The sequence below is a fragment of the Pseudoalteromonas sp. OFAV1 genome (genome assembly GCF_021532595.1).
Lineage (GTDB): Bacteria > Pseudomonadota > Gammaproteobacteria > Enterobacterales > Alteromonadaceae > Pseudoalteromonas > Pseudoalteromonas lipolytica_C.
The window spans coordinates 1-53,874 of sequence record NZ_JAKGBG010000034.1; the positions used below are offsets into that span (position 1 = coordinate 1).

Sequence of the window (53,874 nt, forward strand, 5' to 3'; positions counted from 1 at the left end):
CCAGCAGATGAGTTAAACCCCATAATTAACTTTGATGAGGCGATGAAACAACTTGTAGATGATACTCGACCGGCACAACCAATGAAGCAGGGGCAGACTAAGCGGTTAGATTATGAATATAAACGTGTAGGTGTGGCCAACTTATTTGTATTCTTCGATCGCCATCGAGGATGGCGGCATGTTAAAGCAACAGAAAGAAAGACGAAAATTGACTTTGCTAATTGTATGAGGGATTTAGTTGATCTTCATTATCCACATGCGAACAAAATAAAAGTTGTGTTAGATAACTTATCAACTCATACAGAAGGAGCGTTATATAAAGCATTTTCTCCACAGGAAGCACGCCGGATTTTAAATAAACTAGAATTACATTACACACCAAAACACGCGAGTTGGTTGAACATGGTCGAGATAGAAATTGGTAATATGAATAAGCAATGTTTAGATAGACGTATAGCAAGTATGGAAGAACTAAAGACAGAACTCGCGGCCTGGGAATGGAGCAGGAATAAAGAAAGAACAAGTATAAACTGGCTATTTAATGTTGAATCAGCTCGTGAAAAACTTGAGAGGGCTTATGGTGCCCTCAACTAGTCAGAACTTGTGTGATGAAGTACTAGAACCTAGAACCTAGAACCTAGGCTCTTAAAACTATTTCACAAACACTCTAAATCCCCACGCTGGAATTGTGAGTTCTGTTGTTTCATTAAATTCTATTAGCTGTTTTGAAAAAGCATCAGTGTACTTACCTAAATATAATGGCTCTTCAAAACTGACTGTTTTTGGTTCTTTCGAGAAATTAAATACGGCAAATACTTTATCGTTGCCTTTTGCGCGAACAAAGCTAAGTACTGCTTTTGGTGCAGTGTTTGGTACATGTACCATGCGTCCACCAAATTGGCCATTCCATAGTGCTTCATTATTATGTTTGAGTTCAAACAGTGACTGATACAAGTCACCAATAGGGTGCTTTTGCCATTTTATAGAGTCACGTTCGAAAAATTCGAGTCGTTTATCGTTGCCTGCTTCTTGGCCGTTGTAAATCATCGGGAAGCCTTCGCCAACTACAGACAGCGCAATGACAGATTCAAGCGCCTCCCCGTAATGTTCAAACATGGTACCTTCCCAAGCATTGGTGTCATGGTTGGCAACACCTACAAGGCGGTAAGCTTCAGCTGGGAATGCGCTTTCATTCCATGAATAATAAATAAATAGGGCGCTGACATCTGCATGACCATTTACAATTTTGCGCATGTGTTCAGACCATGACCAAGCGTATGTCATGTCAAAGGCTTCGGCATGTAAATCGCGCGATTCCCATTCAGCAAGCATTAAAACAGGCTTTATGTCATCAAGCTCACGGCGTACATTGTTCCAAAAGTCTACGGGTACAAAGCCTGCTACATCACAACGATAGCCATCAATACCGACTTCTTTTACCCAGTATTTCATCGACTCTGTCATGTACTCACGAAGCGCTGGTTTTGAATAATCAAAGTCGATAATGTCAGACCAATCCCACCAAGGCGTCGGTCTAAATTGGCCTTGATAGTCTCTATCGTACCAATCGGGGTGTTCATATCTAAGCCAGTTATCCCATGCGCTGTGGTTTGCTACCCAATCTAAAATAACGTACATGCCCATGTCATGTGCTTTATTCACAAAGGCTTTAAGATCATCTAGTGTGCCAAATTCAGGGTTTACTTTTCGGTAGTCTTTTACTGAGTAGGGGCTGCCTAAACTGCCTTTGCGATTTTCTTCACCAATAGGGTGAATTGGCATTAACCAAATAACATCGACACCTAATTTCTTTAAGCGCGGCAGTTGTTGCTGTGCGGCATTAAAAGTGCCTTCTTTAGTAAACTGGCGAGTATTTAGCTGATACATCACTGCATTTTTTGACCATGCCGGATGCGTTATCTTTACATAGAGTTTTGGTTGGTAGGCACTATTTGTTGTTTGAGTACACGCCGAAGCGAGTAAACAAAGTATGAATATAAGTAAGCACTTTTTTGTAATATGAGTCATTTTAAGGCCTTGTTGTCTTGTTTTATATGCTGATTGAAAAATCAGCAGGTGTCCTTACTATAGCCTTCGCGTTTAGCTGCAACAATAAAGTGCATACGTATTCACTTTGTGTTTACATAATCGATTAAGTTGATTCTCGCTGTTCGCTGAGAATAAGCAACTAATAAAGTACTTAAATGATTAAATAAATGTGTTGAACAAAAGCCACTGCTTACAACCAAATAGTCAGTGGCTTGGTCCGCTTTTAAGCGGATAGTTGAAAAGTTGATTTGCTGGGATCCCAGCTAATGAGCCGGTTGATTTCAAGCTCTTTTAAAACGGTTAGCAATTCGGACTCACTTAAACAACAGCCTTGTTTTAGCTTATCAAGTGAAATCGCTTTGTCACGGCTATGAAACTTAGAGGCCAACATAATACGGTATATTAGTTTAGACTTACGGTTCATAACGCACCCCTCCACATTTTAATTTTGATAGCAGCGGTTGCTACTAATTGGTTTTATAATTAGGTTCAATGTGTACCGATGATTAATGACTATGGGCGATCTTTTTTTGTAAGTCAATCGTTATGTAAAGGTTAAATAAGTGTTTTGGAGTGGGCAGTTCATTTGCCATTTTTTGAAAATCTATAGCTTATTGAAATAGCAAAATAAGCTGTGAATTTTGATGAAAACTTTAATCTAAGCCTTCATTTTGGTTAATTTCGAGTACATCATTAATCGTGTTAAACAGCAGGTGTTTTTCAATAGGCTTACCAACGTGACCGTTAAAGCCGCAGTTCATATACTCGATAATATTTTCTTTCATTACATTGGCAGTAAGAGCGATAATAGGAACTGCTTCGTTAACTCTTCGTATATGAGCACACGCTTCAATACCCCCCATATTTGGCATTTGTATGTCCATAAGTACTAGCCTAGGATTGAGCTTATTAAATAACTCTATAGCTTGTTTACCATCTTGTGCAAAGTGTAGTTCAGCATTGGTTTCTCCTAGCATTGATTTAATAATCATGGTGTTTAAAGGGTTATCCTCTGCTATTAATACCGTCTGATTTGTTAAGTCAGGTACTTTAATGTGGGTAATTGTTTCATCAATATGAGCTTTTTGAGATAGCTTAAGTGGTAAATACACTGTAAAACGGGTGCCCTTACCAAGTTCACTTTTTACATCAATACTACCACCCATGCGGTTTATTAAATTAACTGTAATCGACATGCCAAGGCCTGTACCTCCAAAACGCCTAGTAATGCTGTTATCGGCTTGCTGAAATCGATTGAAAAGATGAGACAGTCCTTCTTTGCTCATGCCAATACCCGTGTCGATAACATCTAATTCTATTCCCTCGCGCTGAGCAGCTTTTTTGACAATAACTTTTACACCTCCTTGTTCAGTGAATTTAACTGCATTAGATACTAGGTTTAACAGTATTTGTCTTATGCGTACCGGATCGCCACCCATAAATCCTCTATATCATCACTAACTTCAATTTTTAAATAGATAGATTTTTCATTACAGACAGGCAAAAAATCAGAATTAATTGACTCAACGACCCGCGAGAGAGAGAAGTCTATTCGTTCAACTGATAGCTCGTTCGCCTCCATTTTAGAAAAGTCTAAAATATCGTTGATGATGGTAAGTAGTGATCGACAAGAAAACAGCGCCTTAGCAACAACTTCTATATTGTTCGGTTTTTGAATGTTTGGCTGTAAAATTTGTAATAGCCCCATAATACCGTTTAAAGGGGTGCGGATTTCATGACTCATGTTAGCTAAAAACTCTGATTTTATTCGTGTGCCTTCTAAAGCACGCTCGGTGAGTTCAATCTGTTGTTTATAAGAGTTTGAAAGCTTTCTAAAGTAAACAAGCAATATGCTGGCAAGTAAGATGATGGTTAAAATATGTACGATGTAAGCGAGTTGAAAGTTGTTATTGATAGCAAGGCCTTTGTCCTTCAGTATCGTACTTATATGTGTTTCGAATTCTGAAAGAGCCTTTAATGCCGCAGCATCATCCACTTTAGCCACTAAATCGATTTGCTCACTTGTAGCGCCTTCAGCAATCATATTTATTGCAATGTCGAGTTTAGCTTCATACTCACTAACCGTTTTTGTAACGTCAGTAAGCGCTGTTTGATCGTATTCTTCTATTGCGCTGAGTTTGGATAGTAAGTCTTTTATTGTGGCAAGTTCATTTTTAATTTTGGGAAGGTAAAGCTCAGTGTTTTTTCTTAGCACCAAGTTTTTAAAATGATGAATAAAACCACCATAACCTAGTTTTTGAATAAGCTTGTCGTGAAGGACATAAACATTTGCTGCTGTTTCAGAATAATCATGCCATTGCGAGTCGACATTTTTATAAGAGAATAAAGAGGTAAAAGTGAGCAATATGACTAATGCAATCACGATAGATGCATTCATTTTTAACTTTTTTTTAGTTTGCAGCAGCGCTTTTGTCATTAGATTAAGGCATCTATCCCATTATTATTTTAAGCATAGCAGCATTTTTTTATGTTCACATAAGAATGGACTAAAGTCAGAATGGCTTTTTATGTGAATAATAAAAAGCCTTAACCAATAACATGAAAATAATCTAAAGCGATTAATAAGCTATTCATAAAAAATATTTTAAATCAATAGCGCTGTACTTTTTTTGTACTTATTGTATCTTAAGTTGGTACATAATTTTAAGGTTTAATTGAGTGTAAGCTAACACTCATTTGTTAAGTGGAGTAAAGGATATGCAAGCGCAAACAGTCAAAGAATCAATGGCAACTATTCAATCAGGTGTTGCAAAAGCAGATGGGAAGCTTTTAGTTACAGAGCAAGACATTGTTTTTGAGCCATTTAACAAAGAGTTAGGCCTAGGTCCATACACATTTTCACGATCGCAAATCAATAACGTTGATAAGTGTTCAGGTAAAGGCGCGGGTATTTTACCAATTACAGCTGATGGAATTCGTATTACGTTAAATAACCATGATGTATTTGAGTTTATTTTAGCAAACCCTGATGAGTGGCTAAGCGTACTTTCTCACTAAGTAAATAGCCAATAGGCGGCATATTAATTGACGTATTACTATGCCATTTTTTTTACGCAATGAATACTCTTTCTGCGCAACTAGTTGATCTCAAACAATACTAAGGCAAACCTCTTAGGCTACTTTACACATCTAAACCATTAAATTGCTCGTTGCTTATTAAAGGAGGCTCTTGGGCAAATGATCAACTTAGATGAACAACGCCTAGTTTCGCTTGAACGCGGTTTTCATATTCCACCTAAACCTGAATTATTGAGCCAAATTGCTGATGAAATGCAAAAGTCGGATGCAAGTTTAGATAAAATAGCCCTACTAATTTCAAAAGACATTAGCCTTTCGGCCTTATTGTTAAAAACTATAAACAGCCCGGTGTTTGGCTTGCAACGCACTATAAGTGATATACGCCAAGCCGCGATGTTTTTAGGCTTAGAGCAGCTTAATCGGTTGGTAACGATGGCCTTACTTAAGCAAAATTTTAATGGCAATGCCTGCATAAGCCTAGAGCGCTTCTGGGATGAGTCGCTTGAGGTTGCTAATGCTTGTGTGCTGCTCGGTAATAGTTATAAGTCTTTAATGCCAGTAGATGAGCTTTATTCTTTAGGGCTTTTTCATAATGTGGGTATTGCCGCAATGGCATTAAAATTTACAGATTATGTCGAGGTACTTAAACAAGCAAATCTAGCTAAAGAGCATGCGATTACAGACCTTGAACAAGCACGTTACCAGTGCGACCACGCGGTGATTGGTTACTTTATCTCTGTTTCTTGGCATTTACCTAAGCCACTTTGTCACGTTATTTTAAACCATCATAACACGCACTTTTTAGCGCAAAATAATGATGAACAACAACGTATGGCCTATGCCATTTTAAAATGTGCAGAAAGTGCTGTGGATTATGCCCGTCACCAACAGTATTCAAGCGAATGGTTTAAAATCAAAGAGGCGTGTTTTACTGAGCTTGGTATTGTTGAGCAAGATTTTGCTGATATGGTCGAAGATTACGTCGACAATGCGATGGCAAGTTAAGGCCATTTAGTTTTATTTCCTCTTTTCTTAACTTCGATGAGTTTGCGAGTGGTGAGTTTTCATCACTCTTTTTTAATTAGGCAGAAACTATTCAATATTAAATTTTCTGGTGTTAGCTGAGTTTTATTTTTCCAAAGAGTGCTTAACATTTCATGTGCTTGTAATAGGCACTAGCAGCGTTTGTTTTATAGGCGTTTTTTGCCCATTCCCATTGATTCTTAGTTTTGTTCTTGAATAAAACATTCCCCAAAACAAACACGCCAATGTGATTCTTCAATTCTTAAAAAACACCTATTTTATAAAGCATTAATATAAGTTGCTGATTTTAAGTGTTTTTTAATCTCAAGGTTGCTTGCTGGGTGTTTTCCTGTCTCTTTCTTGGAATTTAATATTGTTAATATAAAAAATTTAAAGAATAAAATATCTTGATTTTATAAAATATTACTACTATTGTAGCCGCAATGTAACAATAAAGTTGTTACCAATTGTTGTTCAAAAGAGCATTTATGTAGTTTGTAGTCACAAAATCTCTCACTTTTTAAAAAACGATAGGGTTACATTTCCATGAATAAAAAATTCTCCACGCTAACTGTTTGCATCAAAAAAGCATTGCTCCCAACTCTTTTACTTGGAACATGTGCACCAGCCTTTGCAGCTGATCAACAAGATGAAAAAAAGAAAGTTACAAAAGAAGATATTGAGCTGATAGAAGTCCGCGGCTATGCGGCGTCAGTTGAGAAAAGTATTAATATGAAACGCTTTTCAAACAGCGTAGTTGATGCAGTTTCTGCTGAAGATATCGGTAAATTTCCTGATCAAACAGTTGCAGATGCATTGCAACGAATTCCTGGCGTGCAAGTAGAGAAAGACTTAGGCGGTGAAAGCGACCGAGTGAGTATTCGTGGTACAGCACCTCATTTAAATATAACGCTGTTAAATGGCCAAAATGTGGCTTCTGCAACGGCTTCGGCATCAATTACACGCCCGTCGCGTGGTTTTAATTACTCATTATTACCAGCAGAAATGGTCGATACTCTCGAGGTTTATAAGTCTGCTGAAGCTGACATTGATGAGGGGTCAATTGGTGGCACTGTTGTAGTAAAAACACGTAAACCGCTTGATAGTGAAGCTAACTATACAGCGCTTTCAGTAAAAGCATTCCACTTTGAAAACGCAGATGAAACTAAGCCATACGTGTCTGGTTTATATTCATGGAAAAATGAAGCCCAAGATTTTGGTTTTAATGTTGGCTTCGTGCACAAAGAAACAGCAACGCAGCGTGATAGTAAAGAAGTACGTTTTGGATATCGCAGCACAGATGCTAACCAAGATGGTAATGCAGAATTTTATCCAGGGGCAGTGGGTTACAACCGCTACGCAAGTGATAGCGATTTAGATACCGCAACAGCGACATTCCAATACGCTGCAAATGATAACCTTGATTTTGTTTTCAATAACTTATATTCAAAGTCAGAACATGAATCATATGGCACGTATTCAAGCGGTTTTATCCTGCAAAATATTGCTAACATTGAGAACCCCGTTATCGTTGACGGTACGGTTGTCGCCGGTGATTTACCAGCACACAATAACTTGGGTTATTATGGTAATGCGGGCTACCGTGGTGAATTTAAGACTCAAGCTCATGATTTAAAAGTGACTTACAAAGCAGATGATTACACTGTTACAGGTCAGCTAGGTTACAGTAAAGCTGACGGTGAGGTGAGTGATGTTTATTCAGAGTACTATGCCAATACAAATGCGTCATTTACGTTAGAAAATGGTACGCCAGATGTGACTTTATCGGCAGATTTAAGCCCACAAGATTACCGTTTAGATTACAACCATAAAAATGACATACTCAATGACTCTGATGAGCTTTATGCGCAGTTTGACGTTGAATATTTACTAGACACTGGCTTTTTCACTGCAATTAAAGCGGGTGTAAAGTACCGTGAGCATACAAAAGCTGCCAGTTTGATGAAAGCTAACTATCCAAAAGTGTCAGCAGCAGGTGAGAGCTTTAATTTGGGTATGTTTGCAAGCGATTCTACTAGCGACGGCATTTTATGGCAGTTTGATAATAACCAGTATGCAGATTGGATCTCGTCTACTAGCCCAACATCAGGTCCTTATGAGCACCTTGACTACACCTTCGACCTTGAAGAAACCGTTACAGCTGGCTACGTCAAAGCCGTGTTCGAGCACAATAAGTGGCGCGGGAATATGGGCGTACGCGCGGTTAAAACAGAGCTTGACTCTCGTTCAGTTGAGTACACTGGACGTAGTTTTGCGCCTGAAAATATTCAAGATGTATATAGCTCAAATAGCTACGATGACTTCTTACCAAGTGTAAACATTAATTATGACTTTACGGATGATGTTGTGCTTCGCTTTGCTGCGGCTAAAGTAATGTCTCGCCCTGACTACGATTTTTTATCAGCGCGTAAAAGTGGCTACTGTGCAGCGGCAACAGGCTGTAAAGGTTCACAAGGTAATCCAGACTTAAAACCTTATCGTTCGACTCAATATGATTTATCAGCTGAGTGGTACTTTAATGAGTCATCAATATTGTCATTAGCTTATTTCTACAAAGATATTGATTCGTATATCACCAATACAACGATTGAAAAGCAGTGGACATGGACAGACCCTGATACCGGCGTTGAAGAGGTTCGTGATTTCTTAGTGACTCAGCCTCAAAATGGCCTAGGTGGTGAGAATTCGGGCTTTGAAGTGAACTACACTCAAAAGCTTATGTATGGTTTTGGTATTCAAACCAACTATACATATTCAGATGCTGAACTAGAGCAAACACCAGAACAAAAAGCCGCAGGTGAAGAAGCTGTGTTGCCAAACAACTCAGAAGATACTTTTAATGCGACGGTTTATTATGAAAACACTGCTTTCAGTGCCCGTGTTTCTTATACATATCGTTCAGAATATTTTTATACTAATTACCTTGGCTTAAACCAGTATAAGGATGGTTTTGGTCAATATGATTTAAATGTTAGCTATAACATTTCTGAAGATTTTAATCTTATTTTCCAAGCTATTAACTTAACAAATGAAGAGCAAAAAGCGACTTCAGGTAATAGCACAGGTATGCCAGATGCTAATCGTCCATTAGCAATTCATGATTATGGTCGTCGCTTCTTGATTGGCGCACAAATGAAGTTCTAATACTCATTTGAGTTTAGTGAAATTGAAGGCACAGCAACATGATTGCTGTGCCTTTTTTATGAGGTTGATCATGTATTTAAAAATTTTATCGCTATTGAGCATGTGCTTGGTTTTAAGTGCGTGTAGTTTATTGTCAAAAAATGAAACAACGTATACTGAAAAACAACTGCTTGGTACGATTTACCAACCACAGGTCGCAAGGGAGTTTCGTGCTGCTTGGGTTGCCACAGTAGCAAACATTAACTGGCCAACTGAGCCTGGGTTAGCTGTTACAGAGCAAAAACGGCAAGCGATTCAAATACTCGATAAATTACAAAAGCATAACTTTAATACTGTGATTTTTCAGGTACGCCCGCAAGCAGATAGCTTCTTTCAGAGTAGTCGTGAGCCTTGGTCTTATTATTTAACTGGCGAGCAGGGCAGAGCTCCAGCACCATTTTATGACCCGCTACAGTTTTGGATTGAGCAAGCACATAAGCGTGGCTTAAAGATACATGCGTGGTTCAACCCTTATCGAGCCCACCATCCTGATGGTGGCCCTGTGTCTGAACACTCTGTGGTCACACGGATGCCAGACCAAGTGGTAAAACTAAAAAATAGTACTTATTGGTTTTTACCAACCGATCAAGATGTGGTTGCTCACACCTTAAATACATTAACGGAACTTGTTAAAAATTACGATTTAGATGGTATTCACTACGATGACTACTTTTATCCTTACCCTTCTTATAATGAAGGCGAAGATTTCCCTGACGCATTACAATATCAGGCTTATGTAAAAGCGGGCGGCAAGTTAACAGTTGCAGATTGGCGTAGAGAAGCGGTCAATCAATTTGTTAAACGCCTTTATGCTCGTGTTAAAGAAACTAAACCCCATGTGTTAGTTGGCATTAGCCCATTTGGTATCTACAGACCCAAGAATCCAGACTCAATTCGTGGCATGGATCAGTACGAGAAGCTCTATGCGGATGCTAAGTTATGGCTAAACGAGGGGTGGCTTGATTACTTAACTCCACAATTGTACTGGCCAATAAACCAGTACGCGCAAAGTTATCCACTGCTGGTAAATTGGTGGCAAACACAAAACACCAAACAACGTCATTTATGGCCGGGTATTAACGCACTTCGGTCGTTTGATACAGCGGGTGTCGATGAAGTGGTTAATCAGATCATGATTAACCGAGGATTTTTAGCATCGCCAGGGACTGTTTTTTGGAATGTTGCGGCGCTTGACGGTAGTCGATTAATGAGTGATGCATTAGCAAAAGGCGTGTTTCAGCACCAAGCATTAATACCGCAAACCCCTTGGATAGACATGCCAGCGGTTGAGCCATTTAAAGTTTCATATGAACGTTCAGCAAATTACATTGAGCTATCTTGGCAGCATGCAAATGAACCACAAGTAACGCAGAGCTTGGTGTATTTTAAATACGGTGACGATTGGCATTATCAGCTTTATGCAAACAATAAACATACGCTCAAAGTTGCTACAGAAAAAGAGCAACAAACATTAACAACAATTAAAGTAATAGCCGTTGACAGATTAGGTAATCAAAGTGATGCAGTTCAATTAGAATTTTAGTTGAGGCTGTACTGCGTGTCCCCTAATTTGTTACGCTTTAAAAAACTAAAAAATGGATACTAAAGTGAAAGCAGTTTTGTTAAGTGCAATCGTACTGATTGGTAGCTCTTATTCATCATGGGCTACTGCCGCAACAAAGCATATCAAAATAGTAAAACCTGTGGTTGCAGCGTTTAAAGCAGGGGATAAAGCGGCGATTGCAGAACGAGTCCACTATCCATTGCAGCGTAAAGCCCCTCTTAAAGACATTGAGAATAAGCAAATGCTTATCGATAAATTTGAGCAGGTATTTGATCAGCAATTTGTTGAATCGATAGCTAACTCAAATATTCGTCATGATTGGGAGATGATGGGTTGGCGCGGCATTATGTTTGATTCAGGCAAATTGTGGTTAGACTTTGATGGCTCTATTTGGGCTGTGCCCTATCAATCAGATGCAGAAAAAACATTACGCGAAGCGCTTATTGAAGAGCAAAAACAAGCTTTACACGAAACCCTTCGCGAATTTACTCAGCCGATACTAACTTGGAAGACAAAAAAGCATTTAATTCGTATTGATGAGTTGGCAGAAAATCAATACCGCTATGCGGCTTGGGATATTGAACAATCAATGCTGGATGAGCCAAGATTGGTGATAACAGGGGGCACGTTAAGCTTTGATGGTAGTGGCGGTAACCATTTTTATACATTTATGAATAACGGCTATCGCTATGTGTGTCATGTTATCGTGCTAGGTACTGAACAATCTCCGGCAGGGCAATTAGAAGTATTTAAAAATAATGTACAGATTTTGTCTGAGTCTGCTTTGGGTTTTTAGGTGTTTTTGCTTACTTTGAACTACACTTACTTTTTTAAAGGAGTAAGTTATGAGTACAAAATTTTGGATTTTAAGAGCCACTAGAGTTTTCACGCTGGTGGCTATTTTATTGTTTATGGTAGAAATCCTTAAAGGTCACGACACACAAAGTGCATTGAGTTTTGCGTTACTTTGGTCATTTATTGCAACGGCAATTTTTATCGCAACCCGTTTATATCACTCATCAAAAGGGCGACATTGTGCACTTTGTAATGACACCCCGGATGATAAAAAAGCCAGTTAACTTAGGTTGTAAACAAATACACCGCCCCATACTAGCGCACAAATTGTAAGAGCAATAAGTACGGCTGCTGACCCCAAGTCTTTAGCTAGGCCTGATAACGGATGAATTTCAAGGCCTATGCGGTCTATTGCTGCTTCAATTGCCGTATTGACCACTTCAGCAAACATCACAAATAGCACAGATACAAGCAGCATGATTTTCTCATACAGGGTAATTTGCCAGATAAAAACCACGGCTATGGCAAGGACCAATAGTATCAGCTCTTGTTTAAAAGCAGATTCATGTTTTGCTAACCACGTGAATGCACGTTGGGAATTTTTAAATGCAAGGCGAATACGTTTAATGCCTATGGGTTTGTTAGTGCTATCAAATTGCATAGTATGAAATCTCTATTTCGTTAGCTTTGTTTTGAGCAAGCATAAAAAATGTCTTGCTCAGGATTATATTTAGTACTTCCGACATGGGTTAAGCCAAGTAGGGTGTCAAAAATGTTATCGTGTGAAAAAGCATGGTTACGCTGTTGTTCAATACATTGGTTAAAGCGGCTATCGGCTAGCTTATTACTCCAAAACAGCATAGGCACTTGAGTTTGCTCTTTTGGCGCTAATGCATATGGAAAACCGTGTAAATACAAACCTTTTTCACCTAACGACTCACCATGATCAGAGACATATAGCAGTGATTTATCATCCGCTTTACTGTCTTTAAGCAAGTTGATTAGTTTACTCAGCACTAAGTCGGTATAAGCAATGGTATTGTCATAGGTGTTTGTGAGTTGCTCGCTGCTACAATTTTGGATATCGCTACGTGGGCAGTCAGGCAAAAATTTAGTGTCTTTTTTTGGGTAGCGGCGATAGTAGGTTGGCCCATGTGAACCAATCATATGTAACACCACTAGTTGGTGCTTTGCATTACTCTTGGCAAGTGTTGCTGCTAACTCATCAACGAGTACCTCATCAAAACAGTAATGGCCATCACAAAGTGGATTGCTCTTTGTCGGTTCTATCGTTTGTGATTTAACACGCACGCAAACCCCTTTGCAGCTGCTGTTATTATCAATCCATGTTACTTCAACTCCACTTCGTTGAATGATATCAAGCGCATTCTCTTGGCTTTGTGCTATACGTGAATCATAGCTGTTGCGGTCTAATCGAGAGAACATGCAAGGTACAGAAATTGCGGTTGCTGTACCGCATGAACTAACATTACTGAAATATTTTACCCCAAGCTTAGGTGTATTTTGATTGGTTGGTTTTTCATAACCCTGCAGTGAAAAATTGGCAGCTCGTGCTGTTTCGCCTACTACCATAATGGTGAGTGAGCTTTGCTGCTTAGCCAATAAATGCGGTGTTTTATCTAATACTTTGAATGGTAAAGGAGGATAAAAATAATTATCGCGCAAGTACTTATAACCTGCAGTGTAAAATGCAAAAGGAGTTATGTAGCTCGTTAATTGGCGGTTATTACGCCCTACAGAGGCATAATCTTTATAAAATGGTACCGCAATAATGGCTACAACGATAACAGCTGCAAGGTTTAATAGCGCAAAGCTTTTTAGGCGTTCGCGAAAGTGGCCAACAATCTTAAAGCGAGAAAATAAATAGGCTGGCAGCACTCCAAGCACACCAATAAAAGCGATAACTTGTACATTCAGGTATGAAAATGCCTCACCTGAATTTGTTTCTAAGACATTTTGCAACATGCTTTTATCGAAGATCACGCCATAGTTTAAAGTGGCATAAAACAGCAGTGACGAGAGCACCACGCTTGTCAAAAGTATGGGCTTTACAAAGGTGATTAACGACAGCCAACTTAGCACCATTGCCGTCAATGCCAATAAGAAAAACGGCACGGTTATTATGAATAACCAGTCGACATGCCCAGGCTTGGCTGCCGCCTCAAACACGTTATATAAAAATAAGCCGTTAAAAGCGATAACTAAATATAAAGACACTAGCCAGACAAATTGGCTGTAGCTAACGGGCCATTTTTTAGTAAACAGTTGTTTGATTTGTATACTCATAGTCATTCCTCATCGCTATGATTTATTCGGTAAGCGATACAGCTTTTCGGTATAAGCAAGATTGCTAAATAAGACATGAGCCAGCGCTTTTTTGGCAAGATTTAAGTCAGTGGTGGGTTTATCAATGGCAACTTGGCTTTTATTGGTTGTGTCATAACGCCAATAACTCACTTTTTGGTTTGGCATTAGTATTACCGCCTCACCATTTTCTACATAAGCAAAGTTGTCGTAGTACTGCATCATGGCGCGCTCAACAGGGTATTGTTTAGTTAAGTCATAGCCAAGCATGGGAGTTGCTTGCCCTACACCTAATAAAGACAACAAAGTAGCAGGTAAGTCTATTTGGCTGACTAAGCGAGTATCGCGCTTTGCTTTTACATCACTGTTTAGGATCACAGCAGGAATATGGAAAGATTTAAGCGGTACAGGCTCTGAGCCAAACACCCGTACATCATGATCAGCAACCACTAAAAATACCGTGTCTTGCCAGTAATTTTGCGTTTTTGCCTTTGCGATGAATTTACCTAGTGCATAATCAGCGTATTTAATTGCTAGGTCGCGTTTGTAGTTTTCTGGGTCGTGGCCATCAGGTAGCGTTACTTTACCTTCTGGTATATCGAATGGGTCGTGGTTACTTGACGTAAACACAAGGCTGAAAAAAGGCTTGCCCGTTTTATTTAACTCGTTTAGCTCTTTATCAGCTTGATTAAACAAGTCTTCGTCGCTTACTCCCCAAGATGAGATAAACTCTGGGCTTTGTATGTCATTAATATCGACAATATCGCTAAAGCCATTCCCTAAGAAAAAGCTTTTCATGTTATCAAAATGGCTTTCACCGCCGTAGATAAATTGGGTGGTATAACCGGTGCGGGTTAATACATCGGCAAGAGAAAAAAAGTTGCGCTGTGATTTAGAAAGTTTTACCACAGAGCGTGAAGGGGAAGGAGTAAACCCAGTTGTAACTGCTTCGATACCACGAACAGAGCGTGTGCCAGTAGCGTATAAATTATCAAACCCCCAGCCTTGTTGATAAAGCTTATCTAGTTCAGGAGTCACGCCAATACCACCTAATTCACCAACAAAGCGTGCGCCTAAGCTTTCTTCTAAAATGATAACTAAATTCTTTTGTTTACCGGTGTTAAAAGGCAGGTTGTTAGCAAGAGTAGGAATACTCTCAGTGATAAATTGCTGTTTATAGGCGGCTTGCTTGACTGTTTGTAAAATTTCATTACGTGGCATGGTGCCATACAAACTACTGGCATTTTTTTCATTGCCCATATTTTTAATAGCAAATGCGACACTGTAAGTTGAATTAAGGGCCAAGGAGTTAACCAGCGAGTCACTTGAAAAGTACACTAACGCAGGATTTAACGGGCGATGACTTACAGTACCTCTTGCGCTAATTAAACAAACTAATAAGGTGGTAACGAGTATTACAACTTGGCTAACTTTTTTAGTGTTCTGTTGTTTACTAAATGCTGCGCTTATAAAGCGATACGTAAACACACAACTTAATGTTGCAATAATTAAGCTGCTTATCATAGCCAGCAGATGGCCATTTAACAGCATAGAGAATACTTCTTGAGGATAATCTAGGTATTCGACAAATAAGCGATTTGGTCGCACATCGTATTGGTTAATAAACGCGGGTGTCGAAGCCTCAACAACCACGATTAAAGTCACAACTAGGCTGCTATAAAGAGTAAAAGCATGTTGAAATAAAGCGGTCTTACTGCGCAAAAACACGTTAGCAAGTAACATCAAAACAGCTAAGGCTGATAAGTAACCAAGGCTACTCAAGTCGATTCTCAGGCCACCCATTAGCACCGCTAAGCTATCGCCATCAACGAGCCGTTGCTGTTGCCATATCAGCAAGCCAATTCTCGACAGCATAAAAACTGCCATTAATAATAAGGTAAAACGAAACAAAGGTTTTAAAACGGAGAGTTTTGCTGTCATAGTCGTACTTACTTAATCGAAACTACGGCAATAGTAGGAAGCAAAACTTAAGAAATCCTTATGGTAATCTTAATATTTTCTAAACCAGAAAAACTTCAGTAAATCTTAAGTGAATCTTAAGTTTGTTGGCGTAACCTGATGACGTAAAAGTGTTTTTACCTATTTGAGTAACATATGAAATTGTTAATTATTGAAGATTCAGTGTCATTAAGACGTAGTCTACGAATTGGCCTTGAAAACCTAGGTTTTACCATTGATGAAACTGGCGATGGTGCTGAAGGTTTGAGTATGGCAATGACAGGAGATTACGAATTAATCATACTCGACATTATGTTACCCAGCATTGATGGTATTACCCTATTACAAACAATTAGAGCAAAGCAGCTCGATGTGCGTGTGCTGATTTTATCTGCCAAGCAAGAGCCTGAAGACAAAGTGAAAGGGCTGCTGACAGGGGCCGATGACTACCTAACAAAACCATTTTCGTTTGATGAGCTTCATGCAAGGTTATTAAACTTGATGCGTCGCGGTGGCTTGAAAACAATCAGTGACGTGATCCGCATCGATAACCTGTCTTTGAACTTACAATTAAAACTGTTGCAAGTCGGTGACACTGTCATCGACCTTACACCCAACGAATACAAAATTGTTGAGTGCTTATTTAGTAATCAAAATAAAGTTATTACATCAGAAAAGTTAAGTACTTATATTGCTGGACAATATGACTTGGTTTCGAAAAACTCTATTGAGGCGCATTTATCATCGGCACGTAAAAAGGTTAGAGCGGCAGGTGGTGAGTTACCTATTCAAACCAAGCGCGGCTTTGGTTACATAATTCAAGGAAGGTGATGAAATCAATTCGCAGTAAATTAGTTTTTACTCTATCTATAGCTATAACAGGGCTTGTTTTAGGTATTTTATTAGCTACAGATATTGCCGTCGACAGCTGGATAGATAATGAGTTTAACCGTGGCTTACACTCAAAAGCTGGTATGCTAATGACACTGGTGCATGAGGACGACCAAGGGATAGGTTTTAACCACCCAGGTGAGTTTATGCCAGAGTTTGATGGCCGAGTTGAACCTGAGTATTTTCAAATGTGGACTGATGAGGGCGTACTTATTCGCTCACCAAGTCTTGATTTATTTCCAGTAAAGAGCCTTAAGTTTCAAGAACTAAAACTCGGTGAAGCGAAAATAATGACCACCCAGTTACCAGATGGTCGAGATGGACGGATCATTTATACTCGCTTTCAACCGCAGTTTGATCCACATTCGCACCACAGCTCTTATGATGGGGTGAGTAAGCCGAACTTTAAAACACTCACGTTGGCTTATGCCGCATCTTCCGAAGAAGTTGATTTTATATTATGGCTTATCGACATTATTTTTGTGGTAACCACAGTAACAGTCATTGTCTTTATTCGTTTATTTGTGCGTAAATCGGTCGACAGCTCGCTAGCACCACTCAATAAATTAAATCGTGATATAAGTAAGCTCAGTATCGCTGATAAAAACGCAATAATTGTCGTTGAAGAACCAGTTAAAGAGCTGCAGCCGATTGTAAATAGCTTAAATGCCTTTATTCAAGAAAATAGGCAGCTTTACTTTCGCGAAAAACGTTTAACCTCAGACATCGCTCACGAACTAAAAACCCCTATTGCTGAGCTAATCAACATGACCGAAGTGGCAATTCGTTTTCCTGATGAAAAAGAATTTGAAGCCGATTTTAAACCCGAGGTACTAAAAATTAGCCAACGGTTAAAAAGCATTGTGTCGAACTTATTGCTACTGCATAAATACAGTAATGAAGCCTTACCAAAACAAGACGCTTGTGATTTAAATCAGGTCATAATGCGCATTTTAGAAAAGTGCGATTTAGAGCGAGTTGAATTTGCACTTCAAGAAGATATACCGGCGATTGTTAGTAATCTATTTGCACTTGAATCAATCATCACCAACCTTGTCAATAACGCCAAACAATATAGCCCAGAAAAGAGCGTAGTGATTGTAAGTACGCAGTTGAATGACGAGGGTAAGTTGCAATTCTCTGTTACTAATGAATTAAAAGTATCCTTAACAGATGAAGATATTAGCCAGTTATTTGATCCACTATGGCAAAAAGACAGTGCCAGAACGTCTAATGATAACTTCGGTTTAGGTTTATCCATTGCCAAGGCGTTAAGTCGAGCAATTGGTGCAGAGCTTCATGTTTCGTTAAGTGGGCAAAACATAATCTTTAGTTTGATTATTGCTTAAGGTTTTGCAGCTAATTATTTTATGTGCAAAACTGTTCGTACTAACATGTAATAAAAAACAACAATAAGGAACAACACAATGGGAAAAATTATAGGGATTGCTTTAATTGTTATTGGTGTAGCACTCGCGGTTTGGGGTTACAACGTGTATGACTCGGCGAGTGCGCAAATTAGCCGAACTTTTAGCGGCGATACGCCGATTGAAGCTTGGTTAGGTATGGTGGGTGGCGCAATTTGCGCGGTTGTGGGTATTTTAAAAGTTAAATAGCCTCAAATATTGAAATCGCTTAGCTAATACCCGATACTGTAATTATATACAGTGTCGGGTTTGGCTATGAAAACACAATTACCAGCAAAATATTATTTAAGTCACTTCTTTGAGCTTGCTGAGTTTATTCAATCTCAGTGCAGGCATCTGCTTTTAGCAGAGCAGCAGCAATTTCTTAAAAAACTCCTTCAACTTGATGAGCAAAGCTTGTGTACTTTGCTGCGTATTTATTCTCGTAAGCCAAAAATTGTCGCATTGTCATCATTAAATTATGAAGAGATCCCTAATCTTCACGGTGCTATTTTTAAGTTAAAACAACAAGGACTGGTAGCGCATCCTAACAACGACGAATTAGATCTATTGCTTGAACATTTAACAAAGCCAACCCTGTTAACCTTATTAGCAAACGATGCGTTAATGGCAACTCAAGCTGATTACAAAAAGTCAGCCAGTAAACAGAGCTTAACCCAACTGTGTAAACAACATATCGATCGTAGCCACGCTGATTTAGAGGCATTGTTTAGTCAGTTTGTAGTTAATAGCCGAGACCAATATTATGAATATTTTGAGTTTTTATACAGTGGCCGACTGAGTGGCGGCGATATAAATCATCAAAACCGATTTGTGATGCGTGACTTAGGAATTGCAAAAGTGCGTAGCGATGTCAGCGAGAGCTTATCGCGTTTTCAAACGCTAGCCGAGGCACAAACACATTATCAATTAAACCAATTACGCATGCAGTTTAAGCAAAGCGAGTCACAAACACAGTATCAAAACTTAGCCCATGCGCTTTTAGCTATCAGCTGTGAAGATGAACTAGCCCAGAGTATTAAAAATAAGTTACTTATTCGCCTATACAAACAACTCAAAGAGCATAACTTAGCATTTGCATTTGAGTTACTTGAGCACTGTGAAGGCAGCAGTGAAGCGCAAGAGCTAGCTATTCGCCAGCGTTATAAGCAAGGAGATAAAGACTGGGTTGAGCAAAAGCTTGAAAGTATTATTCAAGACCCACTTGATGATGGCATTTTGTATTTTGCTGAAGATTTTTTACAGCGTAAATATAACAAGCAACAACGTTCACGCTTAACACAAATGCTCATGGATACAGAGCATCAATTAGAGGTTGATGATATTTACCGTGGCGATGTAGAGCAAGGAGTGTGCGAGCACTATCAACAGCTTGGTAACACGGTATTTTTTACTGAGAATAACCTTTGGTTGAGCTTCTTTACCTTAACGTTTTGGCAAGAGCTTTTTATAGAGACTCCGCACCCGCCGTGTAATGAATTTGATATTTACCCAAAGGTGTTGCAGGCTGATTGCTTTTACACTTTGCAACAAACACAAATTGAGCAAAAGCTTGCAAATTTCACTAGCAATGAAGCCTTGTATAAACATGTCTGCAAAAATGCAGGGCAGTTTTACGAAACACCTAATGGTGTTTTTATGTGGCATAGCGATATTTTAGAGCCGCTAGAGGTATTAATAAAACACAGCCCGCTTGCAAATTTAAAAGCGCATTTATTACAAATGTCAAAAACCTTTAAGCAGCTAAAAGACGGTTACCCAGACTTGATGGTGCTAAAAGGGGATAAGCTCACCTTTGAAGAAGTAAAAGCCCCTGGCGACAAACTAAGACGTAACCAACTTGTCAGTATTGAGGTGTTAAAACAGCAGGGCTTTGCAGTAAAGATCGTCGCAGTAAATTGGTTTAATGATCCGAACCGTATTTATAGTGTCGTTGATATAGAAACCACGGGTGGCGTACAAGGTAATAATAAAATCACCGAAATTGCAGTTGTGCAGTTACAAGCGGGCGAAGTGATAAAGCAATGGGCAAGTTTAATCAATCCTGAGCGAAGTATTCCTGCCTTTATCACTAAGCTAACAGGAATTAATGCTGCGATGGTGCGTGATGCTCCTCGCTTTGAAGAGGTTGCCGATACACTGCGTTCACTTTTAAAAGGCAGTGTTTTTGTTGCCCATAATGTGAATTTTGATTACGGTTTTATTCGCAAAGAATACAGTGCAATCGGGCAGGGCTTTAAAATGCCAAAGCTATGTACAGTGGTTGAGTCGCGCAAAGCATTTCCAAAGCTTAAGTCTTATTCACTCGGTAATTTAGCGGCACATTTTGAATTGAATTTAACTAATCATCACCGAGCATTAGCCGATGCGACTGCCACTGCAGAGCTGCTAAAACTTATCCAACAAACACAATCAAAAAAGGCGAGTTAATCTCGCCTTTTAAACTTAAACGTTATGGTTATTCGTACTCGATAGGGTCGGTAACGTTATTTAATGCGAAAGCTTCTAAGCGTTCTTGGCAGGCACCACATTTGCCACAGGCTTTGTCGCGGCCGTTGTAACAGGTCCATGTTTGGCTGTAATCAAGACCCATTTTTAAACCGTCTGTTAAAATGTCGATTTTGGTATTGTTTAAGTACGGGCTGAAAATCTCAACAGCGTCGTAATTAGCAATACGGCAAACATCATCCATTTTTTGCACAAACTCAGGGCGACAATCAGGATAAATAGCATGATCGCCTGAGTGCGCACCGTAATAAACTTTGCTGGCTTTTAAAGACACCGCATAACCCACAGCAAGTGAAAGTAAGATCATGTTGCGGTTAGGCACAATTGTGCTCTTCATGCTTTCTTCTTCGTAGTGACCTTCTGGCACGTCAATATCGTCGGTCAGTGATGAACCACCAATCAATTGGTTGATCGCTGAAATATCAACAATTTTATGTGGAACACCTAATTTTTCACATACTTGAGCGGCAACTTTAAGCTCTTTAACATGACGCTGGCCGTAGTCGAACGACAGGGCATACACTTCGTGGCCTTGTTGCAGGGCTTTATTTAATACGGTAAACGAGTCCATACCGCCGGAATAAATAACAACTACTTTTTGCGTCATAACTGTTTTGCTCTTACTTTTGATAGAGGTTTACTTCAGGGCGCGATATACTACACGGCTCGGGCCTAAATAACAATTTTTGCCAGTGTTTTTGGTTTATCTGATGGTATGTATTTTATACCGTCGTGTCGTAAGTGAGATGTCTTTTGTACAAAATTAACGAAGTGTTTGAAACAATTCAAGGTGAAGCGAGTTTTACGGGTACACCTTCAATCTTTTTACGTTTACAAGGCTGCCCTGTAGGCTGTGCTTGGTGTGATACGAAGCAAACATGGGATGTTGATAATGTATATAAAGTGTCTCTTGATGACACGGTCGAGAAAAAAGCGGATTCTGATCATTGGGCAGAAGCATCAGCAGAGCAAGTATTAGCATTATTTAAAGAACGTGGCTATAACGCTAAACATGTGGTGATCACCGGTGGTGAGCCTTGCATGTACGACCTAAATCCAGTGTGTGAATTATTACATGCAAACGGCTACTCAACTCAAATTGAAACCAGCGGCACATTTGAGATTTTAGCGCCTGAGCAAACATGGGTGACCGTATCACCAAAGATTAATATGCGTGGTGGCTATAAAGTACTGCGCAGTGCGATGCAGCGTGCTGATGAAATTAAGCATCCTGTTGCAATGCAAAAGCATGTTGAAGAGCTTGAAGACTTATTCTTAAAAACGGGTGTGAATCCACGTTTAGTGTACCTTCAACCAATTAGTCAAAAGCAGTCAGCGACCAAACTTGCTATTGAAACATGTATTGAGAAAAATTGGCGTTTATCAGTTCAGGTGCATAAGTACTTAGGGATTAGTTAGCTTCCGATGTACTGATTAAAGATGCGTGTTGTGCTCTGTAGAATATATCTTTGAGAGGGCACGCTCTACTCTTTAGTCAGTTGTACATTCATTAATATTCAATGGATAATGAGTAACTTAGCTAAATCAATTTTTCCGATTGGTGATATCGATATTTCCGATTGTTCATTTCTCTGTAACCTCTTTAAACTATCTTACAAAATATCAGTGCTTACTCTTGGTTTTTAGTTTTTTGGAACCATATAAAGGTAAGTATTGCTTATGCAATTGGAAATAAACTCAAATATTTGGAGATAAAAATGGGTGTATTAGTTGGCCGTCAGGCACCAGACTTTACTGCAGCAGCTGTTCTAGGTAACGGTGAAATCGTTGAAAACTTCAACCTAAAAGAAACTATCAAAGGTAAAAAAGCAGTTATCTTCTTTTACCCGTTAGACTTCACTTTCGTTTGTCCTTCAGAGTTAATCGCTTTCGACAAGCGTTTTGAAGAGTTCCAAAAGCGTGGCGTTGAAGTAATCGGTGTTTCTATCGATTCACAATTCTCACACAATGCATGGCGTAACACTGCCGTTGCTGACGGTGGTATTGGTCAAGTTAAATATGCACTAGTTGCAGACGTTAAACACGAAATCTGTAAAGCATACGACGTTGAGCACCCAGAAGCTGGTGTTGCTTTCCGTGGTTCTTTCCTAATCGACGAAGAAGGTAACGTACGTCACCAAGTAGTTAACGACCTTCCACTAGGCCGTAACATCGACGAAATGATCCGCATGGTTGACGCGCTAGCGTTCCACAGCGAGCACGGTGAAGTATGTCCGGCAGGTTGGACTGAAGGTAAAAAAGGTATGGATGCAAGCCCTGAAGGTGTTGCTAAATTCCTTTCTGAAAACGAAGGCGACCTATAATTTAGGCCTTTGTTAGCGAATTAAAAAACCCGCCAATTGGCGGGTTTTTGTTTTTAAGCTCAACGAGATTAATTAAAGCGCATTGTTAGCTTAGTATAGAAATAACGACCACGTGGGTTATGTACGCTCGATACATAGCCATATAAGTCGCCATCACCATCGCCGATCGCGAACGGAGGATCTTCATCAAATACGTTATTCACACCCACAGATAGTTTGATTTTATCTGAGAAGTTATACGCAGCTTGTAAATCAACCAGTGTTTGCGAATCAACCATACGTGATGTGTTGCTATCAAAGTCTAAGTTTCCATCAAAGTCGATGTCTGGTGTATCTTCAAACTCGCCTGTGTAGCTAACGTTCACATTGGTATTGAAGTCACCCATTTCCCAATTTGTTGAGAAAATCCAACGGTTTTCAGGGTAACGGTACTCGCCTGTGTAATCGCGACCATCTTTTTTAAATTCGTTTTGGTATGCCCATTCTAAATTGAATTTTAAGAAGCCGTAATCGTTCATAGCATGAGTGTAGTTTGCCGACACATCAACACCCGATACTTCTTGCGATGAAACGTTTTCAAAGGTGCTGTAAACTTTTTGGATTACACCTAAACTTTGACCATTTTGTGGTGCTAAACGCACACACACAGTGCTGTTTTGATCGTTACAGTTGTTATCATAGATAGGGCCGAACTCTTGTTCGTCTATCTTATTATCTTGTGTAATGCTCCATACATCGATTCCAAAGCCAAACTCAGCGGTTGGTGCCCAAATGAAGCCCACGTTCCATGACTCTGATTCTTCAGCTTCAAGGTTCGGGTTACCCGCAAATTGGATATTGTAATCTAGAGCATTACAATCCTGTCCCGTTGCCTGACAACGATAAGTATCTACAAAGAACTGACTTTCTTCAGATGGACCTAAACCAATTTGTGCCAGTGAAGGAGCACGGAAACCTTGAGCCCAAGAACCACGCACAGTAATTGAATCTGTTGGTGCCCAGCGCACAGCTACTTTAGGGTTTGTTGTTGAACCAAAGTCACTGTAATCATCGTAACGACCTGCTAATTGCAGCTCTAAGTTTTCTGCTAACGGAATTGAAAACTCAATATAAGCAGCATACTGATCGCGCTCTGCTGCAGCCGATACAGACTCAGTACCAAAGATTAACCCGCGTTGGAATTGGTCATCTGGAATATCGCTCACATCTTCTTCACGGTATTCAATACCTGCAGCCATCATCACTACATCATCGCCAAAGCTAAATGCTTCACCACTGATATTTGCATCAAATGATGTCATGTGAGATTCGCCGCGGCGAACTAAGCTTGTGGTAATACGATCAATAACTGCTTGGTCATTATAGGTGCCACCGAATGGGTTATAGTTACCTGCGTCAATTTCTTGTTGTAAGAAATCAGTGCGCACCCAACCTTGGCTTCTATCACCTGTTTGCATTGATTTACTACGGCCTTTTTGAACTGCCGCTTCCCAGCTCCAGTCACTGATCTCACCTCTTAAACCAGCAACAAAACGTAATGTATCTGACTCAATGTCCCATTGACGAGGGCCTGCATCTACCGTTCTGTAGCGACCAATCTCGATATCTTGGCCAAATGGGTTATTTGGATGACTTGCTGGCACTGTTAAGCCTGCATCTTCATCAAGAGGGGTAGGGGCACCAGCTGCTTGCGATGTATTATGTTGTACAGCCACTTCTAAGAAAGCTGAAATACCGTTATCAAAGTTGTATTCAAACTGTGATATAGCACCAACACGCTCTGACGCCGGAGTTACATAACCAAATGGACCGTAGTCAAATAAACAGCTCCCACTTGCTGTGGCATTTTCTGCCGGGCATGCAGGGTCAATTGTTTTTTCTCCATCTACGTAAAAGTAGCCAGGGAAGCCACGCGATGAACGAAAATCCATGCCGCCATAAGGTTCTTGATTTGCAGTACCTAAGCGACCCATTTCATCAGAAGACAGCGCTGTGTTGTTAAAGTAGTCAATAATGATTGATGCACTGCTTTTTTCAGTACTCGTACCCCAAACTAGGCTTGCCGTTTTTTCTTCGTAGTTAGGACCATCAGTACCGCCGTAACCTAGGTTTACTTCCAGGCCATTGATATCTTTCTTTAAGATGATATTAACTACACCTGCAACTGCATCAGAACCATAAATTGCTGATGCGCCATCCTTTAAAATATCGATACGCTCAATAGCAGAGACTGGGATTGAGTTGATATCAACAAATGAATTGGTAATGCTTTCTGCAAAGGCACTAATAGATACACGGCGGCCATTAATTAGTACCAGTGTTGCATCTGAACCTAAGCCACGAAGACTCACTGCAGCGGCACCATTTGCTGTTGAGTCTTGGTTATTACCGCGCGTAGAGAAAGTTCCATTACCTGCAACTGGCATACGCTCCAATAGTTGCTGTAGATTGTCGTAACCCATATTGTCGATATCAGCACGACTAATAGATTGTACCGGTGAAGGGCCTTCAATATCAGAGCGCTTAATGCGAGAACCTGTAACTTCAATACGCTCGACCTTTTCAGCTCCATCTGATTGTGCGGCAACAGACATAAAACTTGTGCCACTTAACGCTGCAATTGTAAATGCATAGAGAGGTCGCTGTATAAAGCGGTGGGTGTTCTTCATAAATTTCAATCCTTGTTTAATTGTGAAAGTATTGTGAAAATATCACAGTAAAGATTGATATCATGTAAATGATATTGTTTGAAATAGCAAAAAAGTATGGGTTTTTAGAAAGGGTATTGATTTATTTGTAAAAAGCGAGAGTTTATAAGGGATAAGAGCCTAACCTTAAGTTAGGCTCAAAGAGCAGAATTATGCTTTATGTTTCATTAGGCGTTCTTTTTCACGCGCCCAATCTTTGTTTTTTCCGTCTTCGCGTTTGTCGTGCATCTTTTTACCTTTAGCAAGGTGGAACTCCAACTTCACCCAGCATTTTTTCCAGTACATTGCAGTTGCGATTAAAGAAAACCCATCGCGTTCTGTGGCACCGATAAGACGATCGATTTCACGCTTATTTAAAAGTAACTTACGATAACGAAGAGGATCGCAAATCACGTGAGTAGAAGCACTATTGAGTGGCTGAATTTGACTGCCAAGTAAAAATGCTTCGCCGTTTTTAATATGAATATAAGTCTCAGAGATGTTTACTTTACCAGCTCGGATACTTTTTACTTCCCAGCCCTGTAGTTCAACCCCTGCTTCGAACTTATCGTGTAAAAAATACTCATGGCGCGCTTTTTTGTTAAGCGCGATGGTATTACTTGTCGATTTAGATGATTTTTTCTTAGCCATAGTGGCTCATATTATACGTAAAAACAGCGTTTTTACATCGCTTTTTTAAGGCTTTGCATAAATTTTCACGCTACTAAAATTTGGGGAAATAGCCAAAGCTTGCTAAAATTCGCCGACACAGTTGGGAGTGAATATGCCGCAGATAGAAAAAAGTGCGCTGGTAATGTACAGCAGTAAAGAAATGTTTGATCTTGTGAACGATGTAGATGCGTACCCAGAGTTTTTGCCGCATTGCTCTGATGCGAAGATAATTGCACAACAAACCAGCGGCATGACAGCAAGCTTAGAGATCTCGAAAGCAGGTTTGAAAAAGTGGTTCACCACCGAAAATACCTTTATTGATGAGCAAACGGTTACGCTACGCTTAGTGGATGGGCCGTTTAAAAAGCTACAGGGTAAATGGCAGTTTTTACCTCTAGATGAGCAAGCATGCAAAGTGCACTTACATTTAGAGTTTGAATTTGCCAGTAAACTAATTGAGCTTGCTTTTGGTAAAATATTTAACGAAGTTGCTAAAAATATGGTGAATGCGTTTACTCAGCGCGCGAAAACTGTTTACGGAGCACGCACATGATTACTGTTGAAGTTGTATATGCGCTACCTACCACAGCGACAAGTTTACTTGTTGAAGTACCAGTAGGGACTAGTGCAGAGCAGGCGGTGATAAAGTCAGGTATTTTTGACAAATGTCCTGAAATCGATGCTAACAATTTAACATTAGGGATCTGGAATCGAACCTGCAAATTAAATCAGCAGGTTAAGGATGGCGACAGAATAGAGATTTATCGCCCATTAATTGCAGATCCAAAAGATGCACGCAGACGCCGAGCAGAAAAAGCAAAAGAAGAAGGCCGAGCAAACAAAGTAACGGGCGGTCGTCCTTTAAATAAAGCATAACAAAAAGGGTAGCTAAGCTACCCTTTTTGTTAAGTGTGATTCGTTACTCTTGCTCGAGCGGTGTATTGAATTCACTTGGCTGTTCATAATCACCTGAAAGTGAAACCAGTTTATCGTTTTCAAAGTTAAGCGTTAGTGATTTACGCTGTTCGTTACTACGACCAATATTAAATACATAAAGATAATGCCATGTATTATTGTCGAATGAATCTTCAGCTACTGGTTTACCAAGTACATAAAGAACTTGTTCGCGTGTCATATTGACGCGAAGTTTATCAACGTCAGATTGCTCTAAAAAGTTACCTTGTGGAATATTGATACGGTAAACCCAGCTTGAACACCCTGCTGTAGCACTTAAAGTAAGGGTAAGTACTAACCAAAAAGAAAAAGTTTTAAACGACTGCATTATTTGTTTGAATCCTTATTTTTTATACACTGCATGATACCGATTAGTCACAGAAGGTAAAACCCTTTTCAGTAATTGTTTTTACTGAAATGCGATTAACAATCACGAGGCACAAATTTGACCACAGATAATACAGAAAGTTTACCCGATCCAATAAAAAATAGCGATAACTCAGATGCTTCATGGCATTTGTATATTGTTCAGACTCGTTTAGGGCATTGGTATACGGGGATCAGTACCAATGTGCAAAAACGTTTTGAAGCCCACCAAGCTGGCAAAGGTGCGAAAAATTTAAAAGGCAAAGGGCCGCTTAAATTAATTTACCAACAGCAAGTGGGTAGTCGCAGTGAGGCAAGTAAATTTGAGTGTCGCGTAAAAAAGCTCACTAAGGCGCAAAAAATAGAGTTTGTAGCCACATCTAAATTACCTACTAAGTTAGTCGGTTAGCTTGTCCATAAATTCAGCTATTTTTTGAATAGCGTGTTCATATAAATCGAAATTGATGTGTGCAATCGTATCAGTGCTTTGATGATGGTGCTTATCATGACCCATACCAAAGTAAATATAAGGAATGTCAGCTTTAGCAAAAGAGTAGTGGTCACTTGCCTTAAGCCAGTTAACTTTTAAATCAAACAAACGGTTTAAATAGTGCGAAGAACTTGTTGCTATAAACCGTATTTTCTCGTCAGACAGTGAGTTTATGGCGTTTTTGTACTGCGATTGATGATTTAAAAATGCGATCATACGCGGTTTGTGCTGATTAACCACCAACATGTCTAAGTTAATGTTCAGCTTTACGTTGCTAGGATTTAATGTAGAAACGAAGTAATCACTACCATGTAAGCCATTTTCTTCTGCATCTGTAGCAACAAACACAAGCTTATATGGGGATGTTTTCTCAGCAAAAATGGCTGCTATATAAAGAAGGGCTGCAACACCACTGGCATTATCATTAGCTCCAGGGTAAAGACGACTGCCTTGTAAACCTAAGTGATCGTAATGTGCGGTTAACACGATTAATTTGCACGATTGGCAGCTGTTTGGCTGAACGGCAATAATGTTACTAGCTTGGGGTTGCTGGTAAAAGGTGTCCGAGTAGTGAAAGTCTTGGCGTTGAATTTGATAACCAAGGTCACTAAATCGCTGGGTAATATATTCTGCAGCCCGCTTAGCACCAACAGTATTCGTTTTTCGGCCATAAAACTGGTTTGAAGTAAGAGTCGCTATATCGTGTTCAAGCTGTTTCTTTGAGCTTGCATTGACTTGAAAACAGCAAAAGTAAATTAAACTAGTCGTGATAAGACAGTTTTGCAGTATGTGAACGAAGCGCGCGTAGCTTGCTTTCATAGCGTTTTTTATCTTCCTCAAAGTCAGCTTTATCGTTAGCCATGGTTAAATATTTTTTAGCCAGTTTTAAATCGCCAAGTTGATAATAAGTTCGTGCTAAACCAAAATCGGTATCATGTAATTTTGGGTCAAGCTCACGGGCTTTTCTGTAATGCTTGATAGCATCTCTATAGCGTTTTGTTGTATAGGCATCATTGCCAAGCGAAATATGATAATACGGGTTTGCTTGGCGTTTTTTGTCGAGCATAGCTAAAATTTCGCGACCTTGCTGTACTCTGTCAGTTAAATTATAAAGCCGAGCTAAATTGCCAAGAGCAGTGTTGTTGTCTGAGTTTAAGGTGATTGCATATTGATACGCTGTTTCTGCACGCTGAAAATCATTGTTAAGCCTAAAAAGTACCCCAAGATTTCCCCATGCACCAGAGTATTTATAGTCCGCATTAATCGCAGCTAAATAATAACTGTAAGCAAGGTCATAGTCATTTTTCAGCATTGCTGAAACACCTTTGTTGTTGTAGAACATTGCGGTGATTCGGGCTTTATTAATGTTAGTTGTTCTAAATGCTTCTTGGCGACTATTCGGATCAAAATCGATAATAATTGCCCGTTCTTGTGGGTAAATCACCTTATGATTTACGGATGCTTTGTTGCTTTCTTTTACTTTTAAGTTTATGTGGCCTGTTAGCAAATTAAAGCCGTTATTGAGGGCCCAATATTCAGGTATATGAACTTGTTGAAATTGCCCTTCGAGCCCGAGGTGCTCAGCTAAGCTGTAGGCTAATATTGATAGCGATAAACAGTTTGCATTTAAATTGGCATAGCTTTGACCTGCCGTAAGTGTTGCACCTGATTGATATGAAAGTGACGAGTCTCCATTTTTAAGCAAAAAATAAAGTAACTTTTTGGCATTTTGTAACGTTCGAGCTTCTTTAGGAAAGGAAGTGTTGAGCTGCTCTTTAATTTGAGGGGTTAATGCAAATATCTGCTCTTGGCTTTCGACCTCAGATACAATGAATTCGTTGGCTTGTGTTAACGACAGCGGTGGGGGAACTAAGTTAGTTTGTGTACTATTGCAAGCGGTTAAAAAACTCAGACTCGATATTAAAGCAACGGTAATTGTTTTCATCTGACCCTCTAAATTCATGGCCTAATACTATTTAAGTATAGGCCGTGAATAAAAAAGGGTCAGTGTTATCTGTTACAAAACATGTCAGCGTTTATCAAATGTAGCAACAAGGTCATCTAAGGTTTGTGCGCTACTTGCTAAATCTTTAATCGCTTGCTCTGTATCAATTTGCTCACGCATCACGGTATCGCTGATATCACTAATTTGCTCAATGTTGCGGCCTACATCAGCTACCACGTTACTTTGCTCTTCAGTAGCGGTCGCAATGAGTGTTGCCATATCATTGATTTCATTAGCTGCATCATTAATGGCATTGAGTAATTCTACTGAACTTTGCATTGCTTCAACGCTAACCTGAGCCTGTGATTTCGAGTGATTTATATGATTTACCACTGAGTCAGAGGTACTACTTAGTTCACTGATCATGGTTTGAATTTCAGTTGTTGATTGTGAAGTTCGGTTTGCAAGTGCTCTTACTTCATCTGCCACAACAGCAAAACCACGGCCATGCTCACCAGCTCGTGCGGATTCAATAGCCGCATTAAGAGCCAGTAAATTTGTTTGCTCTGAAATACCTCTGATTGAGTCAACGATACTGGCAATGGCTTGTGTTTTATGTGCCAGCTCATTCACTTGCTCTGTAATATTATCGATATCGGTCGCCAGTTCTATTATCGCTTCTTTACTTTGTGTGACCTGAGTGTGGCTTTGCTTAGTATTATCTTTGCTGCTTTGTGTTAACTTGGCAGTATTTGCAGCACTTGAGGCTATCTCTTGCACGGTTGCGCCCATTTCATTAATAGCAGCAGCAACAGAAATAGTTTGCTCTTTTTGATTATCAAGCGCTTCAGAGTTCTTTTGCGCTTGTTTAAAAACATGAGAGGCACTTTGTCTTATTTCGCTACTTTCTTGTGCAACTTGGCTGATTGCTGTTTCTATCTTAGAAATAAATTGATTGAAACCAGCTGATAAATTAGCAAGTTCAGGCTGCTCTGAGTCAGGTAGTCGGTACGCTAAATTAGCATCACCTGAGCCTAAACGAGTAAACAGTTCAGCCATTTTTGAAAGAGGAGATGACAGTGTGCGTGCTAATAATAAGCCTGCAAAGCTCGCTATAAGTGCAATAACAATAGCAAAGCTTATAATTTGCCATTGTAAAACTTGAATGCTCGAAAATACTTCATGTTTTGGTACCTGAGCGATAACAAATAGATCTGTATTTTTGATTGGACTTGCAGCAACTAAAGTGGCTTCACCATTAAGCTCGATTTCTTGTAGGTTGAAGTCTTGGTTTGTTAAGAGTGTGTTTGTAATACCCGGCGAGTAGATACTATCAAGTTTTGCTTTCGCGACTTTATCAGCATCTTTATGCAGCTGGATTAACCCATTTTTGTCAGCTAAAAATACAAACCCTGTTTCTTCGATTTGGAAGCGCTTTAGCATTGCTTGCATATCGTCAATGCTTTTTGCAAGGCCGGCTAAACCAATGCCATTGGTTTGCTGGTGGTTTACAAACATTTTCACATCAGTTGGTGATTCTTGATAGATACTAATAGAAAACGGCTGTGTTGTGTTAGTAAACGCAAAAAACCAACCATCTTGATCTTTAGTTAAAACTCGCAAGAAACCGTCTTGATTCCAGTATTGTGCCGTTTCACGATTAGCCCAAGAAGCGGTTGCTAAATCGTATTGCTTAACAAGGCGGTTAAGCTCTTTTAGCAGTGTTTTATCATCAGTATTGCCTGAACGCGCCCACTCTAATACAAATTCGTTACTAGAGAGTTGCTCAGCGGCGCTGATCATTTGATTTATATCGTGAGTAATATAATTATCAATTGCTTGTAGCTTGCTAGGTAGCTCAGATTCAATCATTCGTTGTTCGATGATTTGTTTTGCACTGTACAGAGCTGTTGCGCCAATGAGAGCGGCAACAATTAATGCAATTGCACTGCCAAGCAGTGTTATCTTTTTAGTAATGGTGAGTTGATTTAACGCCATGAAAGTGTCTTAGTTTACAACATTTAAGTCAGTAATTTTAGCATACACTTTGCAGATGACGAATCAATGTAGGAACAAAAAAAAAGCCCAAAGCATATTAGCAATTGGGCTTGGTTTCTAACAAGCGAAACTTACTTTCCAGGGTTAAACAATTTTCTTCATTGCTGACATATAACCACGTAGCTTGCTACCTACTACCTCAACTGGGTGCTCACGTAGAGCTTTGTTTACAGCAATCAATGCTTGGTTATCTACTTGATTACTTGTTGTATCTAAGCCTTTACCAATTACATCTGTGTCGATGTTTTTCATAAAGTCTTGTAATAGCGGTAAACACGCATGGTTGTATAGGTAACAGCCGTATTCTGCTGTATCTGAAATTGTTCTGTTCATTTCGAATAGCTTTTTACGCGCAATGGTATTTGCGATAAGCGGCGTTTCGTGTAATGACTCATAGTAAGCTGACTCTGCGATAATACCTGCAGCAGTCATGGTTTCGAACGCAAGCTCTACACCAGCCTTAACCATTGCAACCATTAAAATACCTTGGTCGAAGAACGTTTGTTCGTTGATTTCTTGATCTGTATTTTGTTGCTTTTCAAATGCTGTTTCAGCTGTTTCAGCACGCCATGCAAGTAATTTTGCATCGTCTTCAGCCCAATCAGCCATCATGCCACGAGAAAACTCACCGCTGATGATATCGTCCATATGCTTGTTATAAAGCGGACGCATAATTGTTTTTAGCTCTTCGGCTAGTTCAAACGCTTTTATTTTTGCTGGGTTTGACAGGCGGTCAAGCATGTTAGTGACGCCACCGTATTTAAGAGCTTCGGTGATTACTTCCCAACCGTATTGAATTAATTTAGATGCGTAGCTTGGATCAATGCCTTTTTCGACCATTTTATCAAAACAAAGTAGTGAACCTGTTTGCAGCATACCGCATAAAATTGTTTGCTCGCCCATTAAGTCAGATTTTACTTCTGCAATGAATGATGACTTTAATACACCTGCACGATGACCACCGGTGCCAACAGCGTATGCTTTAGCTTGTGCAAGACCATGACCTTGAGGGTCGTTTTCAGGGTGAACAGCAATAAGAGTCGGTACACCAAAGCCACGCTTGTATTCTTCACGAACCTCAGAGCCAGGGCATTTTGGTGCAACCATGATAACTGTTAAGTCTTCACGAATTTGCATGCCTTCTTCAACGATATTGAAACCGTGTGAATATGCTAGTGTTGCGCCTTGCTTCATTAAAGGCATGATTGCAGTAACAACAGAAGTATGTTGTTTATCTGGTGTTAGGTTTAGTACTACATCTGCTGTTGGAATAAGTTCTTCGTATGTACCAACAGTAAAGCCATTTTCAGTTGCGTTTAAGAATGATTGACGACGCTCGGCAATAGCTGACTCACGTAATGTATAAGAAACATCTAAGCCTGAATCACGTAAGTTCAAACCTTGGTTAAGGCCCTGAGCACCACAACCGACAATAACGAGTTTTTTTCCTTTTAAAGCATCAACGCCTTCAGAGAACTCTGAAGGATCCATAAATTCACACTGCGCTAATTGCGCTAACTGCTCTCTTAAAGGAAGAGTATTAAAATAATTCGCCATTGTTAGTGTCCTATAAAAAACTAATTTGTTAGAAAACAAAGAGCCAATCTGTTGCCCCCTGTGTGAGTTAACAGTATGCAATTTTTTGCCTTGCGTAAAATGATATATTTGAATTAAAGTGTTTCATAAAATGAAATGGTGGGTTTATGGATCACAAACATCTACATTACTTTTTGGCTTTAGCTAAGACGCTACATTTCGCCAGAGCGAGTGAGCTTTGTCATATTAGTGCGCCTACGTTAAGTCGAAATATTAAACAGCTCGAAGAAGAAGTCGGAGTGGTGTTATTTAATCGGGATAACCGCTCTGTAAAATTAACACGAGAAGGTGAGTCTTTTATTGAGTACGCTAATGCGACATTGGCCAGTTGGCATCGTTTTAAAGCAAATGTCCAAGAGCCCCAGCAGCATATTTATGGCAATGTCAGCATATATTGCTCTGTGACTGCATCGTATAGCTTTTTACATCAAATATTAGAACAGCTTCGCATGCAGCACCCTTATATAGAGATCACCTTAAATACCGGCGATCCCGCGTTAGCTATTAACCGAGTATTAGATGGCCATGAAGCAATGGCAATCGCAGCAAAGCCAGCAAAATTACCTGGGCAAGTTGCTTTTACCAGTATTGGTTATTCTCCTTTGGTATTAATTGCACCAAAAATTGTCTGTCCGATCAGCGAAAAGCTTGCAAGTGCTGAGCAAATTGATTGGTCTGCTTTAGAATTTATTGTTGCTGAGCAAGGTTTATCTAGGCAGCGCCTAGAGCAATGGTGGCGAAAAAATAATATTCATGGCCGTATTTATGCTCAGGTGGCAGGGCACGAAGCAATGGTTTCTATGGTGAGCTTAGGTTTAGGTATTGCTATGGTTCCTAAAATCGTTCTAGATAATAGTCCATTAAAAGACAAGGTGCAGATAGTTAGTGATGCAGAGCAAAGTATTGATGGCTTTGAAATAGGTTTAGCTGTGCTAAACAAAGAGCGCCACGATCCTGCTTTAAACGCAATTTGGAGTATTGCACAATCAATGACACAACAGGCAATCTAATATTTTAAGATGATACAATTGAAAAGTAGTTGTTAGTGAGCGGTTTGGCGGATTTTATATTAGTTATTTAGTATTGGTTTAGAAAAAAGTATGTCGTGTTTTATGCTGTTTTTTTATACTTCAAGCGGTTTTTATATTGATTTTTTTTAAGCGATTGCTAACGTGAATCTAAATAATAATATCAGGATTGCAAAGATTTATGACCCTGTCAGCACAAGCCGGACATTCTTTAAGTTTTTCAAGTCACTGTTTAAAACAAGCCATCCCTTTGATGGTTAAGTATAAAATACCTATTACGCCACTCAATTATGCGCTGTGGTATTGCTATGTTAGCGAAAAGAATCACGAGCTCAGTCAAGAATTAGACACTATTATCAATAAATACAATACCTGCAGCACTGAGCAAGCCAATTACTTGTTTAACAAATACCTTTCAAATGATGACATGGCTTTGTTTTATCAACTATCTGATGGATTTAGTGATGTTGTTGGTAAGGTCCATCATGATATTAGCGAGGCACTAACTTATTCTGCAGAGTTTGATTCGGTTTTAAAAGAGTGTCGTGACAAACTTAATGAGGCCGATATAAGCCAAGAGAGTGGCTTTGATGAAGTTCTTTTGTGTGTTGAGCGTTTGAGTGACAAATCTGCTACCTTACAAAATCGTGCTCAGGACTTTCAAAATCAACTTGCGCATGCTTACTCAGAGATCACTGAGTTAAAACAAGAGCTCATTAAATCTCAAAGTAAGGCTGAAAGAGATCCCCTGACAGGGCTGTTCAATAGAGGCAAGTTTGACGAAGATGTGGTTCAGTTTTGCCAAGCACCTGATATTTCTGGGGTTGCCGTACTTGTTATGGTTGATATTGATCATTTCAAATCATTTAACGACACTTTTGGTCATCAAAAGGGTGATCAAACATTGCGCGCTGTTGCAACTAAATTATTAAAACATGTCTCGAGTGTCGGGCAAGTATACCGCTATGGTGGAGAAGAGTTCTGTTTTACAGCACATTTTGCCACAATCAGTGATATGACCAATTTTACCCAACAGTTACGTCAAGCTATAACTAAGTTACAGATCAAAGACCCTAAATCTGAGACTATCTTAAGACACGTCACTGCAAGCTTTGGTGTTGCGATTAAATCTAAAAATAGTCAACCAGAACAACTTATTGCAATTGCCGATAGGGCTCTTTATTTAGCTAAAGAACATGGCCGAAACCGCGTCGAAATTATCGAAGAGTAACCAGCATAAACAGAGTTTATCGATATTTGTATCAAATTTGTGAATAGTTGTAACCTAGCAAGGACAGTTTGTTCACATCTTGATAGTATGCAGTCATTAGAAAATCTTTTTGGTCGTAACAACAATAATGAAGTCTCAAGCGATCAGGATGTGCGCAGCGATATATGCTTTGACTGTCATGTTAGTTAATCAAGCGTATGCTGATGATTCAACTCGCACTGAACGTGAAAGCCGCAAGGCAAACCAAGAAATAGAAACCAATCAATGGCATATCAGTATTAATACTGGTATTGGTGCTATTACAAATCCATTACACGGTGGCGATAACTTACCCTTAGTTTTGCTCCCTGAAGTTGCCTACTATGCAGATAAGTGGTTTTTTGACAATGGCCGATTAGGTTATTCTTTTTTAGAGAGTAACTCTCATGTGCTTAATGTTGTCACTGAGTTTAACCCCGAAACTCGCTTTTTTATCGATTTTCATCCAAGCAATGTATTTGCGCTAAATTCATCTAGTAGCTTTATAGTCGAGTCAACAAGCAGCAATGAATTAAGCAGTAAAACAGTATCTGTTGATGATATTCGCCATCGACGTTGGGCGCTCGATGCAGGTCTTAGTTATCATTACATTCAAAATAACCACGTCTTTTCTGTGCAAGCACTAATGGATGTTTCTGGTGTTTACAATGGAATGCGAAGTGCGCTGCAATGGCAGTCTCATTATCAAGTAGGTAACCTCAGTGTTGCACCAAGTCTCGGTGTTTGGTACAAATCAGCCGGCCTTAATGATTATTTTTATGGTTTATCGGCTGAAGAGACCTCATATGGGGAAATTGATGTTGGCAGTAGTTGGCAACCTTATGCTAAAATCGACGCTCGTTGGCCATTGAGTGAGGCTAACTCTCTTCGTTTTCATTTAGCATATTATGACTATTCAGCCGTGGATGACAGTCCGCTTTTTGAACACACGTATTCAATGACTGCTTTTATAGGATTCAATCATATTTTTTAATATGAAGTATTTTGTTTTTAGTCTGTGTGTGTTTGCAGTAGTTACTTGGCCGTTCCCAAGCCATGCGCAAGCGACTCAGTTTGATATCTCACCTAAAGTGTGTGTTGTGCTTCAACAGCATGAGTTTTGTGATCTTGATTTAAAAATTAGCTGGCAAATAGCGCAGCCTCAAGATCTGTGTTTATACCAAAATGAGCAGCAGATACAGTGCTGGCAAGGTCTTCGCAAAGGGGTGTTAAACCATAAAGCGCGGGTTCAGGTTGAAACAATATACTCCTTAGTCAATCCGCATACGGGGAGCGAAATTGCAACCGCAAAAGTCGAAGTGCAAAGCACTGAAGCAAAAACAAAGAGACGAAGATTGCGCTCACCGTGGAGCTTTTTTTAATTCAGGAGCAACCAATGGCAAAGATTTTACTTGTTGAAGATGATCTAGGCTTACAGCAGTTAACCAAGGATTACCTTCAGCATAATGGGTTGGATGTTGCGGTCCTTGAACGCGGCGATGAAGTATTCGATTATTTAGAGAATAACCCAGTTGATTTAATGATATTAGATGTCATGTTACCAGGCAAAGATGGTTTTAGTGTCTGCCGTCAAGTACGTGATAAATTTAATCTACCCATTTTAATGCTCACCGCCAAAGGCGAAGATTTTGACCAAGTGATTGGGCTTGAACTTGGTGCTGACGATTATGTTATTAAACCAGCAGAACCACGTGTTTTACTTGCACGCATTAATGCATTATTGCGCCGAGGCCAAGCTTCAAATAAAGCACCTGAAGAGCTCACGTTTGGTGATTTAAGCATTGATAAAACCAGTCGCATTGTTACACTTAAAGGCAACGAAATTACACTTACATCTCATGAGTTTGAGTTACTATGGTTACTCGCTTCAAATGCAGGTGAAGTGTTAAGCCGTGAACATGTACATCAACATATGATTGGTCGTCAGTATGATGGCTTAGACCGTACCGTTGATGTTCGCGTATCTCGGATCCGCAAGAAACTAGGTGATAATAGTGACAAACCATATCGTATCAAAACTGTTTGGGGCCAAGGTTACCTTTTCGTATCTGATGCATGGGACATGTAATCATTAATGGGGAAACTATTTGCTAGCTTATATTTATATATAATAGTTTCTCTGTTTTTAGTTAGTGGGGTCATAGAACAGTTATGGCCCTATGAAGATACACAGCAACATATTGCACTTGATCAAGAATTTGGCAAATCACTTTGGCTTCTCAGTCAAACAGAAGATGGTTTAACAAAACTAAAGCAAGAGTTTAATAGCGAGATAATCAATCGTAGCGATCTTGCCCTTCCTGAAAACCTGAAAACGCAACTCAATGAAAAGCATTACCTCTATGTGTTTAATCATGACCAGCGTGTAGTTTGGTACGTAGCCCTGAATGATGCGCAATTGTTGCATATAGGCCCTTTATCTGTAGCTAACCCTAGCTTTAGTTCCGTTTGGCCTTACTTTTTATTATTAACTGTGATTGGCTTACCTGTTGGGCTATGGAGCTTTTTACTTTGGCGAGACTTTAATAAGTTAACGCTTGCATGTGAAGCTGTGGGTGGGGCACAGGATTTTGAATTACAAGATGCATCTAAATCCTTTTTTCTTCCCATTACCGATACCTTAAATGCGTTGCAAGAACGTATTCAATATCTTTTAGCAGCGCAGCAAGAACTGACTTCGTCTGTTTCTCATGAATTTAGAACACCACTTGCGCGCTTAAAGTTTGCAGTGGCGATGCTAGAGGAACAAATTGAGAATGAGAAATCGTTTATCTATATTGATAATATGCAGGCAGATATTGCTGAGCTTGAAGCCTTGGTTTCTGAAATGCTCGAATATGCACGACTTGACTCTCATCAACCCAGTTTAAAAAGCCATTCTTGTGATTTAACCGCATTAGTTAATAGTGTGGTAAATAAACTTGAGTTTGCTACAGACATTGACATTGCAGTTAATGCGCCGTCACAGCTTTATTATAATTGTGATGAGCACTTTATTGCGCGCTGCATTCAAAATTTACTCGGTAATGCACAAAAATATGCGCATCATAAAATAAATTTGATACTTGAAGAACACCCAGATGCCGTTCAAATAATAGTTGAAGATGATGGCCCAGGTATTGCTCAGTCTGAATGGCAGAGCATCCTAAAGCCCTTTACACGATTAGATAAAAGCCGTGATAAGAAAACAGGGGGTTTTGGCTTGGGGCTTGCGATAGTGGCTAAAATTGTCAGCTGGCATCGAGGACAACTACAGGTGTGTGACTCAACGCTCGGTGGTGCGAAGTTTGTTATTCGATTATTTAAAGATAAGTAAATCTCAAAAACCTTATACCAATCCGCAATGACCGAGAACAACTTAATGACGTAATTGTTATCTTGTTATAAAGGCGGGGTTATTGCCACAACTATGTTTACTTAAGTAACTGGCTATTACTTTGACTAAATGTTACAGATATAAAAAAAGCGCCTGAGGCGCTTTTTAAAGGTTAAAACCAAAAATAAACAAGTAGCAAAGTAATAGACCATACTAATTTATAAAAGTTCTCAAAAAATTTAATTATTTTTCATCTAATAGTGGCATTAGCATTTTTTCAAGACCATTGAGTTTTACTTCGTATATCATCGCAAGTTGTGCCCCTAATTGACCCTCAGGAAATCCCTGCTGTTTAAACCACACTAAATATGGCTCGGGTAGGAGCAGCAATGGTCGACCTGCATACTTGCCAAAGGGCATCTTTGTATTTATGGCACGTTTGAGTAGTGCTGGATCCATCTTATTCTCAGATTTGTATAAAAGGGAGATGATACGGTAAAACAAGGAGAGAAAATAGGCTGTGACGGGCAAGAAACAGCCTATTTAGTGAGGGAGGTAGGCCCTCTGAAAATATTCACTAATTTCTAATAACTATTAGTGAAGTTGATATCGACGTTTTTTTGTAAAACCAAGCTGTTTGAGTTTAAGCAGAATATTAGGGTCATCAATTCTATCGGGTGTGTCGATTTCACGAAGAAAATGATCGCTTGGTACTTGATAAACATCTAGCATCTTGTTGAATAGCACAGCTCTAATATCCGTTGCTGTCATACCATTTTGCTGTAACTCATCAAGCCGCTGTTGTATATCTACAAGTTTCCCGGAACGTGCATCATCCGTGTTTGCTAAAAACTCACTGGTAAACTTATCTTTCATTTAAATAACCTCAATCCATTTAACTACAGTGTATCAAAAAGGCGCAAAACCACAGTGAAGTTAAACGTTTTTGTGTTAAAAATAGATACTTAGCTTAGTACCTTGAGATTGATTCTACTCTTTTTTTAGTAGAGATTGCTATTGTTGATGTAAAGCTTTGTAAATAGCGTTGACCTAGTAAGGGGACGAGGGTTTAAAGGTAAGAAAATAGACTTGGCAACTAACTGAATATAGTGAAATAATTCTCGGTTCCATTTAGAGGAACCGAGAATTATTTTTTACATTATGAAAAAAGTTTCTGTTTTACATGCTCCGCAAAGCCACTACCGGCCTCTAAATAGAAGTTGTAAGTAGAGTCAACCCCCATATCTTCTAATTCTTTTTGTTGGTCAGGGTAATTTGCTATCGCCGTTACTTGACCTTGATAACCTGAAGCCCGAAGTTGCTCCAAGGCAAAAATATTTTGCATATGCTTAGGCATTGCCAACATAACCATACCAACATGTGAATGGTTTACTCGTTGCCAAAAATCAGGGTCAGTTGCGTCGGCAAGTAATACTCGACGACCACGTTGAATATGTTTCTCTACCACATCGGGTTTTATATCGATACCAGCAACAAGGTTTGGATGAGTTTGACTAATTGTTTCATAAGCACCGGTTCCAATCCGACCCATACCAAATATCACAATCTTAGTATCGTTAAGGTTAACTGGCAGCTCTTCTGCAAGCCGAGTATCACTTTCAAATTTAAGTAACCAGCGCTCAATTTTAACGTAGATTTCATTCGAACGTTTGTTAAGGGGGGATGCCAAAATAAAGGTGATCGAAACAGCAATTGCCATTACTGCAAGCCATTCTGAAGTGATCATATTGCTTGATGCTGCAACGGCACAAACAATAAGCCCAAACTCACTGTAGTTTGCAAGGCTAAAAGCACTTAACAAAGAAGTACGTGCGCGCAGTTTGAATGCATTAGTTAATACATAATACAGCGCCACTTTTATCGGTAATACGAAAACTAATACCAGCGCAACAAGTACTGCGTGGCTAGTTAGCTCTGCATTCAAACCAATATTTAAGAAAAAACCAACGAGTAATATATCTTTTAGATTAAGAAGAGACTTTGATAATTCACCCGCTTTTTTATGTGCAGCGAACATCATGCCTATTATCAATGCACCTAAATCACCTTTTAAGCCTGCAAATTCAAAAGCGTGATAGCCAATAACAAGGGCAAAGAAAAAGCCAAATAAAGGTAATAACTCACCGTGCTTTGATCGGTTTAATACCCAAAACATAACTGGGCGTAACAGAGGTAAAGCAACTAATAGCGCCAGCGCCCAAATGTTCGGCGCTTTTCCTGTACTAATAGCCAAGAAGATCACCGCGAAGATGTCTTGCATAACCAGAATACCGATGGAGATTTTACCGTGCAGACTGGCCATCTCGCCGCGCTCTTCAAGTACCTTCACAGCAAACACTGTACTTGAGAAACTAAAAGCAAAGCCCACTAACAATGCGCTTTGCCATGTAAGCTCGCTGAATAAAGGCAGTGCAATTGCGCCAAGCAGCAGCATAAAAGCACTGAACAGTGTGCTACTAATTACAATATGTAATGAAGCAGGGGCCCACACCTGAGTCTTGATTAAATTAGCCACTTTTAGTTTAAGGCCAATACTAAATAGCAGCAGGGTAACACCTAAGTTTGCAAGGGTATTGAGTAATTCTGTTGTTTTATAGCCATATAAATTAAGCGCGAAGCCTGCTAACAAAAAGCCAATAAGAGGAGGAAGCTTTAACTGGTAAACAGCAAAGCCACAGACAAACGCAGTAGCAAAGTAGATTAATTCCATAATTATTCTTGTAACTTCATTTGTTAGCAGTGTAGCGAAATATTTCTTATTGGAAAACAATATCGAAGCAGAAGAGTTTAAAAAATAAACACATTTGCGCTATTTATTGATTAATCCGTCAAAAGCACCATTTTTTCGCTGACAATAGCTTTTAATTGTGGTTAAGATGCAATAACGAAGGAATTTAAGTCGTCTTTTATTAAAGTTGGCTTAAGGAGAAAAGATGTTTAAGAAAATCCTTGCATCAGTAGGTATTGGTGCAGCTAAAGTTGACACTGTACTTGAGACAGAGCACTTGCAACCAGGTCAAAAGTTCAACGCTATGATTGTGATTAAAGGCGGTGATGTTGATCAAGAAATTGCTGGTTTAGATTTGGCGCTTATGACGCGTGTAAAAGTTGAAAGCGAAGAAGGCGATTATTTTACCAATCATGTCATTGAAAAGTGGCGTATTCCAGATATTGGTATTATCAGTGCCGGTGCAGAAAAGCATATCCCGTTTGAAGCACGACTACATTCTGAAACCCCAATAACAGAAATCAATGCCGGCTATAATCAATCCCATGTCTGGCTTGAGACAGGTTTAGATATTGATTTAGCACTCGACCCAACGGATCGTGATGCCTTACACATTTACCCTAATGATGCTGTTAGTACATTAATGGAAGCAATGGATAGGCTTGGTTTTAATTTAGTAAAAGCAGATGTTGAAAAAGGTTATTTGCGCGCACCTACTTTTCAATCTCATTCAGGCTGCTACCAAGAGCTTGAGTATCGACCAAACAGTCGAAGCTTATTTGGCTTACAAGAGATTGAATTATCATTTGTTCCTGAAGCTCATAAAACACATGTGCTAATTGAGCTTGACCGTGCCTTTAGAGGTGATGGTTATGTGGATTTAACTATTGAGCATGATCACGTAAATCTATCCCAGTTATGTGACCAGCTTGAACGATTATTTGCTTAAAGACTAACGACTGAATAGTTAGTTAAAACCCAGCTAAGGCTGGGTTTTTTGTCTTCGAAAAGGAGCGTTATGTATATTGTTAAAAGTTATGACGAACTCAGTAAAGATGAGTTGCTCGCAATTTTACGTGCCCGGGTAGACGTATTTGTCGTAGAACAAAACTGTCCTTACCCGGAAATTGACGATGTTGATAATGATGAATTAACTCAGCACGTATTTTTATTCAGAGAGCAGCAACTTGCAGCCTATGCACGTTGTTATAAGAAAAATGAGCAGTATAGTGCATTTGGTCGTGTGCTGGTTGCGCAGCAATTTCGCGGTGAAGGGTTAGCGACTAAACTCGTGCAAATGGCAATTGATACCTGTCTAGAACACTGGCCTGATAAAGCAATTATGATTGGGGCTCAATGCTACTTAACAGGGTTTTATCAGCAGTTTGGCTTTGAGAATGTGGGTGATGATTATTTAGAAGATGGTATTCCACATCAAGATATGTGTCTGAGGTAGCCAAATGGCTACCTCAGCAATGTGTTAACTTAACAGTGAGTTTGCAAACACGAGTGAGATGGCAAGTGGGCAAATGAACTTGATATACCATGGCCATACTTTCCAGAAGAAGCTATTCGCAACATCAGGGCAGCCTTGCTGAATTTCTTTTAATAAAGATGCTCTATGCCAGATCCAGCCTACAAAAATACAGCACATTAAGCCAAGAATTGGTTGGCCAATTTTAGTGGTTAAAGTTATTACAAAGCCAAATAGCGTCCCTAGATTAAACACTATCGTAAAACTTATCAGTGCAATAATACCGCCGATGATCCAAGTTGCTTGCACACGCTTTAAAGCAAAGCGTTCAACTGCATAAGACACTGGGGCTTCTAGCATTGAAATTGATGAAGTTAATGCGGCGATGCTCATCAAAGCAAAGAAAGCAAAGCCAACAAAAATACCTACATCTCCCATACTTGTAAACAGGGCAGGTAATACCTGAAACACCAAGGTATCTTCAGAAAGTAATGCGCCTTCAGGCGAAAATATCTGTACGCCTTGTGCCTGTGCTACATACATTGCAGGGATAATTAATAAACCGGCTACAAAAGCAATAAACACGTCAATAAGCGTTACATATGCACCTAGCGATACGAGGTTTTCTTTTTTACTGATGTATGAGCCATAAATAATCATCACACTTGTACCGAGCGATAGTGAGAAGAATGCTTGACCTAAAGCATTAACAAGTAGCTCAGGATTTAAAATTGAAGAAAAGTCAGGCACTAAATACGCTTTTAAGCCAGCAATAGCCCCATCTTGCGTCATTACATAAATGATCAGCATGAACAAAATACCTAGCAATGCAGGCATTAAGCGCTTTGACCACTTTTCGATGCCGTTTTCTACACCTTTCGAAATAATTGACACGGTCAAAATGATAAAAGCAGCTGTGAATATTAAGTTTCTTGATAGTGACTGCTCACTTAACCAAGTGCTTGCTTGGGCTTGCCCAGATAACTGTGCGACAGGCTCTAAAGTAGCACTTAGCATCCAGCCTGCAACAATAGCATAAAAGCTTAAGATAAGGCCCGCACAGATAATGCCACCAAACCCAACCATAAATGCAAATTTCTTCTGCCACTGATGATTAGTCACTTTTCTAAGCGAACTGACAGCATTAGCTTGCCCATGACGACCAATAACTAGCTCTGCCATTAATGCAGGATAAGCTAAACAAAACGCCAGTACTAAATAGGCAACCAAAAAAGCGGCACCGCCATTACTTGCTGTTTGTGTTGGGAAGCCCCAAATGTTTCCTAGGCCAACGGCAGAGCCCGCTGCAGCCATTATAAATCCAAAGCGGGAGCTGAACTCCCCACGTGATGCGCTCATATTATTTTACTTCTCTATCTTTGACGGCGCTGACAATCTACTTGAATTAACATCAAATAAAAAGAGTTAATCTAGGTCAAATTCGTTCTATATATTGTTATCTTTGAAGTCAGCGTACATTTCGTGCAATTGTTCTCTACAATACGAGACAATTAACATAATTGAAACATGTTTAAAGGCTTTTATTTTGAATTGAAAGAGTAAAACAAGCGCCTCCGAGCTGTTTGCTCTTTGTAACGCTGACAGTGCCGTGGTGCCAGTCAGCAACTTTAGCGACAATGGCTAAACCTAGTCCATAACTTTCACCATCTCGATTACGATGAGTCTGCTCTTGGAAAAATGGACTGAATACTTTATGCCAGTTTTTTGGATCTATTCCCGGACCATCATCTTCAATTGTAAAAATAACCTGATTTCCAGCTTGTTTAGCGGAAATCAGAATTTCTGATGTCGCAAAATCACAAGCGTTGCTCAATAAATTAACGATTGCTCTGGCTAACCAGTGTAGATCGGCACATACAGCGCCAGGTTCGATTTGTTGCTGAATGCGAAGCTGACGTTGCTCCAGTTTAGGTTCTAGTTGGTGAACTAAAGTAAGGGTATAACTATCAAGATCTGACTCATTAAAAGTGAGCTGATTCGCTTTTTGTTCTAGTGTGGCAAAAGCAAGGTAGCTTTTTAGCATCGACTCCATTTGATCAAGATCTTGCTCCATACGGGCAAGGTACTCCAGACGTTTTTGTTCGTTTGGACTATCTTGTGCTGCCTCTAACCCAAACCGTAAACAGGCAATAGGTGTTCGTATATCATGCGATAAACTTGACGCCATCAACTTGTTTTCTTCAAGTAGCTTTTCTATCTGGCTTGCCATGCGGTTAAAGGTTAGCTCGACGTCCTTGATATAGGTAAAATGTGATACATGAATGCGGCTTTTCAAGTCACCTTTAGCAAAACGTTGCGCCGCGTCATTTAACACCGATAAGCGCTTTGCTAATGGAGTAATGATAAAACCCATGAACACACAAAGCCCAGCATAAAAAAGCATAGTTAGTAACACATCGTTACCTTGTTCATGGCTATGGTCTTTCATTAAGCGCATTTTTAAATGGTGTGGCCCTAAGTTTGGTTCACTGTAAAGCAAGTAATAACCTTGTTGATCTTCGAGAATAAGCCCGCTTGGTTGCGTAATTTGTGCAAGTAATGATTGAGGTAAAGCAAGCGATTGGGTTGGTCTGTATTCAAGCTGAACAGTAAAGTCATCATTAAGTTGCTTGATAGCTTGTGGGCGTTGGCTGGGTGAAATTGCTGCTAATTGTTTTGCAAAACCTTTTATCATTTGGGTTTCGCTATAAAAAACGTCATGAGGCGTTTGGGTTTGCTGACTGAACGCGTCAATAAGCCAACCCAAAATGATAATTGAAAGGAGTGCACTGCCTAATAAGGAAAGGTAAAACTTTTTCACACGCGTTTACTGCCACGCTGTCGAAACAAGCAAATAGCCTTTGCCCCAGATCGTTTTAATTTTTTCTGGGTGTTGTGGATCATCATTAAACTTTTTACGTAAAGACGAGATGAGCACATCGACACTTCTGTCTAAGCCATCATACTCTCTGCCTTTCGTCGCCTTAAACACGGCGTCTCGTGATACCACTTGGCCTGCATTACTGGCAAGGTAATGTAATAATAAATATTCTGCACTTGAAATATGAACTTCATCTTCGCCAAAGTACACAGTACGTGATTCTGTATTGATAGTGAGTTTACCAACATTGATTGTGGTACTTTCTTTGCTGGTATCTTGCGAGTCAGTTTTAGAGCGCAATGCGGCTTTTATGCGCGCGAGCAGAGCACGAGGACGCACAGGCTTCATCATGTAATCACTAGCACCTACTTCAAGACCAATCACTTCATCCATTTCTTCGTCGCGTGCTGTCAGCATGATAATAGGAGCCTGATAGAACTGCCTTAAATCACGACAAACACTAATGCCGTCTTGTCCGGGCAGCATTATATCGAGTAACACTAAGTCAGGAGCTGTTTTACGTACCTGCTCAACAACGAGGTCGCCTCGTGAACAAATAGTGGTTTTATAACCTTGTTCAATTAAGTATTCGGCCACCCAATTGGCGAGTGAAATATCATCTTCAACTAATAATATTGTTCCGTAATGTTCCATTATTTACTCCAAACGGTTAGAACAGTCGCCAACGGCGTTTCTTTTGACGATTTTTATAAACCCACTGTAATTGTATTTCAGTGGTGGCAACGACTTTGCCGTTGTCACTATTAATAAGTTCAAAGCCAATTGTTTCTGCTGAGTCGAATTCGTAGCGAAATAAACCCTTTTGTTGCATCAGCCAGCATTGAATGATGTGTTTGCTTTGTTCGTTGCGTAAGCAATAATTGCCTATGCTCTGTTGTTGCCAACTAATGTCTACATCGGCGTAACAGCTTCTGCCCTCACGAAGTGCAACACAGGTGTCAGGTAATGCAACCAAGGCATTAGCTTTAGTATCAACGGATTGTTGTTCTTGCGCATGTAATGAGGCAGATAACCCGAACGCTATGATGAAATAATACTTAAAAGACATAGCGCACGCCTACCTTGGCTTTATGCTGATACTGTTGTGAAATAATAGGGCTTTGGTGAATATCACTAGAAAACCAAGTAGACAGCCAGCCTGTTAAGAATACCCAATGTCTGTTAAGCGGATATTCGGCATGAAATTCAAAGATCAGGCTGTAAGAGGTATCAGGGCGATAAACAGGGCGGTTTGCAAGTGCTTCTGATTCTGAAATACCAAAATAATAATTAGTAAAGTCTTCAGAATAGGCACTTAAGCCAACACCAGAACGAAACTCCCAGTTTCGCCATGGAATTATTTGGCTATAAAACGAATTCATTACCCAGCCATTATGTGTGCCGGAAACATCTTGTAAATACTCAAATGAAATTTGCGAGTTTTCAAAGCGGCGAGATAAACGCAAGCCAACATCAAAATCGTAATTTCTATTTTTTATCCCTGCTAGTTCATCGATGACATCGTCACCATAAAAGGCGAGACCAGTTTCATCAAAACCAGATTGAATGTTTGTACCGACTAAATCAAGACCCCATTCAAACTTGTCAATCAAGCTATAGCCCATAGTTAGGCCACCACTTAATTGGCTTTGGTCATAATCGAGGTAAAACTTTTCATACGATATTGCAAGGTGAATGTCTGGCTCAAAACCATCATTGTATGAATCCATGCCCACTAGGTAAGAGTCTTCGATGTAATAACCCGCTCCAATGCCCCAGTCCCAAGCAAAGCCTTGGCTTGGCTCCAAAGTGTTGTCAGCATAATAGCGATTACTGGCATGGCTTGATGCAGCGAAAAACCACAAGCAAAGTACTAAAATGGTGGCGTAAACTCGCAATGTCTCATCCTTGTTTCGAAAAAGTAATGTCGTAAGAGGATATAGTATATTGTTATCGAGTTCCTGTAATCTGTAAAAAAATGTAGGTGTGGGCTTAGATGTGTAAGAAAGTGTTACGAGTACTAAAAGATAGGCTGTTTGTTTATGGGTAAAACAAACAGCCTAGATGTTATTGTACTTTAATTTTATCGAGCAGGATGCTGCTGAGGTAATATTGCATCATAGGTGTTAGAGCACTAATTTCAGTGCGATTACACGGACCTTGTTGCTTAGTTAATGAACTCATACGCATCACAGTTTGGTAAGGCGGTACCTGTACTTTTTTGTTAATGCGCTCTAGACGAGCTTGTTCAGTATTTTGTGCATGAATAAAGCTGGCAACTTCTAGCTCATTTTTAATAGTTTGCTGTTGCTCTACACGATAAATAAGAGGCTCACGGTGAAAGCTCGCGCTGTCGATTGAAGATTTTGCAAACCAGACCACATCTCCGGTCTTTTTATGCGTTAGACGCATGCTAACTTGTGCCAAAATAGTTGCGCATTGTTGAGTTGGATATTGCGCAGCAACATCTGCAAACAATGGAAATGCTTTATCGGGCTTAACTAGCTGATATTCAGTATCATCAACCAAATCTAAATCAAGCTGATGAATCGACAAAGCGTAATCAGCTTCATCACCTTCTATTACTTTTAATTGTTTTTCGATTAAAGCATCTGAAATTTGTTTATAAAGAGTGTCAGTAACACTCGTTTTGTCGGCAATAATAGTAACAGTCTGATTCTTTTTAACGGCATGGGCTGGCAATTGAACAGACTTAACTTTAGGAGCTTCGTGCTCTGTTTGATACTCAATTTGAAAGTATTGGCTTTGCAGTGTCGGTTTTTTTGGCATAGTTAAAAGCGGTGCTGGTTCTGGTTTTAAAGCGCAACCAACTGAGATAAAACAAAAAATCAAAACAAAAAGAAAGCGCATATAGTATAATCTACCCATAAAAAATAAAGATTAAGCGTATTGTACGTTAGTCGAAGCAAAAGTTCATGATATTATGTTATGAGAAACTTCCTAAACGAATTTAAAAAAAATAACTAATGAAGTACAGTTTACGTTTTATTCCTTTCTTTTTTCTCCTTCTTATTCAGCTTTTTTCAAGTCGGTATGCACTTGCTAGTGATCAGCAATGGCAAACATTCGTCAATGATTATAATAAATATTTAACCCGTAAGTTAACAAGTAAAGGTATACCTGGCGGTTCATTGGCGATTGTGAAGTTAGGTGAAGAAGATTTCATCAAAGGGATTGGGCGAACAAAAATAAAGGATGGTCGCAGGGTAAACCAACATACTCGGTTTCGTTTAGCTTCAGTGTCAAAAACTTTTGCAGGCTCACTTACTGCAAAACTTGCGGCACAAGGCGAATTTAATATTGATGATCCAATTAGTAAATTTATTCCTGAGTTTTCAAATACCGTCTACAAAGATGATTTAAAAATTTATCATATATTGAGTCATTCAAGCGGCTTGGTGCCAAATGCCTACGATAACTTAATCGAATCACGGATGAGTTATCCCGACATTGTTGAACGTTTATTAGCAGTAGAACCAATTTGTAAGCCTAGTGAGTGCTATGGCTATCAAAATGTGATGTTTAGTTTAATTGATTCAGTAATTTTAAAATCAACTCAAATGGATTATTCCCACTGGATCACTGAATATATTTTTGCGCCACTAAAAATGAATGATGCCAGCGTTGGTTTTGAAGGCATGGTAAAAGATGAAAACTATGCGCATCCACATGTGCGTGGCAGAAAGCGTTGGTATACATCACGTTTAAAGAAAAATTATTATAAGGTGCCGGCGGCAGCAGGTGTAAATGCAAGCGCCAGTGATATGGCAATATGGCTAAACGCCCAATTAGGGCAATTCCCTGATGTGCTGCCATTGGATGCGCTGATCAAACAAACACGCCCTTATACGCATACCAAAAAGGAAACTCGCCGCAGAGTATGGCGAGAGCACGTAAATGATGCTTTTTACGGATTAGGGTGGCGTATTTATGACTATGATGACGAAGTACTTTATTACCATAGTGGCTGGGTGCAAGGTTATCGTAGTGATCTTGTGGTGTTTCCACATTTGAATATTGGCTTTAGTTTAGTATTGAATGCCGAAACGGGTTTGATTAATGAATTAACTACTGAGTTCATTAATCGGGTACTTAAATACACTCGTGCAGAAAAATAGCAAGCGACTCATGTTTGGTTACAAAATAAAATCGATTCAGAAATAGAAAAGCCAGCGAGTAACGCTGGCTTTTATTTTTAAATTGCCGATACGGACTTAGCCGCGTGGTAATTGAATTTTTTTATCTTCGCTTTGACGATACAGTACAATTGTGTGACCAATTGTCTGAAGCTTCTCTGCTTTAGTCTCGCGAACAATCGCATCAAAAATCAATGCTTTAGTTTCACGATCATCAGTAGGTACCTTAACCTTGATTAATTCGTGAATGTCTAAAGCGCTGTCAATCTCAACCAAAACACCTTCGGTTAAACCGTTAGCACCAAGTAATACAACAGGTTTTAAACTGTGTGCTTGACCTTTTAAAAACTGCTTTTGTTTGTTCGATAATTTCATGTTGTTACAAATTTTGCTGAATATGGCTTGAATTAAGGGTATTCTAACGCCATCTAGAGAATATTACTAATTAGTTACGTATTAATTTTATGGCAAATAAAAAACATTCAGCCAGTTCTAAGCGTTGGCTGAAGGAACATTTCGACGATCCTTATGTTCACGAAGCGCAAAAGAAAGGCTGGCGTTCTCGTGCGGTATTCAAATTAGACGAAATTCAAAACAAAGATAAATTAATCAAACCATCAATGACGGTGGTTGATTTAGGTGCGGCTCCAGGTAGTTGGTCACAATACTTAGCAGAAAAAGTAGGTGATAATGGTCAAGTTATTGCGTGTGATATCCTACCAATGGATTCGCTAGCAGGTGTCGACTTTTTGCAAGGCGACTTCCGTGAAGAAGCCGTGCTTGATGCGTTATTAACTCGTATTGACGGAAAAAATGTTGATGTGGTGTTTTCTGACATGGCACCAAATATGAGCGGCAATACATCTGTTGACCAAGCTGGTAGTATGTACCTAGTAGAACTCGCGTTGGATATGTGTCACCAAGTTTTAAAGAAAAACGGCGCATTTTGTGTCAAAGTATTCCAAGGCGAAGGATTTGATCAATACTTGCAGGACGTACGTAATAGCTTTAAAGCGGTAAAAATTAGAAAGCCCGATGCTTCGCGTGCCCGTTCTCGGGAAGTTTATATAGTGGCGACAGGCTACAAACTGTAGTACAGTTGTGCAGCGTTAAGTTGAATTTAAATTAATTGGATACAAGAGGTTAACCCCTTGAGCGATATGGCGAAAAATCTAATACTCTGGCTGGTCATTGCAGTAGTGCTAATGTCAGTGTTTCAGAGCTTTAATGGTGGTGATCAAGTTGATCGCCAAACAAGTTACACTCAGTTTGTAAGCGATGCTCGTAGCGGCGCTATTCAAGAAGTTTCAATCGAAAGCACAACAGGTACTATTACTGGCACCAAAACAAACGGTGAGCGCTTTCAAACTATCATGCCAATGTATGATAAAGACATTTTGAACGATTTATTAAAAAGCAATGTCAATGTGAAAGGTGTAAAGCCTGAAGAGCAGTCTTTCCTCGCCAGCATTTTAATCTCTTGGTTCCCAATGTTACTGCTTATTGGTGTATGGATTTTCTTCATGCGTCAAATGCAAGGTGGTGGCGGTAAAGGCGCGATGTCTTTCGGTAAGAGCAAAGCGCGCCTGATGAGTGAAGACCAAGTTAAAACTACTTTTGCTGATGTTGCTGGTTGTGACGAAGCAAAAGAAGATGTAACTGAGCTGGTTGACTTCTTACGTGACCCATCTAAATTCCAAAAGCTAGGTGGTAGCATCCCGAAAGGCGTACTAATGGTAGGTCCTCCGGGTACAGGTAAAACGTTACTTGCAAAAGCCGTTGCAGGTGAAGCAAAAGTGCCGTTTTTCACAATCTCAGGTTCTGATTTCGTAGAAATGTTCGTTGGTGTTGGTGCATCACGTGTACGTGACATGTTCGAGCAAGCGAAGAAAGCCGCACCGTGTATCATCTTTATCGACGAAATTGATGCGGTAGGCCGTAAACGTGGCGCCGGCATGGGTGGTGGTCACGATGAGCGTGAGCAAACACTTAACCAAATGCTTGTAGAGATGGATGGTTTTGAAGGTAACGAAGGTATTATTGTTATCGCAGCAACCAACCGCCCTGATGTATTAGACCCAGCATTATTACGTCCTGGTCGTTTTGACCGTCAAGTTGTTGTTGGTTTACCAGACATTCGCGGACGTGAACAGATCTTAAAAGTACATATGCGCAAAGTACCACTAGGTGACAACGTAGAAGCGGCTGTAATTGCACGTGGTACGCCAGGTTTCTCTGGTGCTGATCTTGCTAACTTAGTTAACGAAGCTGCGCTATATGCTGCACGTGGTAACAAGCGTGTAGTAAGCATGGCAGAGTTTGATGCAGCAAAAGATAAAATCATGATGGGTGCAGAGCGTAAGACCATGGTGATGAGTGAGCAAGAAAAAGAAATGACTGCTTACCATGAAGCTGGTCACGCGATTGTTGGTCGCATGGTGCCTGAACATGACCCTGTGTATAAAGTATCGATTATCCCTCGTGGCCGTGCACTGGGTGTTACTATGTACTTGCCAGAGCAAGACCGCGTGAGTCACTCAAAAGAGCTGCTGGAGTCAATGATTTCGAGCCTTTATGGTGGCCGTATTGCTGAAGCTTTAATCTATGGCGAAGATAAAGTAACTACGGGCGCAAGTAACGATATTGAACGTGCAACTGATATTGCTCGTAAAATGGTTACTCAGTGGGGTCTAAGTGAAAAGCTAGGTCCATTACTTTATGCTGAAGATCAAAACGAAATGTACATGGGTGGCGGTGGTAGCCGTGCTATGAGCATGTCAGATGAAACAGCTAAAGTTATCGATAGTGAAGTGCGTTTGTTCTCAGACCGTAACTACCAACGTGCTGAGCAAATATTAAAAGATAACATCGACATTCTTCATGCGATGAAAGACGCACTTATGAAGTACGAGACGATTGATGCGGGTCAAATTGATGACTTAATGGCTCGTAAGCCAGTTCGTGAACCTCGTGATGTTCATGACCGTCGTCCAGATGATAAAAAATCTACGGCTCCGAAAGTAGAATCGGCACCCGAAGAGACAAAAAGCGAAGATTCAGTAAAAAAGGATGAAACAAACCTTGATGACAAAGCTGAATAATCGCTAAAATAGAAAAAGCAAA

The 53,874-nt window shown here is 39.7% G+C and carries 52 protein-coding genes; 27 read left to right on the plus strand and 25 right to left on the minus strand.

The window, feature by feature from the left end:
- Positions 1 to 594 (plus strand): IS630 family transposase (locus tag L1267_RS16500; RefSeq protein ID WP_235383473.1); only part of this gene is annotated, 594 nt, incomplete at its 5' end.
- Positions 595 to 651: 57 nt separating this feature from the next.
- Here the strand turns inward: L1267_RS16500 and L1267_RS16505 are convergent.
- The 4 genes from L1267_RS16505 to L1267_RS16520 all read right to left on the minus strand — a co-directional run bounded on the left by L1267_RS16505 (position 652) and on the right by L1267_RS16520 (position 4,486).
- On the minus strand, positions 652 to 2,028 hold the full coding sequence (locus L1267_RS16505; protein ID WP_235383474.1) for an alpha-amylase family glycosyl hydrolase: 1,377 nt from the start codon (positions 2,026 to 2,028) through the stop codon (positions 652 to 654).
- Positions 2,029 to 2,272: 244 nt separating this feature from the next.
- Positions 2,273 to 2,473: a hypothetical protein gene (locus L1267_RS16510; RefSeq protein ID WP_235383475.1), complete on the minus strand. Its 201-nt coding sequence runs from the start codon at positions 2,471 to 2,473 to the stop codon at positions 2,273 to 2,275.
- A 229-nt stretch (positions 2,474 to 2,702) separates the two neighbouring features.
- The gene (locus tag L1267_RS16515; RefSeq protein WP_235383476.1) at positions 2,703 to 3,488 is read right to left on the minus strand and encodes an ATP-binding protein; all 786 of its coding nucleotides are present in this window, start codon (positions 3,486 to 3,488) and stop codon (positions 2,703 to 2,705) included.
- Complete coding sequence (locus L1267_RS16520; RefSeq protein WP_235383477.1) at positions 3,464 to 4,486, minus strand: sensor histidine kinase; 1,023 nt, start codon at positions 4,484 to 4,486, stop codon at positions 3,464 to 3,466. Before L1267_RS16520 ends, L1267_RS16515 begins: the two co-directional genes overlap by 25 nt.
- 281 nt (positions 4,487 to 4,767) lie before the next feature.
- Here L1267_RS16520 and L1267_RS16525 point away from each other — a divergent pair, with 281 nt between their 5' ends.
- The 6 genes from L1267_RS16525 (at position 4,768) to L1267_RS16550 (ending at position 11,958) form a co-directional block, all read left to right on the plus strand.
- A complete protein-coding gene (locus tag L1267_RS16525) occupies positions 4,768 to 5,067 on the plus strand; it encodes a hypothetical protein (RefSeq protein ID WP_235383478.1) in 300 nt (99 codons plus the stop codon).
- Positions 5,068 to 5,247: 180 nt separating this feature from the next.
- The gene (locus tag L1267_RS16530; RefSeq protein WP_135924036.1) at positions 5,248 to 6,093 is read left to right on the plus strand and encodes an HDOD domain-containing protein; all 846 of its coding nucleotides are present in this window, start codon (positions 5,248 to 5,250) and stop codon (positions 6,091 to 6,093) included.
- Positions 6,094 to 6,657: 564 nt separating this feature from the next.
- Positions 6,658 to 9,276: a TonB-dependent receptor gene (locus L1267_RS16535; protein ID WP_235383479.1), complete on the plus strand. Its 2,619-nt coding sequence runs from the start codon at positions 6,658 to 6,660 to the stop codon at positions 9,274 to 9,276.
- 70 nt (positions 9,277 to 9,346) lie between these two features.
- Positions 9,347 to 10,858: a glycoside hydrolase family 10 protein gene (locus L1267_RS16540; protein WP_235383480.1), complete on the plus strand. Its 1,512-nt coding sequence runs from the start codon at positions 9,347 to 9,349 to the stop codon at positions 10,856 to 10,858.
- Between the two features lie 64 nt (positions 10,859 to 10,922).
- On the plus strand, positions 10,923 to 11,675 hold the full coding sequence (locus L1267_RS16545) for a hypothetical protein (RefSeq protein ID WP_235383481.1): 753 nt from the start codon (positions 10,923 to 10,925) through the stop codon (positions 11,673 to 11,675).
- Positions 11,676 to 11,724: 49 nt separating this feature from the next.
- Entirely contained in the window at positions 11,725 to 11,958 is a 234-nt protein-coding gene (locus L1267_RS16550) for a hypothetical protein (RefSeq protein ID WP_135924040.1), read from the plus strand.
- Here L1267_RS16550 and L1267_RS16555 read toward each other — a convergent pair.
- Genes L1267_RS16555 through L1267_RS16565 form a run of 3 tightly spaced genes read right to left on the minus strand, consistent with a single transcriptional unit; the run spans position 11,955 to position 15,940 of the window.
- On the minus strand, positions 11,955 to 12,335 hold the full coding sequence (locus tag L1267_RS16555; RefSeq protein WP_135924041.1) for a diacylglycerol kinase: 381 nt from the start codon (positions 12,333 to 12,335) through the stop codon (positions 11,955 to 11,957). The two genes, L1267_RS16550 and L1267_RS16555, sit on opposite strands and share 4 nt — an antisense overlap.
- A 20-nt stretch (positions 12,336 to 12,355) precedes the next feature.
- Positions 12,356 to 13,981, minus strand: coding sequence for a phosphoethanolamine transferase (locus L1267_RS16560; RefSeq protein WP_235383482.1), 1,626 nt, complete (start codon positions 13,979 to 13,981; stop codon positions 12,356 to 12,358).
- A 15-nt stretch (positions 13,982 to 13,996) separates the two neighbouring features.
- A complete protein-coding gene (locus L1267_RS16565) occupies positions 13,997 to 15,940 on the minus strand; it encodes an LTA synthase family protein (RefSeq protein ID WP_235383483.1) in 1,944 nt (647 codons plus the stop codon).
- A 174-nt stretch (positions 15,941 to 16,114) separates the two neighbouring features.
- On the opposite strand from L1267_RS16565, the gene L1267_RS16570 reads away from it, so the two are divergent.
- The 4 genes from L1267_RS16570 (at position 16,115) to L1267_RS16585 (ending at position 20,706) form a co-directional block, all read left to right on the plus strand.
- A complete protein-coding gene (locus L1267_RS16570; RefSeq protein WP_135924044.1) occupies positions 16,115 to 16,789 on the plus strand; it encodes a response regulator transcription factor in 675 nt (224 codons plus the stop codon).
- Positions 16,789 to 18,198, plus strand: coding sequence for a sensor histidine kinase (locus L1267_RS16575; RefSeq protein WP_235383484.1), 1,410 nt, complete (start codon positions 16,789 to 16,791; stop codon positions 18,196 to 18,198). Before L1267_RS16570 ends, L1267_RS16575 begins: the two co-directional genes overlap by 1 nt.
- A 78-nt stretch (positions 18,199 to 18,276) precedes the next feature.
- Positions 18,277 to 18,465, plus strand: a complete 189-nt coding sequence (locus tag L1267_RS16580) for a DUF3185 family protein (RefSeq protein WP_135924046.1) — start codon at positions 18,277 to 18,279, stop codon at positions 18,463 to 18,465.
- 66 nt (positions 18,466 to 18,531) lie between these two features.
- Complete coding sequence (locus L1267_RS16585; protein ID WP_235383485.1) at positions 18,532 to 20,706, plus strand: exonuclease domain-containing protein; 2,175 nt, start codon at positions 18,532 to 18,534, stop codon at positions 20,704 to 20,706.
- Between the two features lie 28 nt (positions 20,707 to 20,734).
- Here L1267_RS16585 and queC read toward each other — a convergent pair whose 3' ends face one another.
- A complete protein-coding gene (gene queC, locus L1267_RS16590) occupies positions 20,735 to 21,415 on the minus strand; it encodes a 7-cyano-7-deazaguanine synthase QueC (protein ID WP_281546462.1) in 681 nt (226 codons plus the stop codon).
- Positions 21,416 to 21,537: 122 nt separating this feature from the next.
- On the opposite strand from queC, the gene queE reads away from it, so the two are divergent.
- Positions 21,538 to 22,203: a 7-carboxy-7-deazaguanine synthase QueE gene (gene queE / locus L1267_RS16595; RefSeq protein ID WP_135924049.1), complete on the plus strand. Its 666-nt coding sequence runs from the start codon at positions 21,538 to 21,540 to the stop codon at positions 22,201 to 22,203.
- Positions 22,204 to 22,502: 299 nt separating this feature from the next.
- Complete coding sequence (locus L1267_RS16600) at positions 22,503 to 23,108, plus strand: peroxiredoxin C (protein WP_135924050.1); 606 nt, start codon at positions 22,503 to 22,505, stop codon at positions 23,106 to 23,108.
- Between the two features lie 68 nt (positions 23,109 to 23,176).
- Here the strand turns inward: L1267_RS16600 and L1267_RS16605 are convergent, their stop codons facing one another.
- Both L1267_RS16605 and smpB read right to left on the minus strand, forming a co-directional pair.
- The gene (locus tag L1267_RS16605; protein WP_442960566.1) at positions 23,177 to 25,702 is read right to left on the minus strand and encodes a TonB-dependent receptor; all 2,526 of its coding nucleotides are present in this window, start codon (positions 25,700 to 25,702) and stop codon (positions 23,177 to 23,179) included.
- A gap of 264 nt (positions 25,703 to 25,966) precedes the next feature.
- Positions 25,967 to 26,446: an SsrA-binding protein SmpB gene (smpB, locus tag L1267_RS16610; RefSeq protein ID WP_063700124.1), complete on the minus strand. Its 480-nt coding sequence runs from the start codon at positions 26,444 to 26,446 to the stop codon at positions 25,967 to 25,969.
- Positions 26,447 to 26,579: 133 nt separating this feature from the next.
- Between smpB and L1267_RS16615 the strand changes: the two genes are divergently transcribed.
- Positions 26,580 to 27,020 carry a type II toxin-antitoxin system RatA family toxin gene (locus tag L1267_RS16615; protein ID WP_135924052.1) on the plus strand — a complete coding sequence of 147 codons (441 nt, stop codon included), beginning with the start codon at positions 26,580 to 26,582 and terminating at the stop codon, positions 27,018 to 27,020.
- Positions 27,017 to 27,343: an RnfH family protein gene (locus L1267_RS16620; RefSeq protein ID WP_135924053.1), complete on the plus strand. Its 327-nt coding sequence runs from the start codon at positions 27,017 to 27,019 to the stop codon at positions 27,341 to 27,343. The genes L1267_RS16615 and L1267_RS16620 overlap by 4 nt, the downstream gene beginning before the upstream one ends.
- Positions 27,344 to 27,386: 43 nt before the next feature.
- Here the strand turns inward: L1267_RS16620 and L1267_RS16625 are convergent, their stop codons facing one another.
- A complete protein-coding gene (locus tag L1267_RS16625) occupies positions 27,387 to 27,749 on the minus strand; it encodes an outer membrane protein assembly factor BamE (RefSeq protein WP_135924054.1) in 363 nt (120 codons plus the stop codon).
- A gap of 117 nt (positions 27,750 to 27,866) precedes the next feature.
- On the opposite strand from L1267_RS16625, the gene L1267_RS16630 reads away from it, so the two are divergent.
- On the plus strand, positions 27,867 to 28,196 hold the full coding sequence (locus L1267_RS16630; RefSeq protein ID WP_235383487.1) for a GIY-YIG nuclease family protein: 330 nt from the start codon (positions 27,867 to 27,869) through the stop codon (positions 28,194 to 28,196).
- Here L1267_RS16630 and L1267_RS16635 read toward each other — a convergent pair.
- The 4 genes from L1267_RS16635 to ilvC form a co-directional block, all read right to left on the minus strand.
- On the minus strand, positions 28,185 to 29,096 hold the full coding sequence (locus L1267_RS16635) for a M28 family peptidase (protein ID WP_235383488.1): 912 nt from the start codon (positions 29,094 to 29,096) through the stop codon (positions 28,185 to 28,187). The two genes, L1267_RS16630 and L1267_RS16635, sit on opposite strands and share 12 nt — an antisense overlap.
- The gene (locus L1267_RS16640) at positions 29,038 to 30,222 is read right to left on the minus strand and encodes a tetratricopeptide repeat protein (protein ID WP_235383489.1); all 1,185 of its coding nucleotides are present in this window, start codon (positions 30,220 to 30,222) and stop codon (positions 29,038 to 29,040) included. The genes L1267_RS16635 and L1267_RS16640 overlap by 59 nt, the downstream gene beginning before the upstream one ends.
- Before the next feature lie 84 nt (positions 30,223 to 30,306).
- On the minus strand, positions 30,307 to 32,220 hold the full coding sequence (locus L1267_RS16645) for a methyl-accepting chemotaxis protein (protein ID WP_135924058.1): 1,914 nt from the start codon (positions 32,218 to 32,220) through the stop codon (positions 30,307 to 30,309).
- A 144-nt stretch (positions 32,221 to 32,364) separates the two neighbouring features.
- Complete coding sequence (gene ilvC, locus L1267_RS16650) at positions 32,365 to 33,837, minus strand: ketol-acid reductoisomerase (RefSeq protein WP_135924059.1); 1,473 nt, start codon at positions 33,835 to 33,837, stop codon at positions 32,365 to 32,367.
- Positions 33,838 to 33,983: 146 nt separating this feature from the next.
- On the opposite strand from ilvC, the gene ilvY reads away from it, so the two are divergent.
- From ilvY to L1267_RS16680, 6 genes are all read left to right on the plus strand, one after another.
- A complete protein-coding gene (gene ilvY, locus L1267_RS16655) occupies positions 33,984 to 34,886 on the plus strand; it encodes an HTH-type transcriptional activator IlvY (RefSeq protein ID WP_135924060.1) in 903 nt (300 codons plus the stop codon).
- 199 nt (positions 34,887 to 35,085) lie between these two features.
- Entirely contained in the window at positions 35,086 to 36,135 is a 1,050-nt protein-coding gene (locus L1267_RS16660) for a GGDEF domain-containing protein (protein ID WP_235383490.1), read from the plus strand.
- A 178-nt stretch (positions 36,136 to 36,313) separates the two neighbouring features.
- Complete coding sequence (locus tag L1267_RS16665) at positions 36,314 to 37,147, plus strand: MipA/OmpV family protein (RefSeq protein WP_235383496.1); 834 nt, start codon at positions 36,314 to 36,316, stop codon at positions 37,145 to 37,147.
- 1 nt (position 37,148) lies between these two features.
- Entirely contained in the window at positions 37,149 to 37,535 is a 387-nt protein-coding gene (locus L1267_RS16670) for a DUF3019 domain-containing protein (protein ID WP_135924063.1), read from the plus strand.
- A 14-nt stretch (positions 37,536 to 37,549) separates the two neighbouring features.
- Complete coding sequence (locus L1267_RS16675; protein ID WP_135924064.1) at positions 37,550 to 38,242, plus strand: response regulator; 693 nt, start codon at positions 37,550 to 37,552, stop codon at positions 38,240 to 38,242.
- 6 nt (positions 38,243 to 38,248) lie between these two features.
- Entirely contained in the window at positions 38,249 to 39,490 is a 1,242-nt protein-coding gene (locus tag L1267_RS16680; RefSeq protein ID WP_138556979.1) for an ATP-binding protein, read from the plus strand.
- Between the two features lie 243 nt (positions 39,491 to 39,733).
- Here L1267_RS16680 and L1267_RS16685 read toward each other — a convergent pair whose 3' ends face one another.
- The 3 genes from L1267_RS16685 to L1267_RS16695 form a co-directional block, all read right to left on the minus strand.
- A complete protein-coding gene (locus tag L1267_RS16685; protein WP_138556978.1) occupies positions 39,734 to 39,949 on the minus strand; it encodes a DUF3820 family protein in 216 nt (71 codons plus the stop codon).
- Between the two features lie 135 nt (positions 39,950 to 40,084).
- The gene (locus L1267_RS16690) at positions 40,085 to 40,366 is read right to left on the minus strand and encodes a hypothetical protein (RefSeq protein WP_135924067.1); all 282 of its coding nucleotides are present in this window, start codon (positions 40,364 to 40,366) and stop codon (positions 40,085 to 40,087) included.
- Between the two features lie 283 nt (positions 40,367 to 40,649).
- Complete coding sequence (locus L1267_RS16695) at positions 40,650 to 42,221, minus strand: cation:proton antiporter family protein (protein ID WP_235383491.1); 1,572 nt, start codon at positions 42,219 to 42,221, stop codon at positions 40,650 to 40,652.
- A gap of 223 nt (positions 42,222 to 42,444) precedes the next feature.
- Between L1267_RS16695 and L1267_RS16700 the strand changes: the two genes are divergently transcribed.
- Positions 42,445 to 43,188 (plus strand): sporulation protein, encoded by a 744-nt coding sequence (locus L1267_RS16700; RefSeq protein ID WP_135924069.1) that lies wholly within the window; start codon positions 42,445 to 42,447, stop codon positions 43,186 to 43,188.
- 69 nt (positions 43,189 to 43,257) lie between these two features.
- Positions 43,258 to 43,695, plus strand: coding sequence for a GNAT family N-acetyltransferase (locus L1267_RS16705; protein ID WP_138556976.1), 438 nt, complete (start codon positions 43,258 to 43,260; stop codon positions 43,693 to 43,695).
- 24 nt (positions 43,696 to 43,719) lie between these two features.
- On the opposite strand, the gene L1267_RS16710 is transcribed toward L1267_RS16705, so the two are convergent.
- From L1267_RS16710 to L1267_RS16735, 6 genes are all read right to left on the minus strand, one after another.
- Positions 43,720 to 45,072: a sodium-dependent transporter gene (locus tag L1267_RS16710; RefSeq protein ID WP_135924071.1), complete on the minus strand. Its 1,353-nt coding sequence runs from the start codon at positions 45,070 to 45,072 to the stop codon at positions 43,720 to 43,722.
- A gap of 172 nt (positions 45,073 to 45,244) precedes the next feature.
- The gene (locus L1267_RS16715; protein ID WP_235383492.1) at positions 45,245 to 46,534 is read right to left on the minus strand and encodes an ATP-binding protein; all 1,290 of its coding nucleotides are present in this window, start codon (positions 46,532 to 46,534) and stop codon (positions 45,245 to 45,247) included.
- Positions 46,535 to 46,540: 6 nt separating this feature from the next.
- Complete coding sequence (locus L1267_RS16720; RefSeq protein WP_135924073.1) at positions 46,541 to 47,248, minus strand: response regulator transcription factor; 708 nt, start codon at positions 47,246 to 47,248, stop codon at positions 46,541 to 46,543.
- A gap of 16 nt (positions 47,249 to 47,264) precedes the next feature.
- Positions 47,265 to 47,663 carry a DUF3019 domain-containing protein gene (locus tag L1267_RS16725; RefSeq protein WP_235383493.1) on the minus strand — a complete coding sequence of 133 codons (399 nt, stop codon included), beginning with the start codon at positions 47,661 to 47,663 and terminating at the stop codon, positions 47,265 to 47,267.
- The gene (locus L1267_RS16730) at positions 47,653 to 48,492 is read right to left on the minus strand and encodes a MipA/OmpV family protein (RefSeq protein ID WP_235383494.1); all 840 of its coding nucleotides are present in this window, start codon (positions 48,490 to 48,492) and stop codon (positions 47,653 to 47,655) included. The genes L1267_RS16725 and L1267_RS16730 overlap by 11 nt, the downstream gene beginning before the upstream one ends.
- A 169-nt stretch (positions 48,493 to 48,661) precedes the next feature.
- Positions 48,662 to 49,465 carry a hypothetical protein gene (locus L1267_RS16735; protein ID WP_135924076.1) on the minus strand — a complete coding sequence of 268 codons (804 nt, stop codon included), beginning with the start codon at positions 49,463 to 49,465 and terminating at the stop codon, positions 48,662 to 48,664.
- A 116-nt stretch (positions 49,466 to 49,581) separates the two neighbouring features.
- On the opposite strand from L1267_RS16735, the gene L1267_RS16740 reads away from it, so the two are divergent.
- Positions 49,582 to 50,733 (plus strand): serine hydrolase domain-containing protein, encoded by a 1,152-nt coding sequence (locus tag L1267_RS16740; RefSeq protein WP_138556971.1) that lies wholly within the window; start codon positions 49,582 to 49,584, stop codon positions 50,731 to 50,733.
- Positions 50,734 to 50,829: 96 nt separating this feature from the next.
- On the opposite strand, the gene yhbY is transcribed toward L1267_RS16740, so the two are convergent.
- On the minus strand, positions 50,830 to 51,126 hold the full coding sequence (gene yhbY / locus L1267_RS16745; protein ID WP_135924078.1) for a ribosome assembly RNA-binding protein YhbY: 297 nt from the start codon (positions 51,124 to 51,126) through the stop codon (positions 50,830 to 50,832).
- 89 nt (positions 51,127 to 51,215) lie between these two features.
- On the opposite strand from yhbY, the gene rlmE reads away from it, so the two are divergent.
- Together rlmE and ftsH are read left to right on the plus strand one after the other, a co-directional pair.
- On the plus strand, positions 51,216 to 51,845 hold the full coding sequence (gene rlmE, locus L1267_RS16750; RefSeq protein WP_135924079.1) for a 23S rRNA (uridine(2552)-2'-O)-methyltransferase RlmE: 630 nt from the start codon (positions 51,216 to 51,218) through the stop codon (positions 51,843 to 51,845).
- Between the two features lie 66 nt (positions 51,846 to 51,911).
- Entirely contained in the window at positions 51,912 to 53,852 is a 1,941-nt protein-coding gene (gene ftsH / locus L1267_RS16755) for an ATP-dependent zinc metalloprotease FtsH (RefSeq protein ID WP_235383495.1), read from the plus strand.
- Positions 53,853 to 53,874: the final 22 nt, after the last annotated feature.

What these genes read in the sequence shown, in the direction of transcription:
- L1267_RS16670 (WP_135924063.1), top strand. Translation starts at nt 37,149, where the DNA reads ATGAAGTATTTTGTTTTTAGTCTGTGTGTGTTTGCAGTAGTTACTTGG.
- L1267_RS16560 (WP_235383482.1), bottom strand. Translation starts at nt 13,981, where the DNA reads ATGAGTATACAAATCAAACAACTGTTTACTAAAAAATGGCCCGTTAGC.
- L1267_RS16600 (WP_135924050.1), top strand. Translation starts at nt 22,503, where the DNA reads ATGGGTGTATTAGTTGGCCGTCAGGCACCAGACTTTACTGCAGCAGCT.
- L1267_RS16680 (WP_138556979.1), top strand. Translation starts at nt 38,249, where the DNA reads ATGGGGAAACTATTTGCTAGCTTATATTTATATATAATAGTTTCTCTG.
- L1267_RS16570 (WP_135924044.1), top strand. Translation starts at nt 16,115, where the DNA reads ATGAAATTGTTAATTATTGAAGATTCAGTGTCATTAAGACGTAGTCTA.
- L1267_RS16565 (WP_235383483.1), bottom strand. Translation starts at nt 15,940, where the DNA reads ATGACAGCAAAACTCTCCGTTTTAAAACCTTTGTTTCGTTTTACCTTA.
- L1267_RS16625 (WP_135924054.1), bottom strand. Translation starts at nt 27,749, where the DNA reads ATGCAGTCGTTTAAAACTTTTTCTTTTTGGTTAGTACTTACCCTTACT.
- L1267_RS16505 (WP_235383474.1), bottom strand. Translation starts at nt 2,028, where the DNA reads ATGACTCATATTACAAAAAAGTGCTTACTTATATTCATACTTTGTTTA.
- L1267_RS16620 (WP_135924053.1), top strand. Translation starts at nt 27,017, where the DNA reads ATGATTACTGTTGAAGTTGTATATGCGCTACCTACCACAGCGACAAGT.
- L1267_RS16675 (WP_135924064.1), top strand. Translation starts at nt 37,550, where the DNA reads ATGGCAAAGATTTTACTTGTTGAAGATGATCTAGGCTTACAGCAGTTA.
- L1267_RS16665 (WP_235383496.1), top strand. Translation starts at nt 36,314, where the DNA reads ATGTTAGTTAATCAAGCGTATGCTGATGATTCAACTCGCACTGAACGT.
- L1267_RS16540 (WP_235383480.1), top strand. Translation starts at nt 9,347, where the DNA reads ATGTATTTAAAAATTTTATCGCTATTGAGCATGTGCTTGGTTTTAAGT.
- L1267_RS16740 (WP_138556971.1), top strand. Translation starts at nt 49,582, where the DNA reads ATGAAGTACAGTTTACGTTTTATTCCTTTCTTTTTTCTCCTTCTTATT.
- L1267_RS16695 (WP_235383491.1), bottom strand. Translation starts at nt 42,221, where the DNA reads ATGGAATTAATCTACTTTGCTACTGCGTTTGTCTGTGGCTTTGCTGTT.
- L1267_RS16700 (WP_135924069.1), top strand. Translation starts at nt 42,445, where the DNA reads ATGTTTAAGAAAATCCTTGCATCAGTAGGTATTGGTGCAGCTAAAGTT.
- L1267_RS16645 (WP_135924058.1), bottom strand. Translation starts at nt 32,220, where the DNA reads ATGGCGTTAAATCAACTCACCATTACTAAAAAGATAACACTGCTTGGC.
- L1267_RS16635 (WP_235383488.1), bottom strand. Translation starts at nt 29,096, where the DNA reads ATGAAAGCAAGCTACGCGCGCTTCGTTCACATACTGCAAAACTGTCTT.
- L1267_RS16720 (WP_135924073.1), bottom strand. Translation starts at nt 47,248, where the DNA reads ATGGAACATTACGGAACAATATTATTAGTTGAAGATGATATTTCACTC.
- L1267_RS16520 (WP_235383477.1), bottom strand. Translation starts at nt 4,486, where the DNA reads ATGACAAAAGCGCTGCTGCAAACTAAAAAAAAGTTAAAAATGAATGCA.
- ftsH (WP_235383495.1), top strand. Translation starts at nt 51,912, where the DNA reads ATGGCGAAAAATCTAATACTCTGGCTGGTCATTGCAGTAGTGCTAATG.
- yhbY (WP_135924078.1), bottom strand. Translation starts at nt 51,126, where the DNA reads ATGAAATTATCGAACAAACAAAAGCAGTTTTTAAAAGGTCAAGCACAC.
- L1267_RS16685 (WP_138556978.1), bottom strand. Translation starts at nt 39,949, where the DNA reads ATGGATCCAGCACTACTCAAACGTGCCATAAATACAAAGATGCCCTTT.
- L1267_RS16535 (WP_235383479.1), top strand. Translation starts at nt 6,658, where the DNA reads ATGAATAAAAAATTCTCCACGCTAACTGTTTGCATCAAAAAAGCATTG.
- L1267_RS16705 (WP_138556976.1), top strand. Translation starts at nt 43,258, where the DNA reads ATGTATATTGTTAAAAGTTATGACGAACTCAGTAAAGATGAGTTGCTC.
- rlmE (WP_135924079.1), top strand. Translation starts at nt 51,216, where the DNA reads ATGGCAAATAAAAAACATTCAGCCAGTTCTAAGCGTTGGCTGAAGGAA.
- L1267_RS16585 (WP_235383485.1), top strand. Translation starts at nt 18,532, where the DNA reads ATGAAAACACAATTACCAGCAAAATATTATTTAAGTCACTTCTTTGAG.
- ilvC (WP_135924059.1), bottom strand. Translation starts at nt 33,837, where the DNA reads ATGGCGAATTATTTTAATACTCTTCCTTTAAGAGAGCAGTTAGCGCAA.
- L1267_RS16735 (WP_135924076.1), bottom strand. Translation starts at nt 49,465, where the DNA reads ATGCGCTTTCTTTTTGTTTTGATTTTTTGTTTTATCTCAGTTGGTTGC.
- ilvY (WP_135924060.1), top strand. Translation starts at nt 33,984, where the DNA reads ATGGATCACAAACATCTACATTACTTTTTGGCTTTAGCTAAGACGCTA.
- L1267_RS16515 (WP_235383476.1), bottom strand. Translation starts at nt 3,488, where the DNA reads ATGGGTGGCGATCCGGTACGCATAAGACAAATACTGTTAAACCTAGTA.
- L1267_RS16725 (WP_235383493.1), bottom strand. Translation starts at nt 47,663, where the DNA reads ATGTCTTTTAAGTATTATTTCATCATAGCGTTCGGGTTATCTGCCTCA.
- L1267_RS16660 (WP_235383490.1), top strand. Translation starts at nt 35,086, where the DNA reads ATGACCCTGTCAGCACAAGCCGGACATTCTTTAAGTTTTTCAAGTCAC.
- L1267_RS16605 (WP_442960566.1), bottom strand. Translation starts at nt 25,702, where the DNA reads ATGTCTGTTGCCGCACAATCAGATGGAGCTGAAAAGGTCGAGCGTATT.
- L1267_RS16555 (WP_135924041.1), bottom strand. Translation starts at nt 12,335, where the DNA reads ATGCAATTTGATAGCACTAACAAACCCATAGGCATTAAACGTATTCGC.
- L1267_RS16615 (WP_135924052.1), top strand. Translation starts at nt 26,580, where the DNA reads ATGCCGCAGATAGAAAAAAGTGCGCTGGTAATGTACAGCAGTAAAGAA.
- smpB (WP_063700124.1), bottom strand. Translation starts at nt 26,446, where the DNA reads ATGGCTAAGAAAAAATCATCTAAATCGACAAGTAATACCATCGCGCTT.
- L1267_RS16690 (WP_135924067.1), bottom strand. Translation starts at nt 40,366, where the DNA reads ATGAAAGATAAGTTTACCAGTGAGTTTTTAGCAAACACGGATGATGCA.
- L1267_RS16575 (WP_235383484.1), top strand. Translation starts at nt 16,789, where the DNA reads ATGAAATCAATTCGCAGTAAATTAGTTTTTACTCTATCTATAGCTATA.
- L1267_RS16530 (WP_135924036.1), top strand. Translation starts at nt 5,248, where the DNA reads ATGATCAACTTAGATGAACAACGCCTAGTTTCGCTTGAACGCGGTTTT.
- L1267_RS16510 (WP_235383475.1), bottom strand. Translation starts at nt 2,473, where the DNA reads ATGAACCGTAAGTCTAAACTAATATACCGTATTATGTTGGCCTCTAAG.
- L1267_RS16580 (WP_135924046.1), top strand. Translation starts at nt 18,277, where the DNA reads ATGGGAAAAATTATAGGGATTGCTTTAATTGTTATTGGTGTAGCACTC.
- L1267_RS16640 (WP_235383489.1), bottom strand. Translation starts at nt 30,222, where the DNA reads ATGAAAACAATTACCGTTGCTTTAATATCGAGTCTGAGTTTTTTAACC.
- L1267_RS16525 (WP_235383478.1), top strand. Translation starts at nt 4,768, where the DNA reads ATGCAAGCGCAAACAGTCAAAGAATCAATGGCAACTATTCAATCAGGT.
- L1267_RS16710 (WP_135924071.1), bottom strand. Translation starts at nt 45,072, where the DNA reads ATGAGCGCATCACGTGGGGAGTTCAGCTCCCGCTTTGGATTTATAATG.
- L1267_RS16550 (WP_135924040.1), top strand. Translation starts at nt 11,725, where the DNA reads ATGAGTACAAAATTTTGGATTTTAAGAGCCACTAGAGTTTTCACGCTG.